Annotated in this window: 57 protein-coding genes (1 of these 57 running past the window's edge); 38 read left to right on the top strand and 19 right to left on the bottom strand. The window is 72.7% G+C overall.

Annotation, left to right across the window (positions count from 1 at the left end; translation table 11 throughout):
- Positions 1-1,534: the 5' portion of an aminotransferase-like domain-containing protein gene (locus tag NUM_RS07835; RefSeq protein WP_207124084.1), read on the bottom strand. Its footprint begins 104 nt before the window's first position; 1,534 of the gene's 1,638 nt are visible here — the first part of the coding sequence; the start codon lies at positions 1,532-1,534; its stop codon lies beyond the left edge, outside the window.
- A 47-nt stretch (positions 1,535-1,581) separates the two neighbouring features.
- Here NUM_RS07835 and NUM_RS07830 point away from each other — a divergent pair, with 47 nt between their 5' ends.
- Both NUM_RS07830 and NUM_RS07825 read left to right on the top strand, forming a co-directional pair.
- Positions 1,582-2,562 (top strand): DMT family transporter, encoded by a 981-nt coding sequence (locus NUM_RS07830; RefSeq protein ID WP_207124082.1) that lies wholly within the window; start codon positions 1,582-1,584, stop codon positions 2,560-2,562.
- Entirely contained in the window at positions 2,553-3,227 is a 675-nt protein-coding gene (locus tag NUM_RS07825; protein WP_207124080.1) for a hypothetical protein, read from the top strand. The genes NUM_RS07830 and NUM_RS07825 overlap by 10 nt, the downstream gene beginning before the upstream one ends.
- 18 nt (positions 3,228-3,245) lie before the next feature.
- Here the strand turns inward: NUM_RS07825 and NUM_RS07820 are convergent, their stop codons facing one another.
- The 3 genes from NUM_RS07820 to NUM_RS07810 all read right to left on the bottom strand — a co-directional run bounded on the left by NUM_RS07820 (position 3,246) and on the right by NUM_RS07810 (position 8,309).
- On the bottom strand, positions 3,246-3,932 hold the full coding sequence (locus NUM_RS07820; RefSeq protein ID WP_207124078.1) for a response regulator transcription factor: 687 nt from the start codon (positions 3,930-3,932) through the stop codon (positions 3,246-3,248).
- 76 nt (positions 3,933-4,008) lie between these two features.
- Positions 4,009-5,142 (bottom strand): sensor histidine kinase, encoded by a 1,134-nt coding sequence (locus NUM_RS07815; RefSeq protein ID WP_207124075.1) that lies wholly within the window; start codon positions 5,140-5,142, stop codon positions 4,009-4,011.
- A gap of 248 nt (positions 5,143-5,390) precedes the next feature.
- Positions 5,391-8,309 (bottom strand): M36 family metallopeptidase, encoded by a 2,919-nt coding sequence (locus NUM_RS07810; protein WP_207124073.1) that lies wholly within the window; start codon positions 8,307-8,309, stop codon positions 5,391-5,393.
- Positions 8,310-8,529: 220 nt separating this feature from the next.
- Between NUM_RS07810 and thrB the strand changes: the two genes are divergently transcribed.
- The 8 genes from thrB (at position 8,530) to prfA (ending at position 21,169) form a co-directional block, all read left to right on the top strand.
- Positions 8,530-9,483: a homoserine kinase gene (gene thrB / locus NUM_RS07805; RefSeq protein ID WP_207124071.1), complete on the top strand. Its 954-nt coding sequence runs from the start codon at positions 8,530-8,532 to the stop codon at positions 9,481-9,483.
- A 594-nt stretch (positions 9,484-10,077) separates the two neighbouring features.
- Positions 10,078-12,039, top strand: coding sequence for a transcription termination factor Rho (gene rho, locus NUM_RS07800; protein ID WP_225918402.1), 1,962 nt, complete (start codon positions 10,078-10,080; stop codon positions 12,037-12,039).
- Between the two features lie 153 nt (positions 12,040-12,192).
- Positions 12,193-13,122, top strand: a complete 930-nt coding sequence (locus NUM_RS07795; RefSeq protein ID WP_207124066.1) for an EamA family transporter — start codon at positions 12,193-12,195, stop codon at positions 13,120-13,122.
- A gap of 167 nt (positions 13,123-13,289) precedes the next feature.
- Positions 13,290-14,687, top strand: a complete 1,398-nt coding sequence (locus tag NUM_RS07790) for a sugar porter family MFS transporter (protein ID WP_207124065.1) — start codon at positions 13,290-13,292, stop codon at positions 14,685-14,687.
- Between the two features lie 119 nt (positions 14,688-14,806).
- A complete protein-coding gene (locus tag NUM_RS07785) occupies positions 14,807-15,847 on the top strand; it encodes a glucose 1-dehydrogenase (RefSeq protein ID WP_370466941.1) in 1,041 nt (346 codons plus the stop codon).
- Positions 15,848-16,000: 153 nt separating this feature from the next.
- The gene (locus NUM_RS07780; protein ID WP_225918401.1) at positions 16,001-19,402 is read left to right on the top strand and encodes a phosphodiester glycosidase family protein; all 3,402 of its coding nucleotides are present in this window, start codon (positions 16,001-16,003) and stop codon (positions 19,400-19,402) included.
- A gap of 326 nt (positions 19,403-19,728) precedes the next feature.
- Positions 19,729-19,962 (top strand): 50S ribosomal protein L31, encoded by a 234-nt coding sequence (rpmE, locus tag NUM_RS07775; protein WP_030448053.1) that lies wholly within the window; start codon positions 19,729-19,731, stop codon positions 19,960-19,962.
- 115 nt (positions 19,963-20,077) lie between these two features.
- The gene (gene prfA, locus NUM_RS07770) at positions 20,078-21,169 is read left to right on the top strand and encodes a peptide chain release factor 1 (RefSeq protein WP_207124061.1); all 1,092 of its coding nucleotides are present in this window, start codon (positions 20,078-20,080) and stop codon (positions 21,167-21,169) included.
- A gap of 90 nt (positions 21,170-21,259) precedes the next feature.
- Here prfA and NUM_RS07765 read toward each other — a convergent pair whose 3' ends face one another.
- The gene (locus NUM_RS07765; RefSeq protein WP_225918400.1) at positions 21,260-22,789 is read right to left on the bottom strand and encodes a GGDEF domain-containing protein; all 1,530 of its coding nucleotides are present in this window, start codon (positions 22,787-22,789) and stop codon (positions 21,260-21,262) included.
- 72 nt (positions 22,790-22,861) lie between these two features.
- Here NUM_RS07765 and prmC point away from each other — a divergent pair, with 72 nt between their 5' ends.
- The 14 genes from prmC to NUM_RS07695 all read left to right on the top strand — a co-directional run bounded on the left by prmC (position 22,862) and on the right by NUM_RS07695 (position 33,737).
- Entirely contained in the window at positions 22,862-23,785 is a 924-nt protein-coding gene (gene prmC, locus NUM_RS07760; RefSeq protein WP_370466940.1) for a peptide chain release factor N(5)-glutamine methyltransferase, read from the top strand.
- On the top strand, positions 23,782-24,435 hold the full coding sequence (locus NUM_RS07755) for an L-threonylcarbamoyladenylate synthase (protein WP_225918399.1): 654 nt from the start codon (positions 23,782-23,784) through the stop codon (positions 24,433-24,435). The genes prmC and NUM_RS07755 overlap by 4 nt, the downstream gene beginning before the upstream one ends.
- Before the next feature lie 65 nt (positions 24,436-24,500).
- Positions 24,501-25,112: an arsenate reductase/protein-tyrosine-phosphatase family protein gene (locus NUM_RS07750; protein WP_225918406.1), complete on the top strand. Its 612-nt coding sequence runs from the start codon at positions 24,501-24,503 to the stop codon at positions 25,110-25,112.
- A 48-nt stretch (positions 25,113-25,160) separates the two neighbouring features.
- Complete coding sequence (locus NUM_RS07745; protein ID WP_225918398.1) at positions 25,161-25,646, top strand: hypothetical protein; 486 nt, start codon at positions 25,161-25,163, stop codon at positions 25,644-25,646.
- 70 nt (positions 25,647-25,716) lie between these two features.
- Entirely contained in the window at positions 25,717-25,947 is a 231-nt protein-coding gene (locus tag NUM_RS07740; RefSeq protein WP_207124056.1) for an AtpZ/AtpI family protein, read from the top strand.
- A gap of 14 nt (positions 25,948-25,961) precedes the next feature.
- Entirely contained in the window at positions 25,962-26,750 is a 789-nt protein-coding gene (atpB, locus tag NUM_RS07735; RefSeq protein ID WP_207124054.1) for a F0F1 ATP synthase subunit A, read from the top strand.
- A gap of 117 nt (positions 26,751-26,867) precedes the next feature.
- On the top strand, positions 26,868-27,092 hold the full coding sequence (gene atpE, locus NUM_RS07730; protein ID WP_030448062.1) for an ATP synthase F0 subunit C: 225 nt from the start codon (positions 26,868-26,870) through the stop codon (positions 27,090-27,092).
- 36 nt (positions 27,093-27,128) lie between these two features.
- On the top strand, positions 27,129-27,683 hold the full coding sequence (locus NUM_RS07725) for a F0F1 ATP synthase subunit B (protein ID WP_030448063.1): 555 nt from the start codon (positions 27,129-27,131) through the stop codon (positions 27,681-27,683).
- Complete coding sequence (locus NUM_RS07720) at positions 27,680-28,504, top strand: F0F1 ATP synthase subunit delta (protein ID WP_207124124.1); 825 nt, start codon at positions 27,680-27,682, stop codon at positions 28,502-28,504. Before NUM_RS07725 ends, NUM_RS07720 begins: the two co-directional genes overlap by 4 nt.
- Before the next feature lie 201 nt (positions 28,505-28,705).
- Complete coding sequence (gene atpA, locus NUM_RS07715) at positions 28,706-30,352, top strand: F0F1 ATP synthase subunit alpha (RefSeq protein ID WP_207124052.1); 1,647 nt, start codon at positions 28,706-28,708, stop codon at positions 30,350-30,352.
- 3 nt (positions 30,353-30,355) lie between these two features.
- Positions 30,356-31,288, top strand: coding sequence for a F0F1 ATP synthase subunit gamma (locus NUM_RS07710; protein ID WP_030448066.1), 933 nt, complete (start codon positions 30,356-30,358; stop codon positions 31,286-31,288).
- Complete coding sequence (gene atpD / locus NUM_RS07705; protein WP_207124049.1) at positions 31,288-32,730, top strand: F0F1 ATP synthase subunit beta; 1,443 nt, start codon at positions 31,288-31,290, stop codon at positions 32,728-32,730. Before NUM_RS07710 ends, atpD begins: the two co-directional genes overlap by 1 nt.
- A 241-nt stretch (positions 32,731-32,971) precedes the next feature.
- Positions 32,972-33,262, top strand: coding sequence for a F0F1 ATP synthase subunit epsilon (locus tag NUM_RS07700; protein WP_030448068.1), 291 nt, complete (start codon positions 32,972-32,974; stop codon positions 33,260-33,262).
- A 16-nt stretch (positions 33,263-33,278) separates the two neighbouring features.
- Positions 33,279-33,737, top strand: coding sequence for a DUF2550 domain-containing protein (locus NUM_RS07695; RefSeq protein ID WP_207124047.1), 459 nt, complete (start codon positions 33,279-33,281; stop codon positions 33,735-33,737).
- Between the two features lie 109 nt (positions 33,738-33,846).
- Here NUM_RS07695 and NUM_RS07690 read toward each other — a convergent pair whose 3' ends face one another.
- Both NUM_RS07690 and NUM_RS07685 read right to left on the bottom strand, forming a co-directional pair.
- The gene (locus tag NUM_RS07690; protein WP_225918397.1) at positions 33,847-34,269 is read right to left on the bottom strand and encodes a VOC family protein; all 423 of its coding nucleotides are present in this window, start codon (positions 34,267-34,269) and stop codon (positions 33,847-33,849) included.
- On the bottom strand, positions 34,266-34,838 hold the full coding sequence (locus NUM_RS07685; RefSeq protein WP_207124045.1) for a cob(I)yrinic acid a,c-diamide adenosyltransferase: 573 nt from the start codon (positions 34,836-34,838) through the stop codon (positions 34,266-34,268). The genes NUM_RS07690 and NUM_RS07685 overlap by 4 nt, the downstream gene beginning before the upstream one ends.
- Before the next feature lie 91 nt (positions 34,839-34,929).
- Here NUM_RS07685 and murA point away from each other — a divergent pair, with 91 nt between their 5' ends.
- A complete protein-coding gene (murA, locus tag NUM_RS07680) occupies positions 34,930-36,228 on the top strand; it encodes a UDP-N-acetylglucosamine 1-carboxyvinyltransferase (protein WP_207124042.1) in 1,299 nt (432 codons plus the stop codon).
- A 102-nt stretch (positions 36,229-36,330) separates the two neighbouring features.
- Here murA and NUM_RS07675 read toward each other — a convergent pair whose 3' ends face one another.
- On the bottom strand, positions 36,331-36,753 hold the full coding sequence (locus NUM_RS07675) for a hypothetical protein (protein WP_207124040.1): 423 nt from the start codon (positions 36,751-36,753) through the stop codon (positions 36,331-36,333).
- A 225-nt stretch (positions 36,754-36,978) separates the two neighbouring features.
- A complete protein-coding gene (locus NUM_RS07670) occupies positions 36,979-38,193 on the bottom strand; it encodes a helix-turn-helix domain-containing protein (protein WP_207124038.1) in 1,215 nt (404 codons plus the stop codon).
- A gap of 596 nt (positions 38,194-38,789) precedes the next feature.
- Here NUM_RS07670 and NUM_RS07665 point away from each other — a divergent pair.
- The 5 genes from NUM_RS07665 (at position 38,790) to NUM_RS07645 (ending at position 42,242) form a co-directional block, all read left to right on the top strand.
- Entirely contained in the window at positions 38,790-39,026 is a 237-nt protein-coding gene (locus NUM_RS07665) for a hypothetical protein (protein WP_207124036.1), read from the top strand.
- 92 nt (positions 39,027-39,118) lie between these two features.
- The gene (locus NUM_RS07660) at positions 39,119-39,970 is read left to right on the top strand and encodes a 3-hydroxyacyl-CoA dehydrogenase family protein (RefSeq protein WP_207124032.1); all 852 of its coding nucleotides are present in this window, start codon (positions 39,119-39,121) and stop codon (positions 39,968-39,970) included.
- Positions 39,971-40,032: 62 nt separating this feature from the next.
- The gene (locus NUM_RS07655; RefSeq protein ID WP_207124030.1) at positions 40,033-40,641 is read left to right on the top strand and encodes a DNA polymerase ligase N-terminal domain-containing protein; all 609 of its coding nucleotides are present in this window, start codon (positions 40,033-40,035) and stop codon (positions 40,639-40,641) included.
- The gene (gene ligD / locus NUM_RS07650; RefSeq protein ID WP_207124028.1) at positions 40,638-41,564 is read left to right on the top strand and encodes a non-homologous end-joining DNA ligase; all 927 of its coding nucleotides are present in this window, start codon (positions 40,638-40,640) and stop codon (positions 41,562-41,564) included. The genes NUM_RS07655 and ligD overlap by 4 nt, the downstream gene beginning before the upstream one ends.
- Positions 41,565-41,789: 225 nt before the next feature.
- The gene (locus NUM_RS07645) at positions 41,790-42,242 is read left to right on the top strand and encodes an STAS domain-containing protein (protein ID WP_207124025.1); all 453 of its coding nucleotides are present in this window, start codon (positions 41,790-41,792) and stop codon (positions 42,240-42,242) included.
- A gap of 155 nt (positions 42,243-42,397) precedes the next feature.
- On the opposite strand, the gene NUM_RS07640 is transcribed toward NUM_RS07645, so the two are convergent.
- The 5 genes from NUM_RS07640 to NUM_RS07620 all read right to left on the bottom strand — a co-directional run bounded on the left by NUM_RS07640 (position 42,398) and on the right by NUM_RS07620 (position 47,585).
- Positions 42,398-42,685 (bottom strand): hypothetical protein, encoded by a 288-nt coding sequence (locus NUM_RS07640; RefSeq protein ID WP_030448081.1) that lies wholly within the window; start codon positions 42,683-42,685, stop codon positions 42,398-42,400.
- 216 nt (positions 42,686-42,901) lie between these two features.
- Positions 42,902-43,615 (bottom strand): hypothetical protein, encoded by a 714-nt coding sequence (locus tag NUM_RS07635; RefSeq protein WP_207124023.1) that lies wholly within the window; start codon positions 43,613-43,615, stop codon positions 42,902-42,904.
- Positions 43,612-46,416 carry an FtsK/SpoIIIE domain-containing protein gene (locus tag NUM_RS07630; RefSeq protein WP_207124020.1) on the bottom strand — a complete coding sequence of 935 codons (2,805 nt, stop codon included), beginning with the start codon at positions 46,414-46,416 and terminating at the stop codon, positions 43,612-43,614. The genes NUM_RS07635 and NUM_RS07630 overlap by 4 nt, the downstream gene beginning before the upstream one ends.
- Positions 46,406-47,317, bottom strand: coding sequence for a hypothetical protein (locus NUM_RS07625; RefSeq protein ID WP_207124018.1), 912 nt, complete (start codon positions 47,315-47,317; stop codon positions 46,406-46,408). Before NUM_RS07625 ends, NUM_RS07630 begins: the two co-directional genes overlap by 11 nt.
- A gap of 4 nt (positions 47,318-47,321) precedes the next feature.
- A complete protein-coding gene (locus tag NUM_RS07620; protein ID WP_225918396.1) occupies positions 47,322-47,585 on the bottom strand; it encodes a hypothetical protein in 264 nt (87 codons plus the stop codon).
- A gap of 437 nt (positions 47,586-48,022) precedes the next feature.
- On the opposite strand from NUM_RS07620, the gene NUM_RS07615 reads away from it, so the two are divergent.
- The 4 genes from NUM_RS07615 (at position 48,023) to NUM_RS07600 (ending at position 52,571) form a co-directional block, all read left to right on the top strand.
- Complete coding sequence (locus NUM_RS07615) at positions 48,023-49,492, top strand: carboxylesterase/lipase family protein (RefSeq protein ID WP_207124016.1); 1,470 nt, start codon at positions 48,023-48,025, stop codon at positions 49,490-49,492.
- A gap of 209 nt (positions 49,493-49,701) precedes the next feature.
- Positions 49,702-50,538: an AraC family transcriptional regulator gene (locus tag NUM_RS07610; RefSeq protein WP_225918395.1), complete on the top strand. Its 837-nt coding sequence runs from the start codon at positions 49,702-49,704 to the stop codon at positions 50,536-50,538.
- A gap of 250 nt (positions 50,539-50,788) precedes the next feature.
- Positions 50,789-52,012 carry an MFS transporter gene (locus tag NUM_RS07605; RefSeq protein WP_207124014.1) on the top strand — a complete coding sequence of 408 codons (1,224 nt, stop codon included), beginning with the start codon at positions 50,789-50,791 and terminating at the stop codon, positions 52,010-52,012.
- A gap of 46 nt (positions 52,013-52,058) precedes the next feature.
- A complete protein-coding gene (locus NUM_RS07600) occupies positions 52,059-52,571 on the top strand; it encodes a hypothetical protein (RefSeq protein WP_207124012.1) in 513 nt (170 codons plus the stop codon).
- Positions 52,572-52,634: 63 nt separating this feature from the next.
- Here NUM_RS07600 and NUM_RS07595 read toward each other — a convergent pair whose 3' ends face one another.
- The 3 genes from NUM_RS07595 to NUM_RS07590 form a co-directional block, all read right to left on the bottom strand.
- A complete protein-coding gene (locus NUM_RS07595) occupies positions 52,635-52,784 on the bottom strand; it encodes a hypothetical protein (protein ID WP_207124010.1) in 150 nt (49 codons plus the stop codon).
- A gap of 86 nt (positions 52,785-52,870) precedes the next feature.
- Positions 52,871-52,996 carry a hypothetical protein gene (locus NUM_RS37645; protein ID WP_263975113.1) on the bottom strand — a complete coding sequence of 42 codons (126 nt, stop codon included), beginning with the start codon at positions 52,994-52,996 and terminating at the stop codon, positions 52,871-52,873.
- Positions 52,993-53,187: a hypothetical protein gene (locus NUM_RS07590; RefSeq protein WP_207124008.1), complete on the bottom strand. Its 195-nt coding sequence runs from the start codon at positions 53,185-53,187 to the stop codon at positions 52,993-52,995. Before NUM_RS07590 ends, NUM_RS37645 begins: the two co-directional genes overlap by 4 nt.
- A gap of 222 nt (positions 53,188-53,409) precedes the next feature.
- Here NUM_RS07590 and NUM_RS07585 point away from each other — a divergent pair, with 222 nt between their 5' ends.
- Entirely contained in the window at positions 53,410-53,640 is a 231-nt protein-coding gene (locus NUM_RS07585; RefSeq protein ID WP_207124006.1) for a GntR family transcriptional regulator, read from the top strand.
- An 88-nt stretch (positions 53,641-53,728) separates the two neighbouring features.
- Positions 53,729-54,319, top strand: a complete 591-nt coding sequence (locus tag NUM_RS07580) for a hypothetical protein (protein WP_207124004.1) — start codon at positions 53,729-53,731, stop codon at positions 54,317-54,319.
- Positions 54,320-54,488: 169 nt separating this feature from the next.
- On the opposite strand, the gene NUM_RS07575 is transcribed toward NUM_RS07580, so the two are convergent.
- On the bottom strand, positions 54,489-54,734 hold the full coding sequence (locus NUM_RS07575; protein WP_207124002.1) for a hypothetical protein: 246 nt from the start codon (positions 54,732-54,734) through the stop codon (positions 54,489-54,491).
- On the bottom strand, positions 54,731-54,997 hold the full coding sequence (locus NUM_RS07570; RefSeq protein WP_207124000.1) for a hypothetical protein: 267 nt from the start codon (positions 54,995-54,997) through the stop codon (positions 54,731-54,733). Before NUM_RS07570 ends, NUM_RS07575 begins: the two co-directional genes overlap by 4 nt.
- A gap of 117 nt (positions 54,998-55,114) precedes the next feature.
- Between NUM_RS07570 and NUM_RS07565 the strand changes: the two genes are divergently transcribed.
- Both NUM_RS07565 and NUM_RS07560 read left to right on the top strand, forming a co-directional pair.
- Positions 55,115-56,008, top strand: a complete 894-nt coding sequence (locus NUM_RS07565) for a helix-turn-helix domain-containing protein (protein WP_207123997.1) — start codon at positions 55,115-55,117, stop codon at positions 56,006-56,008.
- Positions 56,009-56,130: 122 nt separating this feature from the next.
- The coding region (locus NUM_RS07560; protein ID WP_207123995.1) for a helix-turn-helix domain-containing protein at positions 56,131-56,483 on the top strand (353 nt) is incomplete at its 3' end.

Genomic DNA, 56,483 nt, shown 5'->3' with positions numbered 1-56,483 from the left:
GGGCGGCGATGCCGGCGGTGATCGTGTCCGGGGTCAGGTGCGCGTAGCCGAACACGAAGCCGGGGGCCCCGGCCGACCCGTAGTGCCGCAGGCCGCGCAGCCGCACGCCGCCGCGGCGGGCCGCGTCGGTCAGCGCCGCCTCGTCCCCGCCGGGCAGGTGCAGCACCGCGTGCAGGCCGGCCGCCACGCCGGTGATCCGCGCCGCCGGCAGGTAGCGCGCGACCGCCGCGACCAGGCTGTCCCGCCGGGACCGGTAGATCCGTTGGCAGCGGCGCAGATGCGCGTCGTAGCGGCCGGAGGTGAGGAACGCGGCGAGCGTCCGCTGCTCCAGTACCGGCCCGCAGAGGTCGTCGGCGCGCTTGCGGTCGACGATCGCCGGTACCAGCCGCTCCGGCACCACCAGCCAGCCGAGCCGCAGCCCGGAGGCGAGCGACTTGGACACCGATCCGGCGTACGCCACCCGGTCGGGCGCGAGCCCCTGCAGCGCGCCGACCGGCGCCCGGTCGTACCGGAAGTCGCCGTCGTAGTCGTCCTCGATCAGCAGACCGTCCACTGTGGATGCCCAGGCGACGAGCCCGGCCCGCACCTCGGGTGGGTACGCGATGCCGGTCGGGAACTGGTGCGCCGGCGTGACGAGCGCGACCCGCGCCGGGGTACCGGACAGGTCCGGCTCGGCGGCGCCGACCGGCACCGCGAGCGGCCGCAGCCCGTTGGTACCGATCAGCATCGCGTGCTCCGGCGCACCCGGGTCCTCGACCGCGACCGTCTCGTGCCCGGCGTCGGCCAGTACCCGGCTCAGCAGGCTCACCGCCTGCGCGACGCCACCGCAGACGACGATCCGGTCCGGGTCGGCGACCACACCGCGCCGGCGGGTCAGCACCTCGGCGAGCGCGGTACGCAACTCGGGCACCCCGCGAGAGTCGCCGTAGCTGAGCGCCGCGTCGGGTGTGCCGGCGAGCACCTGCCGGTACAGGCTGCCCCAGGCGGCGCGCGGGAACAGCCGCGGGTCGGCCTGCCCGGGCCGGAAGTCGAACCGGGTCGCCGGCCCCGGCGTGCCGTCGCCTCGCCCGGCCGCCGCCGCGCCCCGGGCGGCCGAGCCACGGACACCCACCGCCGGACCACCGGGCCCCGGCGCCGAGCCGGATCCCCGCAGCGAGCCGGATCCCCGCAGCGAGCCGGATCCCGGCACCGAGCCGGATCCCCGCAGCGAGCCGGTTCCCGGCACCGAGTTGGCTCCCCGCGCCGAGACGGCTCCCGGCGTCGAGTCGCCGGCGGCGTAGGTGCCGGCGCCGGGCCGGCCGGTCAGGTAGCCCTCCGCGCGCAGCTGGTCGTAGACGCTGGTGACCAGGCCGCGGGAGACCCCGAGGTCGGCGGCGAGCGCCCGGGAGGCGGGCAGCCGGGTGCCGGCGGCGATCCGGCCGGCGCGGACCGCGTCCCGCAGCGCGGACTCCAGCAGCCGCCGGCGCTGCCGGCGCGGTGCCCGCACCGCGGGCAACAGCAGCTCCCACGCCGGACTGGTCCACGAATCCTCCATCGGATTGGACCTTAATCGAGGACCGCTCGGCTGGCTAGCGTGCCGTCATGACCGCTCGAACCAGCACCCGCCGCGCCGCCGGTACCCAGGCTCCGCACCTGCTCGCCGCCGGTGCGATGGCCCTGATCGGTACCTCGGTGGTGGCCTCCAGCCTGCTCTCGCACTACCCGTACGCCGGTGGCCAGGCGCTGCGCTACGGCGTGGCCGCGGTGATCCTGCTGCCGCTCGCCGCCTGGCGCGGCCCGCGGGTCGCGGTCACCGCCGGCGACCTGGTGCGCCTCGCGCTGCTCGCGGCGACCGGCATGGTCGGGTTCAACCTGGCGATCCTGGCCGCCCTGCGCACCGCCGAACCCGCCGTACCGGGCGTGTTCATCGCCGCCAGTCCGATCGTGTTCGCGCTGGTCGCGGCGGTGCGCGGCGGGTCGGCCGGTGCTCGGCGGCGGCCGGTGGTCGCCGCGGCGCTGGTCGTGGCCGGCGCGGCGGTGGTGCAGGGCTTCGGGGACAGCGACCTCGCCGGGCTCGGCTGGTCGGTGCTGGCCCTGGTGGGCGAGGTGGCGTTCTCGGCGCAGGCGGCGCCGCTGCTGCCCCGGCTGGGCGCGATCCGGGTGGCCGGGTACGGCTGCGCGCTGGCCGCCGTCGAGGCGCTGGCGGTGGGGGTGGCGATGGACGGGGCCGGCGTGGTGCGGGTGCCGACCGGCGTCGAGGCGGCCGGGCTGCTCTGGCTCGCGCTGCCGGTCACGGTGCTCGCCTTCCTCGCCTGGTACACGGCGCTCGGTCGGCTCGGTGCCGCCCGCGCCACGCTGTACTCCGGGATCACTCCGCTGGTCGCCGCGGCGCTGGCGCCGCTGCTGGGCACCGGCCGGCTCGGCCCGGGGCAGCTGGCCGGTGCGGTACTGGTGGCGATCGGGCTGCTCGTGGGGCTGGCGGGGCCCGGCGCGCTCGACCGGGTCCGGGTGCGCCGACCGGTTATGCTGCCGGCCGCACGGTGTGACACGGCGTCGGTGGGGGAGAGGGCGAGATGGCGATGAACGGGGCTCCGCCACCGGACGGCCGGGCCCGGCCACCGTACGGCCCGCCGGACGCGCCGGCGTACGGCCCGCCCGGGCTGCCGCCGTACGGCTCGGGGCCCGGGTTCGGTGGCCCGCCGGGCCCGGTCGGTCCGAACGTCCCGCTGATCGCCGACCAGCCGGGCGTCGACCACCCGCCGGCGGTCGGCCGTCCCGGTGGCCCGGTGGGCTGGCCGGCACCGGTGCCGCCCCGGGCACCGCGCAGGTCCCGCAAGGGCCTGATCATCGGGCTGGTCGGCGGGTTCTGCGTGCTGGTGCTGATCGGCTGCGCCATCGCCGGCTTCAACGTGTGGCAGCACCACCAGCAGGAACAGGCGACGCTCGCGATCTACCAGCGGATCGGCCGCCCGGACGGGTTCGACCCGCAGGGCGAGCCGCGGAAGCCGCACCACACCGAGCTGACGGCGAGCTGGACCGCCCGGTCCGAGCAGGGCGACGACCTGGTCGGTGCGACCGCCGACTGGCTGGGCAAGCACAGCAGGAACCCACCGAGCCAGCAGGACGTGCAGGACGCCTTCGCACACGGCCGCACCTTCTACCTGGACGATCAGGCGCCGGCCAACGTCGAGCTGAAGCTGTCCAGCACCAGCCCCGACTACCGGATCGACGTCTCGATCATCTCCTGAGCCGGGCCGGCCGCGCGCTCAGGCGATCCGGTAGCCGACGCCGGGCAGGGTGGTCAGCACCGGCGGCTCGCCGAGCTTGCGGCGCAGCCGGCCCACGGTCACCGTCACGGTGTTGGTGAACGGATCGGCGTGCTCGTCCCACACCCGGTCGAGCAGGTCCTCGGCGCTCAGGTAGCCGGGGCTCGCGCGCAGCAGCGCGGCCAGCACGGCGAACTCCTTGACCGACAGCTCGACCCGCCGCCCGGCGCGCGACACGGTGCGGCGCACCGGATCCAGTTCGATCCCGGCGACCCGCAGGGTACGCGGCCGGGCCTGCGGCCGGCGCCGGGCGAGCGCGTGGATGCGCAGGATCAGCTCGGGGAAGTGGAAGGGTTTGGCGAGGTAGTCGTCGGCGCCGGCGGACAGCCCGTCCACCCGGTCCTCCGGCGCTCCGGCGGCGGTGAGCATCAGCACCATCGCGCGGTCGTCCGGCTCGTCGGCGAGCGTTCGGGACGGCCGACCGTCGGTGATCATCCGGCACAGCGCGTCGCCGTGGATGCCGGGCAGGTCCCGGTCGAGCACCACCACCTCGTACCGGTTGCGGTCCAGCCGCGCGGCGCCCTCGATCCCGTCGTACGCGACGTCGACCGCCATCCCGGCGTCCCGCAGCCCCTCGGCGACCACCTCGGCGAGCGCCCGCGCGTCCTCCACCACCAGCACCCTCACGGCGCACCCCGTCGTACCCGCGCGACGCACCCGGCGGTTCCGGGCCGGCCGGCCGCCGGCTCGACGCGTGCGGCGTTCACGCCGCATCCCGGGGCAGTCGTACCGTCGCGGTCAGGCCGCCGGTCGCCGGGGCGGCGAGATCGAGGCTGCCGTGGTGCGCGGCGGCGATCGCCGCGACGATCGACAGGCCGAGGCCGGAGCCGGTGTCCGAGCCGGTCCGGTCGGCGGCGAGCCGGCGGAACGGCCGGGTCAGCTCGGCCAGCTGCGCCGCGTCGAGCACCGCACCGCCGGTGGCGATCGTCAGCCGCGCCTCGGCGCCGGTGGCCGCGGTGCTGATCCGGATCCAGCCACCCGCCGCGTTGTGCACCACGGCGTTGTCGACCAGGTTCGCCACCAGCCGGGCGAGCAGCGTGCGGTCGCCGGAGCCGACCGCGTCGTCGGTGCCGTCGAGCGTCACCGTCAGCCGGCGTACCGCGATCTGGTCGGCCCGGTCGGCGAGCGCGTCGGCGACCAGCCCGGCGAGCGGTACCGCGGTGCGCTCGCGCAGCGCGCCGTGCTCGGCGCGGGCCAACACCAGCAGGCCGGACAGCAGCCCGTCGACCCGGTCGAGTTCGGTGCGCAGCCGGCCGGCGAGAGCCACGGTCTGCGGTGCCGGATCGGGCTTGGCGACCGCGACGTCCAGCGAGGCGCGCATCGTGGTCAGCGGGGTGCGCAGCTCGTGCGAGGCGTCGGCGACGAACCGGCGCTGCGCGGCGAACGACGCCTCCAACCGCGCCAGCAGCCCGTCGATCGTGTCGGCCAGGTCCTTCACCTCGTCGTGCGGCCCCGGTACGGCCAGCCGCCGGTCCAGGTTCGCCGCGGAGATGGCCTGCGTGGCCGCGGTGATCTCGCGCAGCGGGCGCAGCACCCGCCGCGCCATGCCGGTGCCCAGGAGTACCGACAGCACGGCCATCACCGCGAACGCGAGCAGGCAGCCGAGCAGCAGCTGCCGGGTCTGGGTGGCGTGCGCGTCGGCCAGCTCGGCCTGCACCTGCCGCAGCTGGTCGCTGGTGCCACCGGTCCCGGGCACCTGCTGGGAGACCGACCGCCGGGACCCCGTCGCGAACGCGTACGCGAGCGCCAGCAGCAGCGCGCCGGAGCCCAGGAACAGCCCGGTGTACAGGGCGGTGAACCGGACCCGGACGGTGCGGCGGAGCGCGCGACGTGCCATCGCCCCAGCATGCCGCGCCCGACCTAACACCGGGGTGACAGGACGGCGCCGCGCCGCACCGTCGGCATCGACCGAGCCGCCCCAGAATCGGTCCAGCTACCTAGGCTGCCGAACGGGCCGAGACCGACCTCACCAGAACCAGCGAGACCGGCCGACCTCGGCACGGGCGAGTGGACCGCCCCGGTGCACCACGACCAGCGGGGCGCGACCCCGGTCGGGTCGCGCCCCGCTGGTGGCGCAGCCGTGGCTCAGCTCGGCGAGCCGTGCACCAGCACCTCGGTACTGTCCACGTAGAAGCAACCGGACACCGGCTGCTTCGCGCAGCTGATGCCGTAGTCGGTCACCTGCGAGCCGAGGATCGTGTACCGCAGGTACTTCACCCCGGTCGCACCGGCGGTCAGCGACACCGTCGTGTACGTGTGGAACGCGTCCGGGCCGAAGTGGCCCTTGGCCGCCACCGTCCAGGTCTTGCCGTCGGTCGACGTCTCCACCTGGTAGTCGCCGGCCGACGCCGACTGGTCGTCCCCGCAGGTCGCGGACGGGTCGATGCGCAGCTCGGAGATGTCCACCGCGGTGGGCAGCGCCACCGTGACGTGCCGCGGGTCGATCCCCACACCGTCCTTGCCGCCGACCACGTCGGAGCCCCAACCGTGCCCCTGCGTCGCGTCGTACAGGCCGTCCGGGCCGCAGTCGGGGGTGAAGTCGGGGCCGTTGAAGTCGGCGATGCTGGCGCCGCCGGACACCGCCGCCCAGTCGCGCACCAGCGTCCAGTCGGCCGTGGTGCCGCTGGACGACACCGAGACCGACCGCGCCGCGGACTGCTCGTACCCGGGCCCGCTGGCGAACACCTTCGGGTACGTGCCGGCCGGGATGCCGCCGATCGAGTAGTGCCCGTCCGCGTCGGTCACGCCGGCGAAGTCGCCGAGGTAGCCGGAGGCGTGCCCGCCGAACGCGACGGTCGCGCCGGACACCGCGCCGCCGTGGGCGTCGGTGACGGTGCCGGAGACCGTACCGGTCGGGGTGCCCTTGGCCGGCGGCATCGAGAAGTCCTCGACCGGCTGGGTGTCGTCACCCGACAGCGAACCGGCGAACCAGCCCATCCCGCGGTGCGCGAACACCTGCCAGATCGCCCGGTGCGCCCTGCCGTGGTTGACCACGGTGTCGGCCATCAGGATCGCGTTGCGCTCGTCCAGGAACGACGGGTTGTTCGCCGACAGCTCCATCGCCCGGGTCACCAGCGACTCGGTCAGCCGGCTGCCCAGCCGGGACCGCAGGTCCCACAGCGTCTCGGCCCAGATCTCGCCGTCGGCGTGCACCTCCGCGCCGCGCGCGGAGATCTTGCCGAAGTCGCCGTACGTGTAGCCGCCCGGTCCGGCCGCCTTCGTGCCCGGGCAGACCTTCGCCGAGGCGCCCACGGCGCAGTCCAGCGGCTGGGTACGGATGGTCTGCCCGTGCCCGACGTAGATGCCGATGTTCAGGTCGCCGGACCGGTACCGGCTGTCGGTGAAGTAGTGCTCGTCGACCAGGAAGTCGTAGGCGTAGAAGTCGCTCCACGCCTCGCCCATCGAGCCGGCCTGTACGTTGCCCAGGGTGGACAGCCCGTTCGCGTCCACCACCAGCCGGTTGGACAGCCCGTGGGTGTACTCGTGGTACACCACGTCCGCCTCGTCGCCGCCGTTTCCCGGGATGAAGCCGTCGGTCTGGTCGGCCGGGTCGTTCCACAGGTACATCTGCATCCGCGGCGACTGGCCGTCGGGCGGGGTGGCCATGTTCGCGTTGTCGACGTGCGCGGAGTCCGGCAGCCCGTCGGCGGTGTTCGCGCCGTCGTCCGGCTCGGCCTGCACCGCGTCGCCGTCCCGGACGTCGAAGTTGCCGGCCGCGCGGGTGAACCCGATCGGCCGCGCCGCCAGGTGGTCGTGGTACTTGCCGAGGAAGTAGAAGACCTGCGCGGCGTTCTGCTTCCGGTTGGCCTGCCAGGAGTTCGGCGTGTTCGGGTCCCACGAGCACGGGTACGCCGCCGAGCAGCCCTTGCCCGGGTTCTGCGCGTCGAAGGTGGTGAAGTCGAACGCGAACGAGCCGTTCGCGTTGGCCGGCACCTCCTCCCCGGCGTCCGGCTGGTCGTTGTCGTTGACGTCCGAATAGACGTGCGCGTTGGTGCCGTTCAGGGTGCTGGCACCGGGCGGGAGCCAGCCGGGCGCGGTCAGGCTGCGGCTACGGGCGGTCCCGCCGCGCCGCGCGCCCGGGTAGTTGTCCCAGACCGTCGCGCGGGCCGACTCGTTGTCGACCAGGTCCTGCCGGTACAGCACCCGGCCGGTGCGGGCGTCGAGCACGTGCAGGTACATCTCGCCCTTGGCCGGCGTGGTGATGGTCTGCCACGCGAGCCGCGGCCCGTTGACGGTCTCGAACACGACCTGGCGGGCGGTGTCGCCGCCGGCGAAGGTGGTCTCGCCGCCGGCCACCTTGGCCGGCTGCTTCGTCGCCGAGCGCCCGGCGTTGCGGACCGCGGCGCTGCGGGCCGCGGCGGCCGACAGGCTGGCCGTACCGACCGTGGCCGGCAGCGCCGCGACCGGCGAGCCGAGCACGCTGATCAACCGGCCGGTGCCCGACACGTTGGCCTGCAGCCCGTTGCCGAACACCGGCACCCCGGCCACGCTCTGGGTGTACGAGAGGTGGTGGGTGCCGGCCACGTCCACGTAGTCGCGGCGCAGGGTCAGGTCGGCCACCGCGGCGTCGGACAGGCCGAACACGTCACGGTGCGCGCGCACGTAGCCCAGCGCGACGTCGGTGGCCTTCGCCGACGAGGCGCCGGTCAGGTACCCGTCGGTGTTCGCCACCTGCCGCGCGGTGCCGGTGAGCGGGTCGATGTCGACGATCCCCTCGGTACCGAGCTGGTGCCGCAGCGCGGTCACGCCGGCGGCCGGCTTGGCCGCGGTACGGGCGTCGCGCGCGGCGAGGGTCCGGCGCGCGCCGGGGTCGTCGGTCCGGGCGTCGTAGTTGGCCAGCGGCAACGCGTCGGCGGACGCGGTCGCACCGCCGGGTGCGGCGTGGCCGGCGGGCGCCGACTGCGCGGGCGCCGCGGCGGCGAGCAGCAGCGCACCGCTGAGGCCGGCGAGGACGGGCAGCAGCCGGCGCCGTCGGCCGGCGGCTGTTCGGGACGGTGTTGACATCTGCACCCCTTGTTCTGAGGTCGATGGAACGACGGACACTGGGGATAAGTCGGCCCGCCCGAGGCAGAGTGCACCAGATGCGGCGCCGGTCACAAGGCAGGTTGGAGAAATGTCATCGCAAGTCCGGTTGGTCACCTGGCTCCCGCGGCCCGCCGGTGCCGGGATGGGACACGCCCGGGCCGTCGGCTCCGGTCCGACGCCGCGGTGGTGAGATGGCCTCATGCCCGACCAGCAGCCGTCCGACCAGCATCGATCCGACCCGCAGCCGCCCGCCGGTGACGGGTGGGTCCGGGTGCGGGTGCCGGCCACCAGCGCCAACCTCGGTCCCGGTTTCGACGCGCTCGGCCTGTCGCTCGCCCGCTACGACGAGGTCGCGGCGCGGACCACCGACGGCGGCGTCCGAGTGGTCGCCACCGGCGAGGGCGCCGACGCGGTACCGACCGACGGCAGCCACCTGGTCGCGGCCACCGTGCTGGCCACCTTCGACCGCCTCGGCCGCCGGCCGCCGGGGCTGGAGCTGCGCTGTACCAACCGGATCCCGCACGCGCGCGGGCTCGGCTCGTCGTCGGCCGCGATCGTCGCCGGCATCCTGCTCGCCGCCGCCCTGACCGGTACCGACCTGCCGACGGCGACCGCGTTGCGCTGGGCGGCGGCCGCGGAGGGCCACCCGGACAACGTCGCGCCCTGCCTGTACGGCGGGCTCACCATCGCCTGGACCGAAGCAGACGGCGCCCACGCGGTACGGCTGGAGCCGGTCGCCGGCCTGCACCCGGTGGCACTGGTACCGGCGGTGCAGGGCCGCACCGCGCAGGCCCGGGCGCTGCTGCCGGCGCGGGTGCCGCACGCCGACGCGGCCGCCACCGCCGCCCGCGCGGCGCTGCTGGTGCACGCGCTGACCGCGGCGCCGCAACTGCTGCTCGCGGCGACCGAGGACCGGCTGCACCAGCGCTACCGCGAGCCGGCGATGCCGGCCAGCCTGGCCCTGGTCGACTCCTTGCGCGCGGCGGGCGTACCGGCCGTGCTCTCCGGCGCCGGGCCGACCGTCCTCGCGCTCCTCAGTGGCGATGTTTCCGCAGGTCAGCGGCGTATTGACGAGGTGGTGGCGAACCTCGGCGCGGGATTTGTGACACTGCCGCTGGCGGTGGATGCGGCAGGCGCTAGAGTTTGCAGCTGAGTGGTCCCGTGGTCGGGGGGCCGGCCTTTCGCGCCGAGCGTCGCGTCCACGTGATCGTCGGCGGTGTCCGCTGCGGTGGCGTCGTCGCGGCCAGCCAGGCGCGGCGGGCGACACACGGGAACACATCCCACCCGGATGTTGTTGCCCCAGGTAGGCACCGACGACTACGCTCAACGGTGGTACAGCCGCCCGTCGCGATCTCCCCGGGCAAGTGCTCCCCAAGGACACGTTCTTTGTCGGCAGTGCATCTGTGCAGATCAATGCATCTGAACAGTCGACCGTCGCGAGGCCGATCCCACCGGGCGGGCTTCCCGAGAGACAGACTCCCGATGGTCCGGTTCCTCCCCCAAGTCAGCGGTCCCCGGTGGATGGCACGTATCCGCATCCGCAGGGTCGCGGGCCGGGGCTGCGAGCTGGGAGGTGTCGCACCCGCGGTTCATCATGGCGGCAGGTCCGGTCCCGCAGCACAGCGGAGCCGGTTCGGCAGCCAGGGCAGTACCAACCTTCGACGCGAGCGACGAAGGTGCACCCGAGGCTCGGTGTGAGACGACAGCACCACCGCCGAGGCCCGGTCAGAACGAGGGAAGGAATCCATTGAGCGACACCACCGACCTGAAGTCGGGTTCCGCCGAGGCGAGTGCGGACGCCGGTCAGCCTTCGACCGGCACCGGCACCACTCGGCGTCGGCGCTCCGGCACCGGCCTGTCGGCCATGCTCCTGTCGGAACTGCAGACCCTGGCTTCGTCGCTCGGCATATCGGGTACTGGCCGGATGCGCAAGGGCGAGCTGATCGCCGCCATCCAGGAGAAGCAGGGCGGTGGCGCGGCCGCCGCCGAGAGCCGGGTGCCGCGCCAGGCGGAGCGGACGACCGGCGCGACCCAGCCGGAGGTGGCCATGGCCGACCAGCAGGCACTGCCGGGTACCACTGCCTCGGCGTCCACCGGCTCCGGTGGCCGCAGCCGGCAGCGGGCCACCCGGTCCACCGCTGCGCCCGAGTCCCGCGGTGAGCGGGACACCAAGGCGCGCGGCGAGTCGAGCGAGTCCGCCCAGCCGGAGCGCGCGGAGCGTGCGGCGGCGTCGGACCGCGGCGAGCAGTCCCGTGCCGAGCGCGGCGAGCAGTCCGGTCGCGGCGAGGGCAACCGGGGCGAGGGCAACCGCGGTGAGCAGGGCGGTCGCGACGGCAACCGGGGCGACCAGTCCGGCCGCGACGGCGGCAACCGGAGCGACCGGAGCAACGACCGGCCGCGCGGCGACCGGCACCAGAACGACCGCAACAACGACCGGGGCGGCAACGACCGCGGTGGCCGGCACGACGACGACGGTGACGGCAGCGGCCGCCGCCGGGGTCGCCGGTTCCGGGACCGCCGGCGCGGCGGCAGCGGCCGGGAGCGCGGCGGCGAGAACGAGCCGCAGCTGTCCGACGACGACGTGCTGCTGCCGGTCGCCGGCATCGTCGACGTGCTGGACAACTACGCGTTCATCCGCACCAGCGGCTACCTGGCCGGGCCGAACGACGTCTACGTCTCCAACTCGCAGATCCGCAAGTACGGTCTGCGCCGCGGCGACGCGGTCACCGGCGCGGTGCGCCAGCCCCGGGAGGGCGAGCAGCGCCGCGACAAGTACAACCCGCTGGTGCGGCTGGACACCATCAACGGGATGGACCCCGAGGAGTCGAAGCGGCGCCCGGAGTTCTACAAGCTCACCCCGCTGTACCCGCAGGAGCGGTTGCGGCTGGAGACCGAGCCGAACATCTTCACCACCCGCATCATCGACCTGATCACCCCGATCGGTAAGGGCCAGCGGGCGCTCATCATGAGCCCGCCGAAGGCCGGCAAGACGATGGTGCTGCAGGCGATCGCGAACGGCATCACCACCAACAACCCGGAAGCGCTGCTGATGGTGGTGCTGGTGGACGAGCGGCCGGAAGAGGTCACCGACATGCAGCGGTCGGTGAAGGGCGAGGTCATCGCGGCCACGTTCGACCGCCCGCCGTCCGACCACACCACCGTCGCCGAGCTGTCCATCGAGCGCGCCAAGCGGATGGTGGAGCTGGGCCACGACGTGGTCGTGCTGCTCGACTCGATCACCCGCCTCGGCCGGTCGTACAACCTGGCCGCGCCGGCGTCCGGGCGCATCATGTCCGGTGGTCTGGACTCGACCGCGCTGTACCCGCCGAAGCGGTTCCTGGGTGCGGCCCGCAACATCGAGAACGGCGGCTCGCTGACGATCATCGCCACCGCGCTGGTGGAGACCGGTTCGGTGATGGACACGGTCATCTTCGAGGAATTCAAGGGCACCGGTAACTCGGAACTCAAGCTCGACCGCAAGATCGCCGACAAGCGGATCTTCCCCGCGGTCGACGTGAACGCCTCGAGCACCCGGCGCGAGGAGATCCTGCTGGCGCCGGACGAGCTCGCGATCGTGCACAAGCTGCGCCGGGTGCTGCACGCGCTCGACCCGCAGCAGGCGATCGACCTGCTGCTCGACCAGATGAAGAAGACGAAGACCAACGTCGAGTTCCTGATGCAGATCCAGAAGTCGACGCCGGGGGAGTAGCCCGGAGAAGGTTCGTCGCGCGGCCCGCCACCGGTTCCGGTGGCGGGCCGTCGAGCTCTCCGCCGTCCCAGCATGTGGTGGGTGCGGGTGTGGTCCGCCACCCTGCCGGCTCCCGGGCCGCCGTCGGGCGCCGGATCCGGCACGCTGGGGGACATGAGTCTGCTGGTCAGCACCGGGGCGCCGGGCCCGGTCGGTACCGCGCTGCCGACCCGGCTGGCGCGCTCGGCGGTCGGCGCCGTACCGCCGACGATGCTGATCCTGCTCGGCATCGTGTCCATCCAGGTGGGCGCGGCGCTGGCGAAGAACCTGTTCGGCGTGTTCCCGCCGAGCGCGGTGGTGGCGGTACGGCTGCTCGCGGCGGCGGTCGTGCTGGTCTGCGTGGCCCGACCCCGGCTGCGTGGGCACAGCCGGGCCGACCTGGCCATGGTGGCGGTGTTCGGGCTGACGATCGCGGTGATGAACTCGGCCATCTACCAGTCGATGGCGCGCATCCCGCTGGGCGTGGCGGTCACCGTGGAGTTCCTCGGACCGCTGATCGTCGCGGTGGTCGGCTCGCGCCGGCTCCGCGACCTCGCCTGGGTGGCGCTGGCCGGCGGTGGCGTGCTGCTGCTCGCGGAGGGCGGCGGTGGCGTCGACGCGCTGGGCATCGGGTTCGCGCTGCTGGCCGCGGCGGCCTGGGCCGGCTACATCGGCCTGTCGGCGCAGACCGGCCGCCGCTTCCCCGGTACCGGCGGGCTCGCGGTGGCGATGTCGGTGGGCGCGGTGGCCGCCGCGCCGCTGGGGATCGCGCAGGGCGGTGCCGCGTTCCTGGATCCGAAGCTGCTCGCGTTCGGCGCCGGGGTGGGCCTGCTGTCCTCGGCGCTGCCGTACGCGCTGGAACTGGAGGCGCTGCGGCGGATGCCGCCGCGGGTGTTCAGCATCCTGATGAGCCTGGAGCCGGCGGTGGCCGCGCTGGTCGGGCTGGTCGCGCTGGGCGAACTCCTGCGGGTACGACAGTGGGCGGCGATCGGCTGCGTGATCGTGGCGAGCATCGGCGCCACCCGGGGCGGCGGCCGCCGCTCCGCCGGCGTCGGCGAGGACTGACCCCGCGCGGGCGACCGATCCCGGTTTCGGCCCGTACCGGCGGTGACTGCCAGTAGCGTGGGTGCCGCGCGTCGCGGTGGGGTGACGCGGTGGCTTCGGCACCGCGTCCGGGGGCGGGGAGCGGGCAGATGCAGGGATTCTCCCGGGAACCGGGTACCGAAGGGCCGATGACCGAGGTGCCGCGGGCGAGCCTGCGGCGGATCTGGCGCTGGGCGGTGCTCGTCGCCGTCGGTGGTTTCCTGTTCGGTTACGACACCGGTGTCATCTCCGGTGCGCTGCTCTACATCACGCCGGACTTCCGGCTGAGCGCCGCGCAGCAGGGCAGCGTGGTCAGCGTGCTGCTGCTGGGCGCGATGGCCGGCGCGCTGCTCGCCGGCCGGGTCGCGGACCGGATCGGCCGCCGGGCCACGTTCGGGCTGGAAGGCGCGGTGTTCATCGTCGGTACCGCGATCGCGGTGTTCGCCGTGGACTTTCCGATGCTGCTGGTGGCGCGGCTGGTGCTGGGGCTCGCGGTGGGGTCGGCGTCGGCGACGGTACCGGTGTACCTGTCCGAGCTGTCCCCGACCGAGATCCGCGGCCGGGTGTTGACGCTCAACCAGCTGTTGATCACGATCGGCATCCTGATCGCCTACTTCGTCAACTTCGCCTTCTCGTCCGGTGGGATCTGGCGCGGCATGTTCGCCGTCGGCGTGCTGCCGGCGCTGCTGATGGTGCTGGCCGCCGCGTTCCTGCTACCCGAGTCGCCGGAGTGGCTGGGTACGCACGGGCAGCTGGACAAGGCGCGGGCGCTGGTGGCGTCGCTGACCAACGAGGCGACCGCGGACCAGCTGATCGAGCAGCGCCGCCGCCGCCGGCAGCAGCTCGCGGCGGAGCGGCCGGCGCAGCGCGGCTGGCAGCTGCTGCGCACCGCGCCGGTACGGCCGGCGCTGGTGGTCGGGCTGACCCTGGCCGCGGTGCAGCAGTTCGGCGGGATCAACACGATCATCTACTACGCGCCGACGATCATGAAGGAGACCGGCCTGACCGCCGGCAACTCCATCCTGTACTCGGTGGCGATCGGCCTGATCAACCTGGTGATGACGGTGGTGGCGATCAAGCTGATCGACCGGGTCGGCCGTCGGGTGCTGCTGCTGTGCTCGCTGACCGGGATGACGGTGACGATGGCGCTGCTGGGGCTGGCGTTCGTGGCCGGACTCGACTCGGTGCTCACGCTGGTGTTCATGGTGGCCTACATCGCGCTGTTCGCCGGCGGGATGGGGCCGGTCTTCTGGGTACTGATCGGCGAGATCTTCCCGCCGTCGGCGCGCGCGGTGGGCTCCAGCGCCTCCACCACCGTCAACTGGTCCTCGAACTTCGTGGTCAGCCTGGTGTTCCTGCCGGTGGCGAACCTGATCGGGCAGGGCCAGACGTTCTGGATCTTCGCACTGATCTGCGCGGTGGCGGTGTGGTTCGTCGGCCGGTACGTGCCGGAGACCAGGGACCGGGACGCCGCCCAGGTGGACGAGGCGCTGCAGCGGCGCTTCGGGCGCCGGTCGCGCCGGGCCGCGGGCGAGCAGCCGGCATGAGGCCGGCCTACCGGGATGCCGGTCCGTCCGGTGTGGACGAACGGACCTGCGGCGGCGGCGGGCCCGCCGTACCGTGGAACGGTCCGTACCCAGGAGTCCGTCGGGGAAGCAGGTAGAGCGTGCTAGCGATGACCGTGGTGCCGGGACGACCGGACAGTGCCGCCGCAACCGAGCGCGAGGAACCGGCGCCGGCCGACGGCGACGTGCTCGTGCAGGGCCTGGCGGTGGGGATCTGCGGTACCGACCACGAGGTGGTCGCCGGCGCGCACGGGGGGCCGCCGGCCGGTCGCTCGGAGCTGGTGATCGGGCACGAGTCGTTGGGCCGGGTGGTGTCGGCGCCGGCCGACTCCGGGCTGCACGCCGGTGACCTGGTGGTGGGCATCGTGCGCCGGCCGGACGACTGCGACTGCTGCCAGGCCGGGCTGTGGGACTACTGCCGCACCGGCAACTACGTCGAGCGTGGCATCAAGGGCGCGGACGGCTACGGCGCGCAGCAGTGGCGGGTGCCCGCGAGGTTCGCGGTGCGGTTGGCCGACAGCCTGGCCAGTACCGGCGTGCTGCTGGAGCCGACCACCGTGGTCGCGAAGGCCTGGGAGCAGATCGACCTGATCCGGGCCCGGGTGCCCAGCCTGCCGAACCCGGTCGCGCTGATCACCGGCGCCGGGCCGATCGGGCTGCTGGCGGCGCTGCTCGCGGTGCAGCGCGGCTACGACACGCACGTGTACGACCGGGTCTCGGACGGGCCGAAACCGCAGCTGGTGGCCGACCTCGGCGCCACGTACCACTCGGGCGAGCTGGCCGATCTCAAGCTCGCGCCGGACGCGGTGGTCGAGGCGACCGGCGTGGGCGCGCTGGTGTTCGCGATCAGCGAGATGACCGCGCCGAACGCGGTGATCTGCCTGACCGGCATCTCCTCGGGGACCAGGGACATCGAGGTCGGCGCGGACGAGCTGAACGCGCGGATGGTGATGGGCAACGACGCGATCGTCGGCTCGGTGAACGCCAACCGGACCCACTACGAGCAGGCGGCGACCGCACTGGAGAACGCGGACGTGCGCTGGCTGGAGCGGCTGATCAGCCGCCGGGTGCCGATCGCGTCCTGGCCGGACGCGCTGACCCGGCAGCCCGACGACGTCAAGGTGGTCGTCGACCTGTCCTGATCCGGCGGCACGCCGGCGCGGGCGAACCACGCCAGGCCGGCGTTGGAGTTTTCCTCCGCGTCACGGTGTGGTCTTGTAGAAAGTCATCCAGGTGCGATTGACTGGGCACTTCGTCGGCGGACGAGGTGCCGACAGTCACCTGGAGGAGTCATCGTGTCCGTCCCCGGGACACCCGTGGCCAGGCCATCGCGGCGGCGGCGCGGGATCGCCGCGCTCGCGGTGGCGTCGACCGTCGCGCTCGGGCTCACCGCGCCCGGCCTGACCCAGCCGGCCCGCTCGGCACCGCCGGTCCGCGCCGCCGCGGCCGTCGACACGGTGCCGAACTCGGTCGAGATCAACCGCACCACCCGGCCGGTCGCGCCGGGCGTCACGCTCGCCTCGTTCGACCGGTACGAGTCGGAGGGGTGGCTGCGGGCGCAGTCGCTGTCGGTGGACCTGTCCGGCGGCAACGGCGTCGACTACCTGTCGGCCGACCCGGTCGCGAGCGACCAGACGATCCGCGAGCAGGTGAAGGCGCAGCCGCGCGCGGTCGCCGCGATCAACGGCGACTTCTTCGACATCAACGACACCGGGGCGCCGGAGGGCGTCGGCATCTCCGGCGGCAACCTGGTCAAGTCGCCCAACGACGACTGGCACAACGCCGTCGGCATCGACGCGAACGGCGCTGGCCGCATCCTCCAGGTGTACTTCGACGGCACCCTGACGCTGCCGTCCGGCACGGTGAAACTGGCCCAGTACAACGGAACCCGGATCGGCACGGACGGGATCGGGGAGTACACCAGCGGCTGGGGTGCGATGTCGCGCACCCGGCCGGTGCAGACCTCCTCGGACACCGCGGAGGTGACCGTCCACGATGGACACGTCGCGGCCGCGGCCACCGCACCCGGCGCCGGCGACATCGCCAAGGGTGACTACGTGCTGGTCGGCCGGGAGGCCGGGGCGGACTCGCTGCGGGCACTCAAGGTCGGCGACCCGGTCTCGGTGTCGTACTCGCCGCGCACCAGCGACGGCTCGACGCTGCGCACGGCGATCGGCGGCAACCAGATCCTCATCAAGGACGGTGCGGTGCAGTCGCCGCCGGACGACCAGTACGCGGCGCGCGGCGCGGTCGGGTTCAACCGGGACGGCTCGAAGATGTTCCTGCTGACCGTGGACGGCAAGCAGACCAACAGCGCCGGCATCTACGTCGCGGAGCTCGCGAAGATGATGAAGGAGCTGGGCGCCTACAACGCCATCAACATCGACGGCGGCGGCTCCTCGACGCTGTTCGCCCGCAAGGTCGGCAGCACCGACCTCGCCCTGGAGAACAGCCCGTCGGACGGCTCCGAGCGGCCGGTTGCGAACGGCCTCGCGATCACCGCGCCGGCCGGATCCGGGCAGCTGACCGGGTTCTGGGTCACCACGAAGGCGGATCCGGAGAACGCGCCGACCGTCGACCCGCAGCCCGGCGGCCACCCGGACCGGGTGTTCCCCGGCCTGACCCGCCGGCTGTCGGCCGCCGGCTACGACGAGACGTACGGCCCGGCCGCCGGGACGCCCGGCTGGCTCGCCGCACCCGGTACGGTCGGCAGCGTCGACCGCGCCGGCGTGTTCCACGCCCGCCACTCCGGCACCGTCACGGTGACCGCCCATCGCGGCGCCGCCCGCGGAAAGGTGAAGCTGCACGTGCTGGGATCGCTGACCCGGATCGGCGCGGACACCGGCCGGGTCGGGCTCGCCGACGGGTCGGCGACCGGTGACTTCGGTGTCGTCGGGTACGACGCGTCCGGCTACACCGCGCCGATCGAGCCGGCCGACGCCAGCCTCGACTACGACCACTCGCTGCTGTCCATCGGTACCGACGCGGACGGCAACTTCACCGTCAAGGCGAAGAAGGACTCCGGTTCCACCCTGGTGACCGTCCACGTCGGACGGTTCAGCACCCAGGTGCCGGTGACGGTCGGGCTCACCGACGAGCCGGTCGCGAACTTCGACGACGCGGCCCAGTGGAGCTTCAGCGCCGCCCGCGCCACCGGTTCGCTGTCGGCCGCCGCGGACGGGCACACCGGCACCGCGCTGTCGATGTCCTACGACTTCACCCAGTCGACCGGTACCCGCGCCGCCTACGCGAAGCCGCCGGCGCCGATCACCGTGCCGGGTCAGCCGCAGGCGTTCGGCATGTGGCTGTACGGCAACGGGCACGGCGAGTGGCCGACGCTGGACTTCATCGACGCGCAGGGCACCCACCAGTTGCTGCGCGGTGACTACCTGACCTGGACCGGCTGGAAGTACGTCGAGATCCCGGTGCCCGCGGGCGTCGCGTATCCGTTGACACTGAGCCGGTTCTACGTCGCCGAGACCCGCGCGGACACCCAGTACCAGGGCTCGCTGATGCTCGACGACCTGGTGGCGAAGGTACCGCCGGCGGTGGACACCCCGGCCGCGCCCACGGTGCGCGACCCGGTGGTGATCCAGAACGGTACGCTCGCCGGCCGGCACTGGCGCTTCGCGGTGATGTCCGACGCGCAGTTCGTGGCCCGCGATCCCGACTCGGCGATCGTCGCCTCGGCCCGCCGCACGCTGCGCGAGATCAGGGCGGCCAAGCCGGACTTCCTGATCATCGACGGTGACCTGGTCGACGAGGGTTCGCCGGCGGATCTGACGTTCGCCCACCAGATCCTCACCGAGGTGCTCGGCGACGCCGTGCCCTGGTACTACGTGCCGGGCAACCACGAGGTGATGGGCGGCAAGATCGGCAACTTCACCGCCGAGTTCGGCCCGGCGCAGCAGGTGTTCGACCACAAGGGCACCCGGTTCGTCACCCTGGACACCTCCAGCCTGGGCATCCGTACCGGTGGCTTCGACCAGATCGAGCTGCTGCGCAAGCAGCTGGACGCGGCGGCCACCGACCGCTCCGTATCGTCGGTGGTGCTGGTCGAGCACGTACCGCCACGCGATCCGTTGCCGCAGCAGGGCAGCCAGCTGTCCGACCGCAAGGAGGCGGCGCTGGTCGAGTCCTGGCTGGCCGACTTCGGCCGCCGTACCGGCAAGGGCGTCGGCTTCGTCGGCGGCCACGTCGGGGTGTTTCACGCGTCCCATGTGGACGGTGTGCCGTACCTGATCAACGGCAACTCGGGCAAGAACCCGGCGGCGCCGGCGGACCAGGGCGGGTTCATCGGCTGGACCGAGTTCGGTGTGAACCCGGTCTCCGCGCACGAGCAGGCGCAGCGGCGGGCCGACCCGTACGGCGCCGGGCCGTCCGACTGGCTCGCCGCCCGGATCCGGCCGCAGACCGACACCGTCACGCTCACCGCGCCGGCGACGCTGTCGGTCGGTGGGCAGGGCACGGCGTCGGCCACGCTGACCCAGCAGGGCGACACCGTGCCGGTGGCGTACCCGGTCAGCGCCGACTGGTCCGGCTCCCGTGGCGTCCGGTTCGGCGGGCGGCACGGCGGCCACGACATCGTCGCGTACGACCCGGTGTCGGGCACGGTGACCGGGCTGCGCCGCGGCACGGCCACGCTCACCGTGGACGTCAACGGTGTCCGGGACACGGTGACCATCACCGTCGGCTGACCGCCGGCACGTTCGAGGGGCCGGAGCCAGCGCTCCGGCCCCTCGGAGTGACCGGCACCACGCCGTCGCGTCGGCGGGCCGCTGCGGTCGCCGACCCGAGCAGCGGCAGGCGGCCCTGACGGCGAGGCGCCGTGCGGCGGTCCGAGGGTGGCGTCGCTGGAAAGGACGCCGGCACCCCGGGCATAAGTGGCGGGGTGGGGGCGTTACCCAGGCGGTGTGGTCGTGTGAGCGCGTGCCACACTGGTACGACGGCCCGTTTGAGGTTCCGGTTCACGCCGCGGCGACAAGCGCCCGGCGACCCGGCGACCTACCTGGAGAGGACCCCCATGAAGAGTGGCATTCACCCGCAGTACCAGGCAACCGAGGTGACCTGTTCCTGCGGCAACTCGTTCACCACGCGCAGCACCGCGTCGGGCGGCTCGATTCACGTCGAGACGTGCAACGCCTGCCACCCGTTCTACACCGGCAAGCAGCGCATTCTGGACACCGGCGGCCGGGTCGCCAAGTTCCAGCAGAAGTACGCCAAGGCCCGCGCCGCGCAGGCCAAGGCCGGCAAGTAGCGACCGCGACGGCGCTCGCCGCCCGATCCGTGCCCGGATCGGCGGTGGGCGCCGTTTCGTCTGTCCGCGGGGTCGGTCGACCCGGTCCCGGTTCGCGCGATGGTGAGGGGGAGCGATGGACACGCCCGGTGGTGACCGGCTCGGTGAGCTGCGCAGCGAGTACCAGCAGCTGGAGCAGCGGCTCGCCGATCCCGTGCTGCACGCCGACGCCGGCGAGGCGCGCCGGGTGGGTCGCCGCTACGCGGAGCTGGGCCCGATCGTGCGCACCGCCGGCGAGCTGGACACCGCCCGCGCCGACCTGTCCGCCGCCACCGAACTCGCCACCGAGGACGCGTCGTTCGCGCCCGAGGTCGACGCGCTGACCACGATGATCCCCAAGCTGGAGGAGCGGCTGGCCGAGCTGCTCGCGCCGCGCGACCCCAACGACGGCAAGGACGTCATCCTGGAGATCAAGGCGGGGGAGGGCGGCGACGAGTCGGCGCTGTTCGCCGGCGACCTGCTCCGGATGTACCTGCGGTACGCGGAGCGGCACGGCTGGGTGGCCGAGGTCATCGACGCCGAGGAGACCGACCTGGGCGGCTACAAGGACCTGTCGGTGGCGATCAAGACCAAGGGCATCCCCGAGGGCGGTATCGGGGTGTGGGCCCGGCTCAAGTTCGAGGGCGGCGTGCACCGGGTCCAGCGGGTACCGGTGACCGAGTCGCAGGGCCGCATCCACACCTCGGCGGCCGGTGTCCTGGTGCTGCCCGAGGCGGAGGACGTCGACGTCACGATCGACCCGAACGACCTGCGCATCGACGTGTACCGCTCGTCCGGCCCGGGCGGCCAGTCGGTCAACACCACCGACTCCGCGGTGCGCATCACCCACCTGCCGACCGGCATCGTGGTCTCCTGCCAGAACGAGAAGTCGCAGCTGCAGAACAAGGAGCAGGCGCTGCGCATCCTGCGGGCCCGGCTGCTCGCCGCCGCGCAGGAGGAGGCCGACGCCGCCGCGTCCGACGCCCGCCGCTCGCAGGTGCGCACCGTCGACCGGTCGGAACGGATCCGCACCTACAACTTCCCGCAGAGCCGCATCACCGACCACCGCATCGGCTTCACCGCCTACAACCTCGACCAGGTACTCGACGGTGACCTCGACGCGGTCCTCGACGCCCTCGCCGAAGCCGACCGCGCCGCCCGACTCACCGGCACCGAACTGCACCGGTAACGACGCTGCGGCCGTCCGGCGTCGAGCTTCTCGGTAAGGGACGTCTCCCCGGGGGACGTGCGCGAGGCCGGCCCGGCCGCAGCGCCACTGTCAGGAAGCCCGTGCCGCGTGCTTCGCCGCGTACATGGCTCGGTCGGCGAGCTCGAAGCCGTTCTGCACGCCGGAGCGCAGGTCGAGCTCGGCCCAACCGATGCTGACGGTGATCGGGGTGCCGGGCACCAGCGCGTCCCAGTCCTCGGTGCCGAACGCGCCGACCACCCGGTTGCCCACCTCGTACGCCTCGGGCAGCTGCGCGCCGGGCAGCACCACCACGAACTCGTCCCCGCCGTAGCGGGCGACGAAGTCGCCGCGGCGCATCACCCGGGCCAGCAGGCCGGCGGCGCGTTGCAGCACCGCGTCGCCGGTGAGGTGGCCGTGCACGGTGTTGACCGCCTTGAACGAGTCGAGGTCGAGCACCCCGATCACGCCCCGCTCGCTGCGGTCGGCCATCGCGGCGACGTGCTGCTCCAGGTGCCGCCGGTTCGGCAGTCCGGTGAGCGGGTCGGTGAGCGCCTCGTCGGCGTACCGGGCGACGGTGGCGCGCAGGTCGTCGTGGTCCAGGCGCGCCTCGACGCCGTCGATGAACAGGTCCCGCAGCCGGTCGATGGCCTGCGCGGTGAGCCGGAACGCCTCCCGGTCGGCCCGGTGCGCGGCCGCGTGGTCGCCGGCCGCCGCGTACGCCAGGGCGCGCAGCCGCGGCGGCTCGGAGGCGCCGAGGGTACGGGCGTCCACGCTGATGCGTTCCAGCCGGGTCACCGCCTGTTCCGGCCGGCCGTCGGCGATGTCCAGGCAGACCGCGCCGAGCGCGCGCAGGTCGCCGACCAGCGGGTCCTGGCTGCGCGGCTCGCCGAGCCACGGGTACGCCGGCATCGCTGCCGGCTCGCCGAACGCGCTGAGCCGGGCCAGCGCGTACCCGACGTAGGGCCGGTCCATCTCGGGCAGCTGGGCCTGCGCCTGCTGCGGCGCGCCGGGTAGCTGGCCGAGCACGTCGCGCAGGATCCGGATGCAGCCCTCGGCGTCGCCGCGGTGGTCCAGCGACACCGCGAGCCGCACCCGTACCTCCGGGATCACGTACTCGGCGCCGGGCAGCCCGGCGGCAGCCGCCATCCGCCGGCCCCGGTCGACCGCGCCGAGCGCGTGCCCGTGGAACCCGATCAGCGAGTACGTGGTGGCGAGGTCGATCCAGGCGTCCGCCGCCTCCGGTACCGGCCGGCTCACCATGCCCAGCGAGCGGGAGCTGCGCACCAGGTGGGTCACGCAGCGGTCCAGCGAACCGCCCAGATAGGCCACGTACGCGGCGTGTGCGTGCAACTCGCCCAGGTGGCTCGGTTCCGGGTATTCGCGGATCAGCTCGAACGCCCGGTCCAGCGCCGCCGGGCACTCGTTGTAGCGGCCGAGGTTGATCAGGCAACCGATCTTGGCGAGGATCGCGTACGCCAGCGTCGGGGTGTCACGCGACTCGCCGAGGACGCGGTCGACGAGTCGTTCCGCCTCGTCGGACCGGCCGGCCCGGATGAGCCGGCGCACGTCGTCTCGATAGTCGTCGGCCCGCGCCGCCAAGCCGGCACTCGGCCATGCCACGCTGCGACCTCCCCCGGCTGTCCATCCGACCTGCCGCACGGCCCGGCGCGGTCCGGCGTGGATGATGGATGCGTGCAACGAGAAGACCGGATCGGTAGCGCTCCGGATACGCCAGACCGTACGCCAGCGAGGGTCGTTCTGGCCAGCGCTGCCCGACTTCTCGAGGCGGCCGGGCTGCCGACCCCGCGCGTCGACGCCGAACTGCTCGCCGCGCACGTACTGGGCGTTACCCGGGGCAGGTTGGCGCTGCTCGACGACCTCGGCCGGGCCGATCGGGACGAGCTCGACGAGCTGGTGGCGCGGCGGGCCGCCGGCACGCCGCTGCAGCACCTCACCGGGGTTGCCTACTTCCGTCACCTGGAGCTCACGGTCGGGCCGGGCGTGTTCGTACCCCGCCCGGAGACCGAGCTGCTGGTCGACGCCGGCCGGGCGCTGCTGAGCCGGCCCGACCCGCTGGTGGTCGACCTGTGCGCCGGTTCCGGCGCGCTCGGCCTCGCCATGGCGAACGAGACGCCGACCGCCCGGGTGGTACTGGTCGAGCACGACCCGGCCGCGCTGCGCTACCTGCGCGCCAACGCGCGGGCCCGGCAGGCGGCCGGCGACCCACCGGTACGGGTGGTCGACGCCGACGTCACCACCGACCCGCTGCTGCCCGAGCTGGCCGGCACCGTCGACCTGGTGCTGACCAACCCGCCGTACGTGCCGGCCGGTACGCCGCTGCCGCCCGACGTGGCCGGCGCCGACCCGGACCGCGCGCTGTACGGCGGGGCCGACGGACTCGCGGTGATCCGGCCACTGATCCGGCAGGCGGCCCGGCTGCTGCGGCCCGGCGGCGCGCTGGTGCTCGAACACGACGACACGCACGGCACGGCGGTGCCGCGGCTGCTGGTCGCCGCCGGGTACGCCGACGTCGCCGACCACCGCGACCTCGCCGGCCGGGACCGGTACTCCACCGCCCGGTGCCCATCGGCGGGGTGGAAGACTGCACCCTCGTGACGTTGTACGACTGCCGCACCGAGGCGGGCCGCGCCGCCGGCCTGGCCGCCGCGGCCGCCACCATCCGCGCTGGCGGGCTGGTCGTGTTGCCCACCGACACGGTGTACGGGATCTCCGCCGACGCGTTCGACCCGGCCGCGGTGCGCGCGCTGCTCGCCGCGAAGGGGCGCGGCCGGGCCATGCCGCCACCGGTACTGGTCGGTGAGCCGGAGCAGCTGGCGAAGCTGGCGCCCGCGGCGCCGCCGGTCGCGCACGCGCTCGCGGACCGGTACTGGCCGGGTGGGCTGACCATCGTGGTGCCGCACGCGCCCGAGTTGACCTGGGACATCGGTGACACCGGCGGTACCGTCGGGGTGCGGATGCCGGCCGACGAGATCACCCTGGAGCTGTTGCGCCAGACCGGCCCGCTCGCCACCTCCAGCGCCAACCGCACCGGGGTCGCGCCCGCGGCCACCGCCGCCGGTGCCCGGGATCAGCTGGGCGACGCGGTGGCCACCTACCTGGAGGCCGGCGCGAGTACCGGCGGGGTCGCCTCCACGGTGCTCGATCTCGCCTCGTCGCCGCCGCGGCTGATCCGGGCCGGCGCGGTCCCGGCCGCCGAACTGCGCGGCCTGCTGCCGGATCTGACCGACTCGGTGTCCGCCTCGTAGCGGCCCGGTGCGGGCAGGATGGAGTGCGGGTGGGAGGACAGGAGGATGACGTGGCCGATCCCGAGGTGAGGCAGCCGCCGTTCTCGGTGCTGCACGTGTGCATGGGCAACATCTGCCGCTCGCCGATGGCGGAGCGGCTGCTGACCGCCCGGCTGGCCGACCTGCTCGGCCCGACCGACCCGGCCCCGCCGGCCCTGCTGTACAGCCACAGCGCCGGCACCGGTGGCTGGCACGCCGGCGAGCAGATGAACCCGCCGGCGGCGCGGCAGGTCGCCGCGCGCGGCGGTGACCCGTCCGGGTTCACCGCCCGGCAGCTGCACGGCGAGCACATCGACGCCTCCGAGCTGATCCTCACCGCGACCGGCGAGCAGGCGAGCTACGTGGCCGCGCTGCGGCCGGACGCGGCCGACCGGACGTTCACCGTCTGCGAGTTCGGCCGGCTGCTGCACGAGGTGGACGCCGATCAGTTGCCGCCGGCGGCGCCGACCCCGGCGCAGACGATGACCAGGGGAGTGGCGCTGGTCGCCGCGGCCAACAAGGCGCGCGGCGGTACCGGCCCCGGCCCGGACGACGACCTCGACGACCCGTGGGGCCTGGGTGACCGGTTCTTCGACCGGATCGCCGACGACATCGAACTGCCGCTGCGCAAGCTGGTGCGCATCCTCACCGGTCGGTGAGCGGCGTCGGCCGGTGTGCCGGGTCGGCCGGGTACGCTGGGCGGCATTGTGCTGAGCAGTGAGGTGGCGGGCCGCAACACCGCGCGTTCTTCCCGGCCGGGTGGCAGTCGACTGCCCCGGCTGCGTCATCTGCCGGTGCCGTTGCTGGCGCTGGCGGGGCTGCTGATCGTCGGCGCCGCGGTCGCCGCGCCGCTGCGGGGTGCGGTGGGCGTGGCCGGGGTGGCGGCCGGGGTCGGGCTGGTCGCGGTCAGCTACGTGCTGTCCAGCCTGGCCATCGCCTGGGCCGACCGGGTCAACCCGAGGCTCGTGCTGCCGGTCGGCCTGACCGTGTATGTGGTGAAATTCCTGTTTCTCGGGATGTTCATGCTGGCCCTGAATGCAACGGGCTGGTTAGGGCTTGCGCCGATGGGCCTTGCGATCGTCGCCGCTGCGCTAACGTGGTCCGCGGCCCAGGCCGCCTGGACGTGGCACGCCAAGATCCCATACGTGGAACCGGCCGTGGACCCCTCGGCCGCGCCGACCACCAACCGCTGAGTAACCCCTGGTCCCATCACCGGGGGTCGATGCGGTGCGCCGCTGACCGGCTGATACCGTCATCCCCATCATGACCAGCAAGCAGCAGCCTGCCACCAAGCCCGAAGGCGCAGCCGCGGGCATGGAGACAGGCTGGATGGCCACGGGTCATCTGCTCAGCGGCGTCGCCGTCTGGGCGGTGATCGGTGGGCTCGTCGACTGGTGGCTGGGGATTCCCTCCCACATCGGCCTCGTGGTCGGCATGCTGGTCGGCGCAGCCGCGGCGATCTACCTGATCGTCAAACGACTTGGCAGCAGTTAGCGAAGGGTGGTTCGGTGGCTGGAGAGCCGGCGATCCTGGCCAGTGATTTCCCACCTGGCGTCAAGGACTTCGACTTCGAGGGTCTCGTTCCAGGGCTCGGCCAAGCCGTCACGAAGGTGACGATCCTGGCTTGGTTGGCAGCGGCGCTCATCATCGTGTTCTTCCTCGTGGCATATCGCAAGCCCAAACTCGTGCCTACTAAGACACAGTGGATGGCCGAGTCGATGTACGGGTTCGTGCGCGACGGCGTCGCCACCGAGGTGATCGGTGCGAAGCGAGGGCTGCGCTTCGCGCCCTACCTGACCACGCTGTTCCTGTTCATCATCGTGATGAACTTCTTCGGGATCATTCCGTTCCTGCAGATCTCGCCGAACTCGCACATCTCCTTCCCGATGTTCCTGACGGCCATCACCTACGTGATGTTCCTGTACCTGGGCATCCGGAAGCACGGCTTCTTCGGCTACATCAAGCACACCCTGATCCTGCCGGGCGTGCCGTGGCCGATGCACTTCCTGCTCGTGCCGATCGAGTTCGTGCAGAACTTCCTGACCCGCCCGGTCACGCTGGCGGTCCGGTTGTTCGCCAACATGTTCGCCGGCCACCTGCTGCTGCTGGTGTTCACGCTGGGCGGGGTCGCCCTGATGAACGCGCAGACAGTCTTCTTCCGGCCGCTGTCCGTCGTCTCCTGGGCGATGGCGATCATCATGACGTTCTTCGAGTTGATCGTCGCCGCCCTGCAGGCATACGTGTTCGTGATCCTGACCGCGAGCTACGTCGAGAGCTCGCTCGCGGACGAGCACTGATTCGCATGTGAGCTCCGCTGCGCCGGGCACCGGCGCTCCGTTCCACCCTGTACGACCGAGAGACCAAACCAAGCCTCCGCGTGAAGGTCACGCGGGTAGACCAGGAGGAATCCCCAGATGGACCTCGCAGCTGTCACCGGTAGCCTCAGCTCCATCGGCTACGGCCTCGCCGCGATCGGCCCGGGTATCGGTGTTGGCATCGTGTTCGCCGCCTACATCACCTCGACCGCTCGGCAGCCGGAGTCGGCGGGTCTGACCCGTACCTACATGTTCCTCGGCTTCGCGATCGTCGAGGCGCTCGCTCTGTTCGGCCTGGTGCTCGGCTTCATCTGGGCGGGCTGACGTCCAGACCGTCCGACAACCCATCGGGAGTAAGCCATGAAACACCTCGCAGCAGAGGGCGGCGCTCAGATCCTGATGCCGGTCTGGTCCGAGATCATCGTCGGGCTGATCGCGTTCGCCGCAGTCTGCTTCGTCCTCATGAAGTTCGTGTTCCCGCGGATGGAAGAGACCTTCCGGGCCCGCGTGGACGCGATCGAGGGCGGGCTGAAGCGGGCCGAGCAGGCTCAGGCCGAGGCCAACCAGCTCCTCGAGCAGTACCGCGAGCAGCTCGCCGAGGCCCGCACCGAGGCCGCCGGGATCCGTGACGAGGCGCGTGCCGACGCCGCGGCGATCCGGGACGAGATGCTGGCCAAGGCGAACGAGGAGCGCGACCGCGTGATCGCGGTCGGCAAGGAGCAGCTCGCCGCCGAGCGGCAGACGCTGATCCGCGAGCTGCGCTCCGACATCGGTTCGCTCGCAGTCGATCTGGCCGGCCGGATCGTGGGCGAGTCGCTCGCCGACGAGGCGCAGCGGCGTGGCACCGTCGACCGGTTCCTGACCGAGATCGAGGCGGACGGCCGGGCCAGCACCGGCGCCGCGGGGCGTCGCTGATGGAGGCGGCGAGCCGTGAGGCGTTCGGCGCGGCGGTCGACCGGCTGAACACGTACGCCAAGCGGGCCAAGGCGGAGACGCTGGCCACGGTCGCCGACGAGCTACTCGCGATCGCGAAGCTGCTGTCCGCCGAGCCGCGGCTGCGCCGGGCGCTGTCCGACCCGGCCCGGCCGGGCGAGGACCGCGCTGGACTGGCGAACTCGCTGTTCGGCAAGCAGCTGTCGGAGGGCACCCGGACCCTGTTCGGGGTGCTCGTCGCCGGCCGCTGGTCGAGCGCCAGCGCCCTGCTCGACGGCACCGAGCTGCTCGGGGTCGAGGCGTTGCTCGCCTCGGCGGAGCGGGATGGTGCGCTGGCCGAGGTGGAGGACGAGTTGTTCCGGTTCGGCCAGATCGTGGCCGGTCAGGAGCGTCTCGCCGCCGTGCTCGGTGACGCCACCGCCGACCCGGTGCAGCGCGCCGAGCTGGTGTCGTCGCTGTTGTCCGGCAAGGTCTCCGCGGTCACCCTGCGACTGGCCGAGCTGGCTCTGACCGGTTTCGGCGGGCGCGGCTTCGAGTCGGCGCTGACCCGGCTGGTCGAGCTGGCCGCGAGCCGGCGGGACCACGAGATCGGGTACGTGACGGTCGCGGCGGAGCTGTCCGACGGTGATCTCGATCGGCTGGCTGCCGCCCTGCGGCGGATATACGGTCGAGAGATCGCGCTGAAGGTGTCCGTCAACCCGCGGATCCTCGGTGGGATGAGCGTGCAGGTCGGCTCCGATCTGTACGACGGGACCATCCTTCGGCGGATCAACGAGACACGCACCGCGCTGACCCGGCGCTGACCGGGCGCGCGGCGCAACCACACCGGCGGCCGGCAGGTCGCCGGACGACGAGAAATCCGGTGGCCCCGGCCGCCGGCATCGGTGGCCCCCGGCCACCACGTTTGGCGATGTATCACCCGCACAGGTGGCCGAGTCCGGAGCCGATCCCCCGGCGTCGCGCCCGGACCCACCGATAGGACCAAGGGACGAGGACTGGCAAAGATGGCCGAGCTGACCATCTCCTCGGAGGAGATCCGTGGCGCACTCGAGCGCTACGTCTCCTCCTATACACCGGAGATCTCCCGCGAGGAAGTCGGTGTCGTCACCACTGCCGGTGATGGCATCGCCCAGGTCGAGGGGCTGCCCTCGACCATGGCCAACGAGCTGCTCGAGTTCGAGGACGGCACGCTGGGTCTGGCGCTGAACCTGGAGACGCGCGAGATCGGCGTGGTCGTGCTCGGTGAGTACGCCGGCATCGAGGAGGGCCAGACGGTCCGGCGCACCGGCCGGGTGCTGTCGGTGCCGGTCGGCGACGCGTTCCTCGGTCGCGTGGTGGACCCGCTGGGTCGCCCGATGGACGGCCTCGGCGACATCGAGAACGAGGGCTTCCGCGAGCTGGAGCTGCAGGCTCCGAACGTGATGTCGCGGCAGCCGGTCGAGGAGCCGCTGCAGACCGGCATCAAGGCGATCGACGGCATGATCCCGGTCGGCCGGGGCCAGCGTGAGCTGATCATCGGCGACCGGCAGACCGGCAAGACCACGGTCGCCATCGACACGATCATCAACCAGCGCGCCAACTGGAAGACCGGCGACCCGCAGCAGCAGGTGCGCTGCATCTACGTCGCGATCGGCCAGAAGGCGTCCACGATCGCCACGGTCAAGGGCAAGCTGGAAGAGGCCGGCGCGCTGGAGTACACCACGATCGTGGCGGCCCCGGCGTCCGACCCGGCCGGCTTCAAGTACATCGCGCCCTACACCGGGTCGAGCATCGGCCAGCACTGGATGTACAACGGCAAGCACGTGCTGATCGTGTTCGACGACCTGACCAAGCAGGCCGAGGCGTACCGCGCGGTGTCGCTGCTGCTGCGCCGGCCGCCGGGCCGCGAGGCCTACCCGGGCGACGTGTTCTACCTGCACTCCCGGCTGCTGGAGCGGTGCGCGAAGCTGTCCGACGAGCTGGGCGCGGGTTCGATGACCGGGCTGCCGATCATCGAGACCAAGGCCGGCGACGTCTCCGCGTACATCCCGACCAACGTCATCTCGATCACCGACGGCCAGATCTACCTCGAGGCCGACCTGTTCAACGCGGGCACCAAGCCGGCCATCAACGTCGGTACCTCGGTGTCCCGGGTCGGCACGGCCGCGCAGCGCAAGGCGATCAAGAAGGTGTCCGGCCGGCTCAAGCTCGACCTGGCGCAGTACCGCGACCTGGAGGCGTTCGCCGCCTTCGCGTCCGACCTGGACCGCACCTCGCGGGCCCAGCTGGACCGCGGTGCCCGGCTGACCGAGCTGCTCAAGCAGGACGAGTCGAACCCCTTCCCGTACGAGGAGGAGGTCGTCTCGATCTGGTCGGGGACCACCGGCAAGCTGGACAGCGTGCCGGTCTCCGACGTCGGCCGGTTCGAGCGCGAGTTCCTCGGCTACCTGCGGCACAACCACAAGGTCGTGCTGGACGAGATCGCCAGCACCGGTGCGATGTCGGACGACGCCGCCAACACGCTGGAGTCCGCGGTCGCGAAGTTCACCCAGAACTTCCTCGCCGGCAGCGACGAGCTGAAGGTGAACGAGGCGCCGGCGGAGGCGCTGGCCGAGGGCGCCGAGGGCCAGGAGACGGTGCAGAAGTACGTCCCGTCGGCGGAGAAGAAGTAACCCATGGCCGCTCAGCTACGGGTACTCCGCCGCCGGATCCGGTCGGTCAAGTCGACCGGCAAGATCACCAAGGCGCAGGAGCTCATCGCCACGAGCCGCATCGCGAAGGCGCAGGAGCGCGTCGCCGCGGCCCAGCCGTACGCGCACGCCATCACCGGCGTGCTCACGGCGCTGGCGTCCGGTGCCAACATCGAGCACCCGCTGCTGACCCCGCGTGAGCGGGTGCGGCGCGCCGGTGTCCTGGTCGTGACCAGCGACCGGGGCATGTGCGGTGGCTACAACGCCAACGTGATCCGCACCGCCGAGCAGTTGATCGCCCGGCTGCGGTCGGACGGCATCGAGCCGGTGCTGTACGTGATCGGCCGCAAGGGCGTCACGTACTACCGGTTCCGCAACCGGGACATCGCCGAGAGCTGGACCGGCTTCTCCGAGCAGCCGGCGTTCGACGACGCCCGGGAGGCCGGCCAGACGCTGATCGACGCGTTCAACGCCGGTGCCGACGACACCGACGGTGGCTTCGGCCCCGACGGGCTGCCCGGCATCGACGAGCTGTACGCGGTGTACACGCACCTGGCGTCGATGGTGTCGCAGGTGCCGACGGTGACCCGGGTCGCCCCGATGGAGATCGAGGAGACCGACAAGCCGTCCACCGGCATCCCCCCGGCGTACGAGTTCGAGCCGGATGCCGCCTCGCTGTTGGACTCGCTGCTGCCGAAGTACATCAACACCCGCATCTACGCGGCGCTGTTGGACTCGGCGGCGAGCGAGTCGGCGGCTCGGCGGGCGGCCATGAAGGCCGCCTCCGACAACGCGAACGACATCGCCCGGACCCTTACCCGTGAGATGAACGCGGCCCGGCAGGCCGCGATCACCCAGGAGATCAGCGAGATCGTCGGCGGCGTGGACGCGCTGGCCGCGTCAGGAAGTGAAGAGTGATGACCGCGACTACTCAGGACAAGGCGACTGCCGTCGGCCGCGTCGCCCGGGTGATCGGCGCCGTGGTCGACGTCGAGTTCCCGCGCGAGGCGATGCCCGCGATCTACAACGCGCTCAAGGTCGACGTCGAGCTGTCGGCCGGCAAGCAGGAGATCACCCTGGAGGTCGCCCAGCACCTGGGTGACAACATGGTGCGGGCGATCTCGCTGAAGCCGACCGACGGCATGGTCCGGGGCGCCGAGGTGCGCGACACCGGCAAGCCGATCTCGGTGCCGGTCGGTGAGGCGACCAAGGGCCACGTGTTCGACGTGACCGGCAACGTGCTGAACCTCAAGGACGGCGAGAAGTTCGAGCCGGCCGACCGGTGGGGCATCCACCGCGAGCCGCCGGCGTTCGCCGACCTGGAGCCGAAGACCGAGATGCTGGAGACCGGCATCAAGGTCATCGACCTGCTCACGCCGTACGTGCGTGGTGGCAAGATCGGTCTGTTCGGCGGTGCCGGGGTGGGCAAGACGGTGCTCATCCAGGAGATGATCTACCGCGTCGCCCAGAACTTCGGCGGTACCTCGGTGTTCGCCGGCGTCGGTGAGCGCACCCGTGAAGGCAACGACCTGATCGGTGAGATGACCGAGATGAACGTCTTCGACAAGACGGCGCTCGTCTTCGGCCAGATGGACGAGCCGCCGGGCACCCGGCTGCGGGTGGCGCTGTCCGCGCTGACCATGGCGGAGTACTTCCGGGACGTGCAGAACCAGGAAGTGCTGCTGTTCATCGACAACATCTTCCGGTTCACCCAGGCCGGTTCGGAGGTGTCCACCCTGCTGGGCCGGATGCCGTCCGCGGTGGGTTACCAGCCGACGCTGGCCGACGAGATGGGCGTGCTGCAGGAGCGCATCACCTCGGTCCGCGGCCACGCGATCACCTCGATGCAGGCGATCTACGTGCCGGCCGACGACTACACCGACCCGGCGCCGGCGACCACGTTCGCCCACCTGGACGCGACCACGAACCTGGAGCGGTCGATCTCCGACAAGGGCATCTACCCGGCGGTGGACCCGCTGGCGTCGACGTCCCGGCTGCTCGCCCCGTCGTTCGTGGGCGCCGAGCACTACCAGGTCGCGGAGACGGTCAAGCAGATCCTGCAGAAGTACAAGGATCTGCAGGACATCATCGCCATCCTCGGCATGGACGAGCTGTCCGAAGAGGACAAGGTGACGGTCCAGCGGGCCCGCCGGATCGAGCGGTTCCTGTCCCAGAACACCTTCATGGCGGAGAAGTTCACCGGCCTGGCCGGCTCGTTCGTTCCGCTGAAGGAGACCATCGAGGCGTTCAAGAAGCTCGCCGAGGGGGAGTACGACCACTTCCCTGAGCAGGCCTTCTTCATGTGCGGTGGCCTGGAGGACCTGGAGCGCAACGCGCACGAGCTCGCCAAGAACGAGTAGTTCTGCGCCGCGGTACCACCTGGTTCGGGCCGGTGTCCCTCGTGGGCACCGGCCCGAACCGCGTCAGCACGGTGCTCGCCCGGCAGCCGGTACCTGCCGGTTGCACAGGGCGAACACGACACCCTGGGTGGTGCCGCAAAGTGCGGTGCGTCACTGTTTCCGCGTCTGGGGTGCCCGCCGCGTGCCGGCGGTCACGCATTAGAATTCCTTGTCACATCCCCGTTGCGTCTAGGAGAAGCCGGTGGCCGACCCACTGCACGTCGAGCTCGTCGCGGTCGAGCAGAAAGTCTGGACCGGCGAGGCGAAGATGCTCATCGCCCGCACCACCGAGGGCGAGCTGGGCGTCCTGCCCGGTCACGCGCCGTTGCTCGGTGAGCTGGCCGACCCGGGCACCGTCCGGATCCAGCGCGACGGCGAGGAAGAGCTGGTCTACACGGTCAACGGCGGGTTCCTCTCCGTCACCGGCCGCGGGGTGACGGTGCTCGCCGAGACGGTCGAGTTGGGCGAGCCGGCCGAGGCCGGCGCGCACTAGCGAGGGCCGGGCACCGATGCGAGTCTTCGAGGCGATCGGCGTCGGTGTCCTGCTCGTGCTCGTCGCGCTCGGCCTGCTGTTCCTGCGCCGGGCGCTGATCGCCCGGCGCGGCGGCACGATCGAGGTCAGTGTCCGGGTGACCGCCCGGATCCCGGGCCGCGGTTGGGCGCCGGGCTTCGGCCGCTTCGCCGGCGACCAGCTGCTGTGGTACCGGATGTTCAGCCTGGCGATGCGGCCGCGTGAGGTGCTGTCCCGGCGCACGCTGGCGATCCGGTCCCGCCGCCCACCGGGCGGCCCTGAGCTGCTCGTGCTGCCGCCCGACGCGCTCGTGCTGTGTTGCGCCAACGACCGGGACGTCGTCGAGGTCGCCATGACCGAAGGCGCGCTGACCGGTTTCCTGTCCTGGCTCGAGGCCGCCCCACCCGGGGCGGCCTCGCGTCGTTTCGGCCTCCCCGCCGACGACCAGGCCAGCTGACCGCGGCGCCGGCCCGGGTATCTCGCTGAGCAGCGGCCCGCGGCGGCTCGGGTGACCGGTTCGCCCTGACCCGTGTCGCCGGCGCCGCGGCGAGCGCGGTGCTCGCCGGTCAGCCGGCGACCAGCTCGACCTCGTAGCCGTCCTGGTCGGCCAGGTAGCCGGCGTGGCAGTCCGGGCCGCCGGCGTGCGGATACCGCTCCGCGAACAGCGGTGACCAGCCGTGTGCCGGCGCCGCCGCCATCAGCGCGTCGACCTGCGCGGGGGTACCGGTGTGCAGGGCAAGGTGGTTCAATCCGGGCGCGGTGCGCTCGTGCCGGTCACCGGTCAGCGCCGGCGACTGCTCCAGCACCAGGTAGGTCGCGCCGAGCCGCCAAGAGCGCCCGGCCGGCCACTGCTGGTACGGCGTGTAGCCCAGCTCGCCGAGCAGCCAGCCCCAGGAGCGCGCCGCCCGGGTCAGGTCCGGTACCCACAGCTCGACGTGGTGCAGCGCGCCCCGGCTCACCGCCACGGGGTGCGGTGCGTCGGCGCTCACCGCTGTCCGCCTGGCACCCACTTCACGTCGCCGGACGGATTCGCCAGCCGGGCCAGGATGAACAGCAGGTCGCTCAGCCGGTTCAGGTACTTGGCGGCGAGCACGTTGGTGCGCTCGGGGTCGTGGTCGAGCAGCGCCCACGCCGAGCGCTCGGCCCGCCGCGCGACGGTACGGGCGTGGTGCAGCAGCGCGGCGCCCGGGGTGCCGCCGGGCAGGATGAACGAGTCGAGCTTGCGGCAGCGCTCGTTGAACTCGTCACACCAGCCCTCCAGCCGTTCGACGTAGTCGTCGGTGACCCGCAGCTCCGGGTTCTTCGGCTCCGGGGTGACCGGGGTGGCGAGGTCGGCGCCGACGTCGAACAGGTCGTTCTGGACCCGGGTGAGCACCCCGGTCAGTTCGTCGTCGAGCCGGCCGAGCGCGAGCGCGGTGCCCAACACGGCGTTGGTCTCGTCACAGTCGGCGTACGCGGCGATGCGCGGATCGGTCTTGGGCACCCGGCTGAAGTCGTTCAGCCCGGTCGTGCCGTCGTCGCCGGTTCGGGTGTAGATCCTGGTCAGATGTACCGCCATCGGACCAGCCTATTCCTGCGTCCGGGAGCGGGTGGCGGCCGACTCCGACGCACCGCCCCGGGGCGCGAGCGGATCCGGCGCCGCGCCTACGATGACGCGCGTGGATGTCATCCGGGTCTACGGTGGTACGCGGCTGGCCGGCGAGGTGCCGGTGGCCGGCGCCAAGAACAGCGCGCTCAAGCTGATGGCGGCGGCGCTGCTCGCGCCGGGCCGTACCACCATCACCAACGCGCCGGGCATCACCGACATCTCGATCATGGCCGAGGTGCTGCGCCGGCTCGGCTGCCAGGTCGAGGTGGACGGCGGCGACATCGCCATCGACACCCCGGACGAGTTGGAGCCGGAGGCCGACTACAACCTGGTCCGCCGGTTGCGCGCGTCGATCTGCGTGCTCGGCCCGCTGCTGGCCCGCTGCCGGCACGCCCGGGTCGCGCACCCGGGCGGCGACGCGATCGGCTCCCGCGGCCTGGACATGCACGTCGCCGGGCTGTCCCGGATGGGCGCCGACATCGGCTCCGAGCACGGCTTCGTGGTGGCCCGCGCCGCCCAGCTGACCGGTGCGCAGATCTGGCTTGACTTCCCGAGCGTCGGCGCCACCGAGAACATCCTGATGGCCGCGGTACTGGCGCGCGGCACCACGGTGATCGACAACGCGGCGCGGGAGCCGGAGATCGTCGACCTGGCCGACATGCTCAACTCGATGGGCGCGCAGGTCTCCGGGGCCGGTACGGCGACGCTGGAGGTCACCGGCGTCGAGTCGATGCATCCCACCACCCATCGCACGGTCGGCGACCGGATCGTCGCCGGTACCTGGGCGTTCGGTGCGGTGATGACCCGCGGCGACGTGACGGTCCGGGGCGTGCGGGCGGCGAACCTGAGCGTCGCGCTGGACAAGCTCACCGACGCCGGTGCCGAGATCGAGCAGTTGCCCGATGCCGACGGCGTACCGGCGTTCCGGGTCGCCATCGATCGCCGGCCGACCGCGGTCGACGTGGTCACGCTGCCGTTCCCGGGGTTCGCCACCGACCTGCTGCCGATGGCGATCGGCCTCGGTGCGGTCTCCGGCGGCGTCTCGCTGATCACCGAGAACATCTTCGACGGCCGGTTCATGTTCGTGAACGAGATGTCCCGGCTCGGCGCCGACATCCGCACCGACGGCCACCACGCGGTGGTCCGCGGCCGGGAGCGGCTCTCCGGTGCCCCGGTGCGGGCCTCCGACATCCGGGCGGGTGCCGGGCTCGCGATCGCCGGCCTGTGCGCGGAGGGCACCACCGAGGTCAGCCACGTGCACCACATCGACCGCGGGTACCCGCACTTCGTCGACCAGTTGCGGGCGCTGGGCGTCAAGGCCGAGCGCTGCACCGTCCCCGACGACGACTTCGGCTACTGATCGCGCCGCCGCGGCCGACCCGGCCGACCAGGCGGCGGGTCTAGCCGACCAGACTGCGGGGCTAGCCGACCAGGCGGCGGGCTAGCCGACCAGACTGCGGGGCTAGCCGACCAGGCGGCGGGCCTTGTCGAGCTGGTCGACGAAGACCAGCACCCGCGCGCTGTCGCCCTCGGTCGAGATGGTGGACCGGATGCCGGCGTCGGCGAGCACCTCGCGCACCAGGGTCGCCTGCCGCTGGTTGTCGGCGACCAGCACGGTGCGCAGCAGACCGTACCCCTCGTCGGCGGACTCCGGGGCGTCCACCACCTGATCCTGCGCGGCCTGCTCGATCGCCTCGTGCGTACCGTCGGGCACGGGCGGCGTGACGACCGGCGAGTCGACGGCGGCCGGCGAAGCCGGATCGTCGTCGTTCGGCGACACGTGGTAGCGACGCTCGGACAGGTCGCTCCCGTAGGTCCAGCGGAGCACGATCGCCAGCCCGGCGATGAGGCCGAAGGCGATCAGGATGCTGACTGGGGCAGGCACGTCCGTCAGTCTGCCACTGCCGGGCCAGCTTCGACATCGGCGGCCCGGCCACCGAAATCGTCGCGTGTCCGCCAGCCGCGGACCGGACCGCCGATCACCCGACACCGGCCCGCCGGCCACCCCGCTCCGGCCCACCGGGCCACCTCGCTCCGGCCGGTCGACCGGTCCGACCGTCGGGTACCCCACCGCTCGAATCCGTGCAGGTCAGGGTGCCGGGGCAGGCGGTCAGACCACGCCGACCCGCCGGGCCAGCGCGCGCAGCTGCTGTCCGCCGGCCTCCCGGCGGGCCCGGCGCAGGATGTCACCGACCGTCTCCCGTACCGTCGTGGACGCCCGGATGCGTTGCGGCGCCAGCCGTTCGGCGACGCAGAACGCCTCGACCGCGCGGGCGTCGGCACCGCCCTGGGCGTACCCGCGGCCGAGGTCGGCGAAGAACGACGCGCGCCGGGACGCCGAGTCGACCACCTCGGGCCGGATCTGCCGGGCGATCTCGTCGACCCGGCCGCCCTCGCCCAGCTCGACCGCGATCGCCACCCGCCAGAACCCGATGTTGGTCGGCCCGAAGCACAGCCCGGCGAACTCGCCCTCGCCGGTACGGGAGGCGACCGCGTCGGCCTCGGCCAGGTGGGCGTGGGTGTCGCCGGCGCGCTCGGTCACCGCGGCGGCGAACGCCGCGGACAGGTGCAGCATCCCGTACACCTGGGCGGTGTCGGCGTCGGCCAGGTGCGGCTGCAGCCGGTCGGCGGCCTCGCCGGCGAGCCGGCCGGTGAGCGCCTTGGTCTCCGGGGGCAGGGAGTGCAGCCGGGTGAAGGCGGCCAGGCCCAGGTACGCCGGCTCGGCCAGCTCGGTGGCGGCCCGCCCGCACGCCTCGGCGGCGGTCATCGCCAGGTCGCGGTGGCCGAGGTATTTGAGGGTGTAGGTGGCGCAGTAGGTGGCCCGCACCATCAGCCGCAGCGCCTCCCGGCGCTGCGCCGCGGAGCCGGTGCGGCACCGGGCGCCCAGGTCGCGCAGCAGGTCGGGCAGCAGCGGTCCGATCTTGTCGTACCGGGCGGCGGCGCGCAGCGGCTGCAACGCGTCGGTGTCGCGGCGCAGCGCGGTGAGCTCGCGGCCGGTGGTGTGCTCGTCGTCGAGCGCGAGCAGCACCAGCGCCGAGCGTACGGCGGGGACGGTGGCGAGTGCCGCGGCGTGTTCCGGGAACAGCGGCGCGCCGGGCTGGTCGGTCAGGTCGGCGGTGGAGACCTGCAGCGCGGCGGCGACGGCGGTCAGCTGGGAACGCCGGTCGAGGATGCGCTTGCCGTTCTCGACCTCCGACAGCAGCCCGACGGAGATCCCGGCCAGGCCGGCCAGCGTCTTGAGCGGCATGCCGCGGTAGCGCCGCCAGGTGCGAATGCGTTCCCCGACGATCGGCCGGTCATCGGGGAGATACGACTCCCGAGCCATGAATTTCACGGTATAGACGGTTTGCCCGGGGCGATAGACCTGCCAGAGGGTGATTTGTATCTGACACTCAGCAAGGTGATGTCTGCGCGAGCGGCGGCGAACCCATCGATCCACGTGATCGTGCCATTCCGGGCGGCCGAGCACCGCCCGGCGTAATCACCGCGCAGTAGGCGGCTTGGACAGAGTTCACTCCGTTGAACTTTTCCGGCTGCTCAGAAAGTAGCCTTGTGATTGCGTTCAGTTGCATTCCCGTTGACGCCCGATGGGTCGGAGGCCCCGGCTCATCGGGCGGGCGAGACGGGCAGCCGGACACGCGCTGTCAACACCCTTCGAAGCAGAGACCACCAGTCCTGCCGGGAGACGGTCATGGACCCGCAATCAGCCAATCCACTTCTCTCCGACGTCGCAACCCGACTGCTCCGGTCGCATCACCCCGACGAGGCGGACCCGGACCGGTGCGCGCATCCGCGCTGCCGCCGGCCGTACCCGTGCGAGACGGCGCGGGTGGCCACCGAGGCGGCGAGACAGGCGGGTCCGGTACGGCGGCCCCGTCCGGTGTCGCCCGCCGTGGGCACCACGGCAGCTGCGACGGCGCGATGACCATGGCGACCACCGGTGTGACCCCCCGCATCGGCGACCTGGTCCGACTGGACGCCGCGGCAAGTTCGCAGTTCGAACGGCCGATCTGGTTCCGGGTGATCGGCGTCCGACCGTCCCCGACGGTGCCCGGCTGGGTCTACCTGGACGGCTGGGAGCTCGCCGAGGGCCTGGAGATCACCGAGGTGACGGTGTTCGTCCGGGTCGCCGGGCTGACCGTCCGGCGCGACGACTGACCGGTGGCACGGCCGTCCGCCGCCGCCCGGTCCGCGCCCCTGAGTAGAGTCCGCTACTGAACGGTAGCTTTGCTCCGAGGAAGGGGACGGACATGGCGGGACGGCTCGCGGTGGTCGGCGCCGGGCTGATGGGCTCGGGCATCGCGCAGGTGGCGGCCCAGGCCGGCTGGCAGGTCAGCATGCGCGACGTGGACGACGCGGCGCTGGCGCGCGGGATGGCCGGCATCGAGAAGTCGCTGAACAAGTTCGTCGAGAAGCAGAAGCTCAGCGAGCCGGACGCGGCGGCCGCGCTCGGCCGGATCGCCACCACCACCGACCTCGGTGTGGTGTCCGAGGCCGACATCGTCGTCGAGGCGGTGTTCGAGCAGGTCGAGATCAAGCAGCGGGTCTTCATGGAACTCGACCGGCTCGCCGCGGACGGCGCGGTGCTCGCGACCAACACCTCCGCCATCCCGATCACCACGATCGCCTCGGTGACCAAGCGCCCCGAGTACGTCGTCGGCACCCACTTCTTCTCGCCGGTGCCGATGATGGCGCTGGTGGAACTGGTTCGCGGGTACCAGACGAGCGACGAGACGATGTCCCGCGCGACCGCGTTCGCCGAGGAGATCGGCAAGACGGTGGTGACCGTCAACCGGGACATCGCCGGCTTCGTCACCACCCGGCTGATCTGCGCGCTGGCGATGGAGGCGGCCCGGCTGGTGGAGAACGGCGTGATCAGCGCCGCCGACCTGGACACCGCCTGCAAGCTGGGATTCGGGCACGCGATGGGTCCGCTGGCCACCACCGATCTGACCGGTGTCGACGTGTTGGTGCACGCCACCGAGAACATCTACGCCGACAGCAAGGACGCGAAGTTCGCCCCGCCGGAGTCGTTGCTGCGGATGGTCGCCGCTGGCCACCTGGGCCGCAAGTCGGGCCAGGGCTTCTACTCGTACGAGTAGCAGCCGGGGTTTGTCGCCGCCGCCCCCGGGTACGCCTGACCGCAGCGACCCGGGGAGGCGCGATGTCCGCGACGACACGTCACCCGCTGACGGAGTACCAGCGCCGCCGGCACTTCGACCGCACCACCGAGCCGTCCGGGCAGGGCGGTCCGCGCGGGCGGGGTGCCGGCGACGGGCTGTTCGTCATCCAGCACCACGCCGCGTCGACCGACCACTACGACTTCCGGCTGGAGGTCGACGGGGTACTGAAGTCCTGGGCGGTACCGAAGGGCCCGTCCACCGATCCGCGGGACCGGCGGCTGGCCGTACCGACCGAGGATCACCCGCTCGACTACGCCGAGTTCGAGGGCACCATCCCGGCCGGCGAGTACGGTGGCGGCACCGTACTGGTGTGGGACACCGGCGGTTACACCAACACGACGCGGCGCGGTGATGCCGCGGTGTCGATGGCGGACGGGCTGGCGCGCGGGCACGTCACGTTCGCGCTGGACGGCGCGAAGCTGACCGGCGGGTACGCGCTGACCCGGTTCCGCGGTGGCGACCACGAGGCGTGGCTGCTGGTCAAGCAGGACGGCGAGGGCGCCGACGCGCGCCGTAACCCGGTGTCCACCCAGACCGAGTCGGTGCTGTCCGGCCGGGACCTGGACGAGATCGCGGCGGACGCCCGGTGACCGTGCAGGTGGGTCGACGCCGGGTGCCGCTGACGCACCCGGACAAGATCCTCTTCGAACCGGCCGACGGGTCGGCCGGAGCCGGGATCGACAAGGCCGGCCTGGCCGACTACTACCGCCTGGTGGCCGACCGGATGCTCCCGCACCTGCGGGAGCATCCGCTTGCGCTGCAACGGTTCCCGGACGGCACCGGCGGGTCGGGGTTCTTCGCCAAGAAGGTGCCCGACTCGGCCCCGGACTGGGTGCACACGATCACGGTGGACCGGGTCACCGGCGGCAGCGTGACGATGCTGTGTGCCGACGACGTCGCGACGCTGGTCTACCTCGCCGATCTGGCCGCGCTGGCGCTGCATCCGTGGCCGAGCCGGGCGGCGGCGCCGCGCCGGCCGGTCAAGCTGATCTTCGACCTGGATCCGCCCGGTGGCGACGACTTCCCGGCGGTCCGCCGGGCCGCGCTCGCGCTGCACGAGCTGCTGACCGAGCTGGACCTGCCCGGGTACCCGATGACGACCGGTTCCCGTGGCGTGCACGTGGTGGTACCGCTGGCCGGCAAGCAGGACGTCGACGAGGTACGCGCGGTCGCCGGTGCCGTCGCCGACCGCCTCGCGGCGCGGTACCCGGAGGAACTGACCACCCAGGTACGCAAGGAGCAGCGGCACGGGCGGCTGTTCGTGGACACGTTGCGCAACGCGTACGCCCAGCACGCGATCGCGCCGTACTCGCCGAGGCCGCTGCCGGGCGCGCCGGTGGCGACCCCGCTGTCCTGGGACGAGGTCGCCGACGAGGCGCTGACCAGCGCCCGGCGGTACCGGATCGCGGACCTGGCCGACCGTCTGTCCACTGTGGATGACCCGTGGGCCGGGATGGGTCGGCACGCCCGCGATCTCGGTCCGGTCCGCCGCCGGCTGGGGGAGGCCGGCTGAGCCGGGTACGACTCAGGGCGGAGACGGATATCGCCGCGGCGGAGGAGGTTCTCGGGGTGGCGCCCCTGGCATAGTTCAGGGTGTTCCCCGGTCCCGCCACGGCCGGCTGGGCCGTACCGTGGGTGGTGCCGCTGGGGGAGCGGGGAGGCATCGGACCCGGCCCGGGCCGGTTTCGTCATGGGGGTGGCGAGCCGGCGCGTGGCCGGGTCCGGGGACCGTTGGGGGATGGTCGTGGCAGGTGAGCGCGCAGTGCACTGCACCACCAAGGAGCGGTGCGCCACCGGCGAGCGGCCCGCCACCAGGGGGCCGCAGCCTGCTGATTCGACGGACGCGCCGACCGTGGTGCACGTCTCTGGCCGGTTCGACACCCACACCGCCGCCGGCATCCGGGAGCGCCTTCACGCTGCGGTACGGCAAGGTGACGGTCTGCTGCTGATCGACATGTCCACTGTGGACACCTTCGACGCCACCGGGCTCGGAGTGCTGGTCGGTACCCATCGATTGGCCGAGCAGGCCGGCCGGCAGCTCGCGCTGCGCGGCACTCCGGCCCGGCTGACCCGGCTGCTGCACCTGACCCGGCTGGACCGGTTCCTGCCGACCGTCCCGGTGCCGCCGGCCGCCGGCACGGCGATGGGCGCCTGGCACCCCGGCGACGGCCCGCACTTCACCGCGGCCTGACCTTCTTAGGGTTCGGCGCCGGTGGCGCGCAATTCTTGGCGGGTCGTCGAACGTCTGTCGGAAAATGCCGAGCGGGATTCCCGAAAAGAATGACGGATAGTGTTCGCCGCGGGAATCTCACGCGGGGTCGCGGTGACCGTCAGTGAAAGGGATCGTCAAACTGCGCCGGTGTGCGGCCGCAGTCGCTTGGCGGCGGCGTCGAACGCGACCCGCAGCCGGTCCGGGTCCTGCGCGCAGACCGCGTCGTGGAAACCGGCCTCCAGCTGATCGGCGATCGCGATCAGCGCGGGATGCAGGGCGACCGCATTCATCCGGCTGACCGCCTTCATCGCCGGAATCCACGCCTCGACCTCGGTGCCTGAGCTGGGTAGCTCGCACATGATCAGCTGCATGTACGCCTCGCGCGCAGCCTCGGTCAGACTCAGGCCCTGCATGTCGTCCATCGGCGTCCTCGTGCGTGTGTTCCGATGTGCGGATCGCGACGTGTATGCGCGATGTGCGTATCGCCGCGTGCCAAAGCGGTGGGGCAAGTCAAGCACAATTACCCAGCCAGGGGAATACCGTCCGAATTCGCATACTGCGATCGGTGGCTCCGGCCGCGCTCGGTGAATGTCATCCTAGGGCCACCAAGATGGGAATTTCCTGACAGCACCGTTCGGTCAATGACCGAGCAGGACGAACAGCCCGATCGTCACGATCACGCCGGCACCCAATACCGTGCCGAACGCGCGCGCGGTCATCGGCTGGCCGTACCGGGTCAGCCAGCTCGACGCGGCCGGTACGCCGGCGAGGGCGCCGAGCGCGAAGGCGACGTCGGCGATCACCCGGGCCGCGGCGCGTTCCCCGACCGGCATCCCGGGCGCGGCGACCAGCAGTGCGGTACCGATGCCCGCGCAGACCGCGGCGCCGGCCACGCCGGCGATCAGCATCGCCACCCAGATCGGTACCGGCGGGCGCAGCGGCAGCTCGCCCAGCCGCGCGGCGGTGACGGTGCGCTCGGCCCGGTCGAGCAGCTCGGCGGCCGGGATCGCCGGCTGCGCGGTCACCGCCCGCGGCGCCGGCGTGGGACCGAGGTCACGGCGCCGGCCGGGCAGCGCGGCGAGCTCCCGCCAGATCCGGCGGACCCGCCGGTCGACGGCCTCGACCGCCTCGGCCGCCGCGGCGACCGCGGACCGGGCCGCCCGCACCCGGCTCGCCGACTCCTCCAGCCGGTCGGTGATCTCCCGTCGCCCGGTCACCAGTGCCTGGTCGGTCCGGTCGTGCCCGGCGACCTGGTCGTGCAGCGGCATCGCGAGCGCCGCCACCGCCCGCCGGTAGCGTTCCCGCGGCGACCCGGTGCCGGCGACCGGCCGGGCGTCGGTCAACTGGCTCATCGTCGCTGCTCCTCGGTCTGGTACGGGATGACCACCCGCGGGCGGCGGTCCACCGCGCGGTCGAAGAACAGCGCCCGGCGCTCCCGCGGGTACCAGTGCGGGCCGCCCGGTTCGGTGGACAGCGGCGCGAGTTCGGCGCCCTGGACGTCGAGCGCGAGCCAGGCGCCGAACGCGTCGAACCGGGCGCCGAGGCCGCCCAGGTCGTCGCGCAGCCGCGGTACCGAGCGCCACCAGCCGAGCAGGTGGGTCCGCAGCTCCGGCCCGCGGCCGAGGATGTCCTTCAGGTCGTCGCGGGCGCTGCGCCGGCTGGTCGGGTCCTTGCGTTCCAGCCGGGTCGCCGCCGCGTCCACCGCGTACGCCAGCAGCACGTGCGGCCGGGCCGGCTCGTCGCCGCCGTCGCGCAGCAGCTGCGCGGTCCCAGCGAACAGCCCACACACCCCGTCCCGGTCGTACCAGTCGACGTCGTGGCCGCCCGCACCCAGCTCGTCGTGCAGCCGCTTCGCCGCCTCGACCGCGTCGTCGTCCAGGCAGACCAGGCTGAACCGCACCGCGCCCGGCCGGTACTGCGCGGCCAGCGAGACCGCCGCGGTGGCCAGCACGTCGCACGCCTCCGCCGCGCGGGCGCCGAGCACCGCGAGGTTGCGGCCGGGGGATCGGGACAGCCGCACGCCGGCGGAGCGTCCGGTCACGTCGATGGTGTGTCCCACCAGGGCCACCGGGGTGCGGCTCGGTTCCGGTCCCGGTACCAGCGCGGCCAGGTCGGCGGCCTCGGACAGCAGCGGCACCCGACCGCCGTCGAACAGCACCGGCGGTGCCGCGTCCGGACCGCGCCGCTGCCAGAGCCGTTGCTGCAGGACGTCGAGGGTGCCGCGGCGGCCGGCGTCGGGGATGTGCGCGACCCGGTTCGCCGGTTCGGCGCCGGAGTCCGGGTTGATCACCGCGTGGTGCCGGGGCACCGTGTCGGCGGCGAGGTTGCCCTCGGCGAGGATCCGGCGCGCCTTGGGCAGCGCGATCCGCAGGGTGAACTGGGCGACCATCGACGCCCGCCCCCACAGCGCGTCGATGCCGGACAGGTCCTGGCTGGCGAGGATCAGGTGGATGCCCTGGGACCGGCCGCGCCGGGCCAGGTCCTCCAGCAGCCGGGCCGCCTCCAGCGCCACCGCGTCCCGGCCGTCCAGCAACACCTGGAACTCGTCGATCACCGCGACGATGCGCGGCCAGTGCCCGGTCGGGTCCTCGGCGCGCAGCTCGGCAAGCTTGGTCGCCTCGTACGCCTTGGCCGCCTCGGCCCGCTCGCGCAGCTGCTGGTGCAGGAACGCGAGCAGCGCCAGACCGTACTCCCGGTCGGTGTTGACGTTGACCCCCACCAGCCGGACGTGCGGCAGCCAGCTCGGATCGCGCCGGCCCGGCGCGAACCGCGCGAACGACACGCCCTCCTTGAAGTCCAGCAGGTAGAGCGCGAGCTCGTCCGGGGAGTAGCGGGCGGCGAGCGACCCGATCAGCGCGTAGAGCAGGTTCGTCTTGCCGGTACCGGAGGGCCCGCCGACGAGCGCGTGCGGCGGCGAGTCGCCGAGCTCGACGTCGACCAGGCGACCGTCCGGCCCGGCGCCGACCGGCGCGACCAGCCGGTCCGCCGACGACTCGGTCCACTCCTGCGCGGGCAGCAGGTCGGCGAACACCGCCGGATCGGGCCCGGCCAGTACCTTCGTCGCGATCGCCCGGCTGGTACCGGTGGCCAGCTCGATCGACGGCGGCGGGTCGAGCTGCACCAGGAACTGGTTGCCGGTCAGCGAGGTCCAGGCCTTCTCTCCCCACAGCACCAGCCGGTCGAGCTGCGGGTGCCGGCACCACTCGCCGGCCGGGCCGATGCCGGCGATCAGCAGGTGCACCCCGCAGGCCGGACCGGTGCGGACCAGCCGGTCGAGCTGGGCCTGCTGCGCGTTGCTCAGTTCGGCGCCGTCGCCCTCACCGAGCAGTACCGCGATGCGCCACGGTTCCGGGCGTCGACCGGTCGCCGCGTGCAGCTCGCGCAGTGACCCGTAGTCGCCGGCGAGCACCGTCTCGTTGATCCGGCGTACCTGCTCGACCAGGCCGTCCAGCACGTCGCCGAGCCCGCCGGGACCGACGAACGTGAGCAGGCCGGCCTGGGCCAGCGGGGCGAACGCGGCCAGGCTGCCGCCGAGCCGTTCCGGGTCGTACACGGTCAGCTGCACCGAGCCGGGCACGGTCGAGCCGAGGACCCGCAGCAGCAGCGAGCCGACGAACCGGTGTACCCGTTCGGTCGGCCGGTGGGTGACCGGCGTGGTCGGTTCCGGTGCCGGCGCCCGGACGGCCAGCTCGGCGCGCTCGTGGCCGGGGTCCTCGATCAGCAGGTGCGCCTCGTCCAGCAGCGCGACCAGCGCCGGGAGTGGCGGTTCGGAGCCGGCGACCACGTCTCGGGCCAGCAGCCGGCCGATCCGGTACAGCCCGGGCGGCTGGGCGCGGCCCGGCAGTGTCGGCGCCCAGTGCGGCCAGTCGAGGCCGGCGGCGCCGGGCGCCTGCTCGACCGCGAGCGCGGTGAGCTGTTCGGCCGCGGCGCGCAGCCGGTGCAGCGACTGCCGGTCGACCTCACCACGGCGGGTAGCGTGCGCCGCCAGCAGTCGCTGGCCGCAACGTTGCGCCTCGCGTTCGGCCTTGGCATGCTCGTCGCGCACCGCGTCCGCCGCCGCCTGCGCCGCGGCGAGGTCGGCGCGCGCCGAGCCCCGGGCGTACGCGAGGGTCTGCCGGAGCTGTTCGACCAGCTCGCGGCGGCTACCGGCCATCGCGGCGCAGCGTCTCGTCGGGGCGCTGGGGCGCCGTGGCGGTCAGTTCGGGCAGCCGGTCCTCGGTACCGCCGAGCGCCCGGAGCAGCTCGCCGACCAGGACCGGCCAGCCGACGACGGCGTCGACCGGGTGCCGCTGGCGCGCGGCGTGCCGGGCGCCGAACGGGTCGCACAGCTGCCCGACCAGTTCCGCCGGCAGCTCCGGCGGCAGCGCGGGCAGCAGGTCGCGGATCCGGCCGGTACCGCGGGCGGTGAGCTGCTCGGCGTCGTCGGGGCCGAGCGGATGGCCGACCAGCTCGGTACCGAGCCGGCGGGCGGCCCGGTCGGCCGGCGCGGCGAGCGCCATCCCGCTGGCCGGGTGGGTGGCGAGCAGCGCGTCCCGGTAGTCGTCCCGGCCGCCGCGGGCCGCGCTGCTGAGCCGGCGCAGCGCGTCGGCCGGCTCCTCCGGCGTGGCGTGGTCGTCCCGGTCGCCGTCCGAGCGGACCGTCTTCGGCCGCTGCTCGTCCGCCGGCCGCCCGGTGAGCTCGTCGACCCGCCGCTGCCACCAGGACCGCAGCGCGAGGATCGGTTGCGCCGCGGGGTCGGCCGTGCCCGGTGTGACGACGGTGCGGGCGGGGGCGGGGGCGGCGTTCGGCGGCGCGACACCGGCGACGCCGATCCCGGCCAGGTACCCGTCGAGCTCGGTCAGCACCGACCGGGTCGCCGCGATCGCGCTGTCCAGGTGGCTGCCGGCGAGGGTGAGCTGGCCGAGCCACTCGGCATGGCCGGACTCGCGCATCACGTACCCGCAGCGTTCGGTGGCGTCGCGCAGCGCCCCGGCGGCACGGGTCAGTTCGGGCAGCGGCAGTTGCTGCCCGATCTCGCGCAGCCGGGCACCGAGCGACTCGACGAGGGACGGCACGGCGCTACAGGCTGGCGAGGTAGGTCTGGGCCTGCTCCACCGCGCCGATCGTGGTGGCCAGGCAGTTGTCCAGGTCGTCGCGGGCGGCGACCAGGGCGGCCTGGGCGGTCTGCACCGCCTCGGCGCCGGAGCCCTCGACCGCGAGGGCGAGGTTCTGCTGGGCGGCGTCCAGCTTCTCGTTGGCGAGCTGGACCGCCTGCTGGCCGTCCTGTACCTCAGCCACGGCGGCGTGGATCGCCGACTTGACCTCGGCCACGTTGATCGTCACGTAGGCCTCCTCACGAGCGCTGGCACGACAGGCAGGCCCTTCAGGGACGCCCGGTCGGGTAACGGGACTGCCGCGACTCCTCTGCACGCGCGGGCGCATCAATCATGTCAAGAACGACAAAAGGACACCAGGAAAACGTCAACATGTCGTGCCTGTGTCGTAACTGACAGTCGCATAGCCGGCGGACCGTGTCCACTTTTCGGGCCCTCTCACGTCACCTCGCCTCCTTTGCGACAAGTATGTGCCGACATCCCGCGACGACGGAAGGTGCGATACGCGACACCGCGCGTTGGGTGTGTCCGGTAAGGTGTTCGCCCCGCCGCCCCGCGCGCCCAGGCGCCCAGGCGTGCTGGGTGTGCCGGGCAAACATTCGTCCAAGACGCGCCGGTGCCGCCGCGACGATGCTCGACCCGTACCGACCAGGTGAGGGGTGGGCGATGACGGTGGTGGGCGAGGCGCCGACGGTGCGGGTGGCGGGTGGCCGAGTGGCCGGGCGGCTCGACGGGGGAGTCGCCGCGTTCCTCGGCATCCCGTACGCGGCAGCACCGTTCGGTCCGCGCCGGCTGCTGCCGCCCGCGCCGTCGGTGCCGTGGGAGGGGGTGCGCGACGCCGGGCGGTACGGGCCGACCTGTCCCAAGGGGCCGGGTACGCCGCTGTTCCCGGAGGTCGTGATCGACGGCGAGGACTGCCTCAACCTCAACGTCTGGACGCCCGATCCGGACACCACCGGGCTGCCGGTACTGGTGTGGATCCACGGCGGCGCGTTCACCACCGGCGCCGGCTCCCTGCCCGGCTACCGGGGCAGCTCGTTCGCCCGGGACGGCGTGGTGTACGTGACGATCAACTACCGGCTCGGCGCGGAGGGCTTCCTGTACCTCGGCGACGGGGTCGCGAACCTGGGGCTGCTGGACCAGCTCGCCGCGCTGGCGTGGGTGCGGGACAACATCGCCGCGTTCGGCGGGGATCCGGACCGGGTCACCGTCGCCGGCCAGTCCGCCGGCGCGGTCAGCGTCGCCACCCTGCTGGCCGTGCCGCGCTCGGCCGGTCTGTTCGGCCAGGCGATCGCGCAGAGCGGGTCGGCCGCCCGCACCCTGCCCCCGGACGCCGCCGTCGGGGTCGCCGCCCGGCTGGCCGCCGCGCTGCACGTCGCACCGACCCGGGCGGCCTTCCGCGAGGTACCGGCCGGCGAGCTCGCCCGGGCGTCGGCCGCGCTGGTGGCGGCGAGCCAGGTACCGCACGATCCGACCAGCTGGGACGTGCTGCCGTTCGCCCCGGTGCTCGACGGTGACACGCTGCCCGCGCACCCGTTCGACGCGGTACGCGGCGGGGCCGGTCGCGGCGTGCGGCTGCTCACCGGCTGGAACCGGGACGACACCCGGATCGGGCTGGTGCCCACCGGCCTGATCGACGCGGTCGACGAGACGATGCTGGCCGGCGTGGTGGCCGCGCTCGGCGGATCCGACGGTACGGTCCAGCGCTACCGGTCGGCCCGGCCCGGGGCGAGCAGCGGCGAGCTGCTGGCCGCGGTGACCACCGACCGGTCGCTGCGGCTGCCGATCACCCGGGGCGTCGAGGCGCGGCTGGCCGGCGGCGCCACCGGCAACTGGCTGTACCGCTTCGACCATGCGTCGTCGAGCTTCGGCGGCCGGCTCGGTGCCGCGCACGCGGTGGAGCTGCCGTACGTGTTCGACCTGCTGGACGACGAGTCGACCCGGCCGCTGATCGGCGCCGACCCGTCGCCCGTCGTGACGCAGACGGTGCACGGCGCCTGGGCCCGGTTCGTCGCCGCCGGCGACCCGGGCTGGCCCCGCTACGACCAGGCCGGCCGCACCACCGCGCTGCTCGACGCGGGCATCACGGTGGTCGCCGACCCCGACGGCGAGCTGCGGGACACGTGGTCCGGGTGATACTGACCGTGGCGGTCGGTTCCTGTCGGGGGCCGGTTCGGGCAGGGCCAGGCCGGTTCGGGTCGGGCCGGTCGGGCCGGTCGGTCCGGTCGGTCCGGTCGGGTCGGTCCGGTCGGGCCCGTCCGGTCGGGCCGGTCGGGGCGGGTCGGGCGGGTCGGGGCGATGCCGGCGCCGGGCCCCGGGCCCGGCGAGGAAGCACGGAGATGCGGATGGGTGGACACCGGCGACGCACGGCCCGGGCACCGCGGTGGCGCATCGCCACCTACGCCCGGCCCGGCGTCGCGATGGCCGGCTACGGCGACGAGGCGAACGAGTACGGCGACATCGCGCTGGTGCCGCACCCGGCGCTGACCGTACTGTTCGACCTCGGCGAGCGGCCGTTCGTGGTCGAGGACGCCGGTGGCGCCCGGCAGCGCGAGCGCGTCGTGGCCGGGCTCGCACCCGTCCGGGCCCGCGGCCGGGGCCTCGCCGGCCGCTCCGAGTGCCTCCAGCTGCGGCTCTCCCCGCTGCTGGGGTACCCGCTGCTCGGCGCCACCGCCGACCTGCGCGGCGCGGTTGTCGCCCTGGACGACCTGTGGGGCCGCGAGGCGGTACGCATCCAGGAGCGGTTGCGGGCCGCCCGTACGTGGCCGGACCGGTTCGCGATCGTCGCCGCCGCGCTGGAGCGCCGGCACCGCGACGCGGTGCGTACCGTCGACCCCGAGGTCGCGCACTGCTGGCGGCGGCTGACCGCCACCGGTGGCCGGGTGCGGGTCGACCGGCTCGCCGCCGAGGTCGGCTGGAGCCGTACCCGGCTGTGGTCCCGGTTCGGCGCGCAGGTCGGCATCACCCCGAAGCGGGCCGGGCAGCTGATCCGGTTCGACCGCGCGGTGCACCGCCTCGCCGCGGGCCATCCCGCCGCGTCGGCCGCCATCGACTGCGGCTACGTCGACCAGTCGCACCTGCACCGGGACGTGGCCTCGTTCGCCGGCACCACCCCGACCGAGGTTGCGGCGTCCCCGTTCCTCGCCCTCGACCACATCGCCTGGCCCACCCGGTACCGCTGAGCCGTCGCATCGCCGACCGCTGGGCCGCACCGTCGACGGCCGAGCCGTCCTGCCGCCGGACCGCCGTGGCCGGCGGCCGCTGTCGCTGGCGCCGGCCCCGATCCCTCGGCATCGCGGTACCTCGGCTGTCGGTGTCGATCGGGGCCGCGCGCAGCGCGGGACTCCGACCCTCGGCATCGTGGTCCCTCGGCCGTCGGTGTCGACCGGGGCCTCGCGGAGCGCGGGACTTCCGGGTCGGGATCATAGGGGAGTGGGCGGCGGGTTCGGGCGGGTGTGGACGGCGGCGACCGTCTCCGGCTTCGGCTCGTACGTCACCGGGGTCGCGTTGCAGGTGTTGCTGGTCGTCACGCTGTCCGCGTCGGCCACCGAACTGGGCATCGTCGGTGCCGCCCAGTGGCTGCCGTACCTGCTGTTCGGGCTGCTCGCCGGGGTGTTCATCGACCGGCACCGGCGTCGCGGGCTGATCGCCGCCACCGACCTCGGCCGTGGTGCGCTGCTGCTCGCCATCCCGGTGCTCGCCGCGCTCGGGCTGCTGCGGGTCTGGGTCGTCGTGGTGTTCCTGCTGCCGTTCGGGGTGCTGTCGCTGCTCGGCACCGCTGCGAACCAGGCGTACCTGCCGCGGCTGGTCCCGGCCGCCGACCTGACCCGGGCCAACGTGGCGCTGGAACGCAGCGGGATCGCCGCGCAGACGGTCGGTCCGGCGATCGCCGGCGGTCTGGTCCGGCTGATCGGCGCGCCGCTCGCGGTGCTGGTCGACGCCGCGTCGTACCTGGTCTCCGGGGCGCTGGTGGCGAGCATCCGGACGCCCGAACCGGTGCCGGACCGCGCCGGCCGCCGGCGGATCCGTACCGAACTGGCCGAGGGGCTGCGGTTCGTCTACCGGCACCGCACCCTCGCCCCGTACGCGCTCGGCACCCACGTGTGGTTCGTCGCCACCGCGATGGCGAGCACGCTGTGGGCGCCGTACGTGCTGCGGCAGGCCGGGCTCGGCTCGGTCGGGCTCGGCGTCACCCTCGCCGTGGCCGGCGTCGGCGGCGTCGTCGGCAACACCCTCGGCGTACGGCTGGGTCACCGCATCGGCGCCGGCGGCACCGTGGTCGTCGGCCGCTGGGTGTCGCCGCTCGCGTTCGGGCTGGTGGCGCTGGTCCCGCCGACCGGCGCGCTGGGCTGGGTCGTCGCGCTGGCCGGGCAGGCGTTGTTCGGCCTCGGCATGGGCATCGACGGCCCGATGGAGTCCGCGTACCGGCAGACCGTCACCCCGGATGCGTTGCAGGGCAGGATGAACGCCACGATCCGCTCGATGAACTGGGGCCTGCGCACCGTCGGCGCCCCGCTCGGCGGCGTCCTCGGCGACCACCTCGGCTACCGCCCCGCCTTCGCCGTCGCCACCGCGATCTACACCGCCGCCGCCCTCGCCATGACCCTCTCCCCCTACCGCACCGCCCGCCTGCCGACGTCCGGTGCCGCGGGCTGAGGGACGATTCCCTGGTCGCGTGCGCCAAGTGGGGAGGTGCGGTCGAGTGCCGTTCGACTTCGGCCTGTCTCGTCCGGCACGGCTTTCCCCCTCGAACCTGGTGGCCGAGCCGTTGGAGGACCGGCACGACCACGAATACCTGGCGATGCGCGGCTGCGCGGTCCTCGCCGAAGTCGGTTACACGTTCCACATCGGTGGGTTCGGTCGGGACGACTGGGGCTTCGACGTGCCGTACGACATGTCGACCCTGGTCGAGCAGCTGCCGGAACTGCTCGACGGGCTGGCGACGCACGGACTCGGTGAGGTCGACTTCTACTCTCAGGGAGTGGAGCGAAGCGTCACCTTCGAACGGTCGGCCGAGGCATACGTGCTCCGGTGCCGCTCCAGGACCAGCTTCACGCCGTCGCCCGACGTCGAGCACGTGGGCGCGGCCCGGCTGGGGGAGCTGTTCACCCGGCTGACCACCGAGTTCTCGGCGGGCCTGCGGGCGGCGGGCTCGGAGATCGCGGGCCTGCACCCGTTCGACACCTGGCACAGCCGACACTGGACGCTCGCCTGAACGGGCGGCTGGCGGAGCGGTCCAGATGCCGAAGGACACCATCGGCAAGCACCGCTTTCCGGGTCAGGTGGTGAAGCCGTGGACGAGGGCAGTAAGGCCGGCGGTGAACCAGCGGTCGTAGTAGTCGGCCGGGGCGGACGGGGGAGTCGGTACCGGGTAGGTGGCGAGCAGCGGTACGGCGCGGGGATGGGCCAACAGCACCCGTGCCGCCACCTGCTCGCGCTCGCAGCATCCTTCTCGGACGGCGAACGGTGGCGCGAGCTGCGTGATTGTCGCGCCCTGATCGACGATGCGACGGCTCAGCGGCGGTGCGAGTGGGCAGCGCCGAGCACGAACGCCAGCCAGGCGTCGTCCACCCGGATCACCTGGTACCAGCGCGATCGGTAGGAGGACGAGTGGCAGGCCCGAGCGGTACCGATGCTCATCGGCTCGGGTCCCGCACTAGTAGGCCCGACAGCCGGACGTAGAAGGTACGGACGGTGGCATCACCGTCCACGTCCTCGGTGCGGCAGACGCGGACATACGCGTGGCCGGGTACGAGTCCGTCGGTGCTGGACACCAGCAGCGCCCAGAAGGAGCCGTGCCCGTGCACGCCGGCCGCGGGTGAGATGAACACTTCGGAGCCTGCGGGGGGAGTTTTGGCGGTGCGGTGGACCGTGGAGCGGGTCATTGGCCGGAGCCTCCGTTTCCGGTCAGGGCACCCATTGCTGCTCGCCAGCGACAGGTGCCTGCTCTGTGGGCTACCGGCTACCGTACGCGACCTATACCTACCTGTCCATGGTGCCCTACACCTGTCTCAGCGATGATGCAGGTCGGCACGCCTGTCTAGCGTTGGATCATGACCCTGGATCCCGACATCAGTACGCCGCTCTGGCGGCAGTTGGTCGATGTGCTGGTTGCTCGGATCGAGGACGGGACGTACCGCAAGGGCGGCCGGCTTCCGTCCGAAGTCAGCCTGCAGCAGGAGTTCGGGGTAGCCCGCGGCACGGTACGACATGCCTTGCAGCACCTCGTCGCCGAAGGCATCGCCGAGACGACCAACGGCAAGGGAACCTACGTCAAGCCGTAGGAGCACGACCGGCCTGCGACGACGCTTGACCCGGACTACGCCGCTCGCCTCCCTGAGCCGACGGCGATGCGCTGAAGAACATCTGGCGTTGACCTGGAGCCTCGACGGGATAGACGTGAGTTACGCCGACTTGCTGGACGATCTGGCTGAACGGGTGGAGCGGCTGACGCCCAGGCGACGCGCCGCGGTGTTCTGGCTGTTGGGCACCGGCTTGCGGGCGGAGCTCAGCGAGTCCGAGGCATCGGCGTGGGCTCACTGGTTCGACGAGGCGAGTCGTCTGTCGCTGCACTTCATCGTGAACGGCCGCGTCGGCAATGACGTCGCGGCAGTCCTGGCGCGAGCCGAGAGCCCGACGGATTACGACGTGAGTCAACTGCTCAACTCGGCGATCATCTGCTTGAGCAGTCCACTCGATATTGCGTCGGATCCGGCCCAGCGCGTCGGTCCGTGGATGGAACACGCCCTGTTCCCCGTCATCCAGAACGTGTCACTGGACATGTTCGAGGACGTCGCCTTCCCCGGCGAGGACGAGGAGCTGGAGCAGGTCGTCGCGGACTCCCGGGTGCAGGCAGCGGGAGCTTACTGCGCCTCGATCTGCGATCGGCTGGACACGGAGCTGCGGCTCGATCGGCAGGCGCTGCACCTGTTGCTCGACGGCTCAGCCGTCCTCAACGGATAGACCCTCGGGACCTTGGCCCGGCGGGTCTCGGGCGTTCCGAATCGGACAGTGCCGATGGCCGTCGAAAGCGCGATGTCGATGCCCGGGGTTCAGCGGCGGTGCGAGTGGGCGGCGCCGAGCACGAACGCCAGTACCAGGGTGAACAGCCAGCCGAGGGCGATCGAGACGGTCACGACCGCCGCCGGATCAGCAGGGTGGCGGTGCGCGCGTAGAAGACTCGTACCGGCGCCTGGTCGTCGTCGGACGGGACGACCCGCAGGTAGACGGCGCCCTCGACCAACGCCGGAAGCACCGACACGACCCGCGCCCACCAGCAACCGTGGCCGTGGATGCCCGCGGTCGGGCAGATGAAGACGTGGTCGCCGGGCCGCGGTTGGTCCGCGCCACGGTCGGTGGGTTGTGGGGTCGTCGTCACGGCTGGCACCGCCGTTCCACCCGGACGCCGCCGTCGATGACGTACTCGCGGCGGATCTCGCGCGGCGACTCCGGATAGAAACCGACCAGGTACGAGTGGCCCGGCAGCCAGGCGTCGTCCACCCGGATCACCTGGTACCAGCGCGATCGGTAGGTGAACTGGTCGCCCGCCCGGTTGGTCAACCACACCCGTTCGCCCGGCGTCGGCGTCGCCCCCAACACCAGCTCGTACCCGGGACGTACCGGATCCACCCCACTCGACATGACTGCCTCCCGTGACTCGTGCCTGACGCTCCGCGCCGGGCGATATGAGTGAGAAGCTATCATGCTGCTTGTTATGTATGGCAAGAGCAATATCGCAAACACCAGGGGTCGCTAGGGATGGCAACGCAGGCGTGGAACGATGAGGACGTGGCAGATCGGTTCAGCCCGACCGTGCGCAAGCGCGTACTGGGGCTCCAGCTCGCGCGACTGCGCCGTGCTGCCGGGCTGACCAGCGAGAAGGCTGCCGACGAGCTGGGTGTGGGCCAGGGCCATCTCTCGCAGATGGAGCACGCGCACCGAAGTGTGAACAAGGCTCAGCTACTCGCCCTGCTCTCCATCTACAAGGCCGACGAGAGCAAGCGCGCCGAGCTGATGCTGTTGCACCAGACCCTCAAGCAGCCAGCCTGGTGGCAGGGCATGGGTGTACCGGCCGGCTCATACGTCGACCTTGAGGCGGCAGCTTCCATCGTCCGATGGTTCGACCACGGGCTCGTCAACGGCCTGCTCCAGACGCCGGAGTACGCGGAAGAGGTCATTCGGCTGACCGACCCCACTGCGGATGCTGCGGCGATTACCCAACGGGTGGATGTTCGCATGCAGCGCGCCGAACTGCTCGATGACGGCCTCCGTCTCTGGACCGTAATCGACGAGGGGGCGACCCGGCGCCTGGTCGGGGGTCGTGAGGTGATGGCACGGCAGATCGAGTACATCGCAGACAGGTACGAGGCGCTGCCAACTCTTGAAGTTCAGGTCGTGCCCTTCGGAATCGGCGGACACGTTGCGATGGAAGGCAGCTTCGCGGTTCTTGAGTACGAGGACCACCCGCCACTGGGCTACACGGAGCAGTGGGGGCAGGGCAACTGGCTTGAACGCGGCGCCGAAGTTGACGATGCTCTACGGCGCTGGCAAAAGCTGTCTGGCGATGCCCTCGCCCAGGCGGATTCCCTGAAGTTGCTACGGAAGATCGCGGAGGACGTTCGGGATGGCGGAGATCAAGTGGCGGAAGGCTAGCTGTTGTGGTTCGTGAGGTTGTTGACGCCGGGGAGGTAGTTGGGCCGCTAGCAGGGACGGGTCTCCTGGCGGTCAGGATGTGAAGCGCTGACAACACGCCCTGGCCGTCGAGGAGACCCGTCGTGTCCCACCGTAATGCCCCGTTGACCCCGGCCGGCAGGCTGCGTCTGGTCCGACGCTGCCACACCCGTCCGATCGCGCATGTGGCCGCTGAGGCAGGCGTGTCACGGCAGTGTCTGTCGAAGTGGGTCAACCGGTACCGGGCCGAAGGCGAGGCGGGTCTGGTCGACCGGCGCTCCAGGCCACGGCGTAGCCCGCATCGACTCGACCAAGCGGTCGTGGACCGCATCGAAGACCTGCGCCGGCACCGGAAGCTGTCCGCGCGGTTGATCACGGTCGAGTTGGCGGCAGAAGGCATCACCGTCAGCATCACGACCGTGGGTCGCTGGCTACGACGGCTGGGCTTGTCGCGCCG

Source organism: Actinocatenispora comari (assembly GCF_017312725.1).
Lineage (GTDB): Bacteria > Actinomycetota > Actinomycetes > Mycobacteriales > Micromonosporaceae > Actinocatenispora > Actinocatenispora comari.
Note: the sequence above shows the minus strand (reverse complement) of the source record. Positions and strands in the feature narration are given on the sequence as shown.

Bases quoted from the DNA above. Each gene is read 5' to 3' on its own strand.
- NUM_RS07795 (WP_207124066.1), top strand. From the start codon at position 12,193: ATGAGTCTGCTGGTCAGCACCGGGGCGCCGGGCCCGGTCGGTACCGCG.
- NUM_RS07565 (WP_207123997.1), top strand. From the start codon at position 55,115: ATGGCAACGCAGGCGTGGAACGATGAGGACGTGGCAGATCGGTTCAGC.
- NUM_RS07685 (WP_207124045.1), bottom strand. From the start codon at position 34,838: ATGGCGGTACATCTGACCAGGATCTACACCCGAACCGGCGACGACGGC.
- NUM_RS07740 (WP_207124056.1), top strand. From the start codon at position 25,717: ATGACCAGCAAGCAGCAGCCTGCCACCAAGCCCGAAGGCGCAGCCGCG.
- NUM_RS07635 (WP_207124023.1), bottom strand. From the start codon at position 43,615: ATGAGCCAGTTGACCGACGCCCGGCCGGTCGCCGGCACCGGGTCGCCG.
- NUM_RS07645 (WP_207124025.1), top strand. From the start codon at position 41,790: ATGGTCGTGGCAGGTGAGCGCGCAGTGCACTGCACCACCAAGGAGCGG.
- thrB (WP_207124071.1), top strand. From the start codon at position 8,530: ATGCCCGACCAGCAGCCGTCCGACCAGCATCGATCCGACCCGCAGCCG.
- NUM_RS07790 (WP_207124065.1), top strand. From the start codon at position 13,290: ATGACCGAGGTGCCGCGGGCGAGCCTGCGGCGGATCTGGCGCTGGGCG.
- NUM_RS07610 (WP_225918395.1), top strand. From the start codon at position 49,702: ATGGGTGGACACCGGCGACGCACGGCCCGGGCACCGCGGTGGCGCATC.
- NUM_RS07615 (WP_207124016.1), top strand. From the start codon at position 48,023: ATGACGGTGGTGGGCGAGGCGCCGACGGTGCGGGTGGCGGGTGGCCGA.
- NUM_RS07585 (WP_207124006.1), top strand. From the start codon at position 53,410: ATGACCCTGGATCCCGACATCAGTACGCCGCTCTGGCGGCAGTTGGTC.
- atpE (WP_030448062.1), top strand. From the start codon at position 26,868: ATGGACCTCGCAGCTGTCACCGGTAGCCTCAGCTCCATCGGCTACGGC.
- prfA (WP_207124061.1), top strand. From the start codon at position 20,078: ATGGACACGCCCGGTGGTGACCGGCTCGGTGAGCTGCGCAGCGAGTAC.
- NUM_RS07640 (WP_030448081.1), bottom strand. From the start codon at position 42,685: ATGGACGACATGCAGGGCCTGAGTCTGACCGAGGCTGCGCGCGAGGCG.
- NUM_RS07570 (WP_207124000.1), bottom strand. From the start codon at position 54,997: ATGTCGAGTGGGGTGGATCCGGTACGTCCCGGGTACGAGCTGGTGTTG.
- murA (WP_207124042.1), top strand. From the start codon at position 34,930: ATGACGCGCGTGGATGTCATCCGGGTCTACGGTGGTACGCGGCTGGCC.
- rpmE (WP_030448053.1), top strand. From the start codon at position 19,729: ATGAAGAGTGGCATTCACCCGCAGTACCAGGCAACCGAGGTGACCTGT.
- NUM_RS07655 (WP_207124030.1), top strand. From the start codon at position 40,033: ATGTCCGCGACGACACGTCACCCGCTGACGGAGTACCAGCGCCGCCGG.
- NUM_RS07665 (WP_207124036.1), top strand. From the start codon at position 38,790: ATGACCATGGCGACCACCGGTGTGACCCCCCGCATCGGCGACCTGGTC.
- atpD (WP_207124049.1), top strand. From the start codon at position 31,288: ATGACCGCGACTACTCAGGACAAGGCGACTGCCGTCGGCCGCGTCGCC.
- NUM_RS07670 (WP_207124038.1), bottom strand. From the start codon at position 38,193: ATGGCTCGGGAGTCGTATCTCCCCGATGACCGGCCGATCGTCGGGGAA.
- NUM_RS07725 (WP_030448063.1), top strand. From the start codon at position 27,129: ATGAAACACCTCGCAGCAGAGGGCGGCGCTCAGATCCTGATGCCGGTC.
- NUM_RS07810 (WP_207124073.1), bottom strand. From the start codon at position 8,309: ATGTCAACACCGTCCCGAACAGCCGCCGGCCGACGGCGCCGGCTGCTG.
- NUM_RS07660 (WP_207124032.1), top strand. From the start codon at position 39,119: ATGGCGGGACGGCTCGCGGTGGTCGGCGCCGGGCTGATGGGCTCGGGC.
- NUM_RS07630 (WP_207124020.1), bottom strand. From the start codon at position 46,416: ATGGCCGGTAGCCGCCGCGAGCTGGTCGAACAGCTCCGGCAGACCCTC.
- NUM_RS07815 (WP_207124075.1), bottom strand. From the start codon at position 5,142: ATGGCACGTCGCGCGCTCCGCCGCACCGTCCGGGTCCGGTTCACCGCC.
- NUM_RS07825 (WP_207124080.1), top strand. From the start codon at position 2,553: ATGGCGATGAACGGGGCTCCGCCACCGGACGGCCGGGCCCGGCCACCG.
- atpA (WP_207124052.1), top strand. From the start codon at position 28,706: ATGGCCGAGCTGACCATCTCCTCGGAGGAGATCCGTGGCGCACTCGAG.
- NUM_RS07695 (WP_207124047.1), top strand. From the start codon at position 33,279: ATGCGAGTCTTCGAGGCGATCGGCGTCGGTGTCCTGCTCGTGCTCGTC.
- NUM_RS37645 (WP_263975113.1), bottom strand. From the start codon at position 52,996: ATGAGCATCGGTACCGCTCGGGCCTGCCACTCGTCCTCCTACCGATCG.
- NUM_RS07710 (WP_030448066.1), top strand. From the start codon at position 30,356: ATGGCCGCTCAGCTACGGGTACTCCGCCGCCGGATCCGGTCGGTCAAG.
- NUM_RS07830 (WP_207124082.1), top strand. From the start codon at position 1,582: ATGACCGCTCGAACCAGCACCCGCCGCGCCGCCGGTACCCAGGCTCCG.